A 57,671-nucleotide genomic window follows, 5' to 3' on the forward strand; every position below is an offset into this window, starting at 1 on the left:
AAAAGATTGCAACACACTTAGCAAGGTTAGAAAATGTGTGTTGCAATACTTAGGTTGACTTTGCACCCTGTTGATTGAATAAAAAATTGCCGAGAAAAATACCCTTTCTCGACATTCTGAAGAAAGCCCGAGGCTTTCTTTTTACTTGTCCATATGAAAGCTTTCAAACTGCATCTGCCAATTAATGCTCTTGTAAAAACGACTTTTTAGGCATGGCACTTAGAACTAAAATGACAATAATAGCACTTAATATGAAGCTTGGCAGCATAAATGTTCCATTATAAAGCAAAGAATATACGGTTACAGGCTGGCCTTTCGGCGCATATTCGCCAAAGAAGACAATCCCTGAAACAACATGGCAGACATAACGAAGCGCACTTCCAATGAAAGCACCTAGGAGTGAATAAACCATCCATTTGCTTTTTTCTCCTTTTACTAGTGCACGCTGAATTGGCCCAGCAAAAACACCTGCAAACCCGACTACGGTGAAGGCAATAAAATAATCAATAATACCTTGAATGATCGTATAAATTTGGGCAAACCCTAAAATAAATTGTAATAAACCTAACAAAAAACCACTCAACAGACCGCCTTTTATTCCCCAACGGTAAGCCATTATGAAAACAGGCACCATGGCAATCGATACAGACCCGCCCTGCGGCCAAATTTTCAACGACAAGAAATTGGCGGCTAAATCCAACAGATAAGCTAAGGCAGAAAAAACAGCTACCTCCGTGATAAAACGTGTATTGCTCCTGTTTTTGTTCATCATTTCTCCCCCTGATTTTAAAACTAAAAATAAAAAAAGCAATGCAGGACGTAGGAAGAGTCTGCATTGCTAATAAACATAAGCAAAAAGCCACATCCCTACGCTAGTGCTAACTAACAGGTTCAAAGGGTCAGAACAAAAGTTCACTCTCAGCCGCCAAAAGGCAGCCCCCCTTGTGGAAATATTCAATTCATTACTTATGACTATACCCCTAAAAAAAAGCTTTTACAAGAAAAAGTTTTTCCTTAATTCGTTCTTTTTGCTTCCTCCAAACCTATCCCTGCATATGATGTTAGAAAACTTACGGGAGTTTCGAGCATGTTTACATTAAAGGCCGATCATGAGATTGAACTGCAATTGTTTCAAAGCCATCATGCCCTGCAATTATTTAAGCTTGTGGAGGAAAATCGTAAACATTTACAGGAGTGGCTGCCCTGGGTAGGAAGCATGACAACGCCGGTCCAGTTTGAGGCCATTATTCCTATCTGGTTAAATCAATTTGCTGAAAACAGCGGCTGTAATCTTGGGATTCTCTATCGAGGGGAACTCGTGGGTTCAATTGGTCTGCAGCAAATTGATTGGTACAATAGGATGGCGAGCATCGGTTATTACCTCGCCAAAAGCGCAGAAGGACATGGGGTTATGACCAGATCTGTTATTGCGCTGCTCCAATATGCGTTTTTAGGTTTAGGATTAAATCGGATGGAAATTCGCTGCGGAATAAAAAATTACAAGAGCAGAGCCATTCCTGAACGATTAGGCTTTGTAAAAGAAGGCATTTTACGGGATGGCGAACTATTAAATGGTTATTTTCATGATATTATTATTTATAGTATGCTGGCACGTGAATGGAACAAATCTCCTGCAGTTTGACATTTATTTGCTGCAGGAGGTTTGTTTTTTTTAAGCATTTACTAAACAAAATAACAGTCACATACTAATTATTTGCCCGCCGAGTGGTTTTTTGAAATAATAAACATGTACATATTTCTGTAGAAATCCTTTTTAAAGGCAATAATGTAAGTATCATTAATTTTTAAGCGAGGTGGGATGCTTTACATTTTGTAAGGCGACCGATGATTTGGATCAACATATTTATTATCGCACTGCTAATAGCATTGACGGCATTCTTTGTTGCCTCTGAATTTGCTATTGTCCGGGTGCGGACAACAAGAATCGACCAGTTAGTTTCCGAGGGAAACAAGAAAGCGGAATCAGCTAAAAAAGTGATTTCCAATATCGATGGCTACCTATCAGCAACACAGATTGGAATAACAGTCACTTCGTTAATTTTGGGCTGGCGGGGTGAACCAACAATCCGTGCTATATTAGACCCCATCTTTGATATGATTCCATTGCCAGCATCCATTGAACACTTTATTTCATTTTTTCTAGCCTTTGCTATCATTACATTTTTTAATGTCGTGATTGGGGAATTAGCACCCAAAACCTTTGCGATTCAAAAGGCGGAGGAAATTATCCTATTAGTGGCAAATCCCCTTATTTGGTTTTATCGGATTCTATATCCATTTATTTGGATTTTAAACCACTCTTCACGGTTTATTACCGGTTTATTCGGCATTCAGCCCGCTTCTGAACAGGATATTGTCATGTCTGAAGAAGAATTGCGGATGATTCTTTCTCAAAGTTTTGAAAGTGGTGAGATTAATCAATCTGAATACAGCTACATGAATAATATTTTCGAATTTGACGACCGGATTGCAAAGGAGATTATGGTACCTCGGACAGAGGTAATCACTCTTTCAAAAGATGCTACATTAGATGAAATTATTGAAACAGTAAGAACGGAAAAGTATACAAGGTATCCTGTGATTGATAGAGACAAAGACAATATTTTGGGAATCGTTAATATAAAAGAAGTTTTAACAGATTGTATCGAGCAAAAATGCAGCGGGGATGAACCCCTTAAAGAATACATAAAACCAGTGATCCATGTGATCGAGACAATTCCCATACAGGAACTGCTGGTCAAATTGCAAAAAAGCCGTTCCCATTTGGCCATTCTTTCGGACGAGTATGGCGGCACTGCAGGAATTGTGACCGTTGAAGATATACTTGAAGAAATTGTTGGTGAGATACGGGATGAATTTGATGTGGATGAAATGCCCCTTATTCAGAAGATCGGCGATTCACAATATATATTAGACGGCAAGGTATTAATTAGCGAAGTGAATGACCTTTTAGGGACCAATTTAGAAGAAGATGATATCGATACAATAGGCGGATGGTTTTTGACCCAAAAGTTTGATGTTCAAAAAGGAGATACCATTGAAACGGATGGCTTTGAATTTCAGATAAAAGAAATTGAAGGCCATCATATCCTCTATATCGAAGTCAAAAAGGCCGAGGCCCTCGTATAACCTCTTACCATTGACTTCCGGATTATAAAAGAAGGGCACTAGCGTTGATCAGCAGCGCTGGTGCTTTTTATTTTTTCATTTTTTCATTCATATTACCTAATCCTCTCCATAAAATGTAGATAACAATGCCTATAAAAAGTAGAACGTTTGACTGTACGGTTTTACATGGGGTATAATTATTGGTAATTTAAATAAAATGAGGTGGTATGATGGGGCTGTCTATCGTATTGGGGAATTAGCTCAAAAAGCAAGGGTCTCTAAACGTACGATTGACTATTATACGTCTATAGGCCTGCTTGTCGCCGATCGTTCAAAATCCAATTATCGAATTTACTCTGATGAGTCATTAAATGATCTTAGATTTATAGAAGAATGTAAAAATTTGCACATACCGCTTGACGAGATTAGAAGAAAATTAGAAATGAGAAAATCTAGGAATCTACAAGCAACTGAGGTTGATAAGCATGTCAGTGCAGTCACTCAGCAAATGAAGCAGCTCGAAAATGATTTATTTGATCTCATCCCGTTTCTTGAAAAATTGGATGACCAGCAAAAAGAAAAATTGACAAGCAATTTAAGTTTATTGAGAACGGCTTTAGTGCAATCCCTTTTAAAAGTTTCAAGTTGATTGTAAAAACTAGGAGGTGACACCTTACTCGTCGTAAAAAACGGGATAAGGGAATTTATTTGGACATATTTAACTTGGTTTTAATAGCCATTTTAATTGCTTTAACGGCATTCTTTGTAACGTCTGAATTTGCCATTGTCAAGATTCGGAGTTCAAGAGTTGACCAGTTAATTGAGGAAGGAAATTCGAAGGCTGTCTCTGCAAAAAGAGTGATTTCAAATTTGGATGAATATTTATCTGCCTGCCAGTTAGGTATTACCGTAACGGCTCTTGGATTAGGCTGGATTGGGGAATCAACGATTGAACATTTGCTTGACCCGCTCTTTCATGCATTAAACATTCCCGATCATGCTACAAAAATATTATCCGTTTCATTGGCGTTTGTTATCATTACCTTTTTGCATGTCGTTGTTGGTGAGCTTGCACCAAAAACGTTGGCCATACAGAAGGCTGAATGGATTACGCTAACCGTGTCACGCCCGTTAATCCTTTTTTATAAGGTGATGTATCCTTTTATATGGGTACTCAATGGGTCCGCACGTATCGTTTCCAGTCTTTTTGGATTAAAGCCGGTTTCTGAGAATGAGCTTGCCCATACGGAAGAAGAACTGCGAATCATCCTATCCGAAAGCTATAAAAGTGGCGAAATTAACCAATCAGAGTTTAAGTATGTAAATAAAATTTTTGATTTTGATGACCGGATTGCTAAGGAAATAATGGTACCAAGAACGGAAATCATCTCTTTATCCAAGGATGATACATTAGAGTCCTTTCTTAAAATCATCCGTGAAGAAAAATTCACAAGATATCCAATTATCGATGGTGATAAGGATCATATTATTGGGCTTGTCAACATCAAGGAAATTATGACTGACCTTATCGGAAATGAAAAACTGTCTGGCCAAACCTTAGAAACTTATATACGGCCGATTATTAGAGTCATAGAAACCATCCCCATTCATGATTTGCTTGTAAAAATGCAAAAAGATCGGATGCATATGGCTGTATTAATGGATGAATATGGCGGCACATCGGGGATTGTGACGGTTGAGGATATTTTGGAAGAGATTGTCGGTGAAATTCGGGATGAATTTGATATGGATGAAATTCCTGAGATTCGCAGAATCAAAGAAAATCATTATATCATAGATTCCAAGGTATTAGTCACAGAAGTCAATGATTTATTGGGAATTGAAATAGACGAGGAAGACGTTGATACGATTGGCGGCTGGATCTTAACGGAGAATTATGAAGCCAAACAAGGTGACTTAATACTATATGATGGTTATGCCTTTAAAATTTCCGAGATGGATGAACATCATATTAAGTATATTGAAGTGACTAAAACAGCTGGAAATAATGAAACAACCGTCCAACAAATTCCTTTAGCCAAATCCGAAGCGTTATCATAATACCATAGTGAAACAGACCTCAATCAGGGGTCTGTTTTTTTGCCAAATAACTGGTGCAAATATCCAATCAAGCATGCATCCCGCCGCATACTGTGCATTAAGGAGGGATGAACATTGAGTAATCTATTTAACTACCAAGCACTTTTATATTTAGCTTGTATCCTGGCTGGTTTTGCTCTGATTGAAGTGGCAACTACAGTTGGATTTTTAGCTAGTTTGTCTACCATACTTGTTATCATTGGAGCAGTCGCAATCCTAATCTTTGTTGCAGCGCTGCTTTATTTGGGCTTCAGAGCCTTGCTTCAAAGATAAAATAAAATTTTCATCTATCTATTATTTCCGTAGAAGCTGCTCAGGTTAGGCATTTGCCCCTTCATGAGTCAGCTTTTTCTTACATAGATGCACTTTAAACTGTCCTTTAAATGTTTATTTAGTTTTTAAAATTAATATTTCTTCTTCTGTTTTGGCAATTTTCACAAGATGAGAATCGAGTCGCCGATGGATATGTTTGATTTCTGTTTTATAAGTTTCCTCAATCCTCTCCAAAACTTCCTTAATATCTGACAGATCAATTTGGTTAACAGCTACACGATGTTCAATACTATCAACCTTCTCTAATCTCGATAATCTATTTTCAATTTTTTCCAAAGTTTTATTAAAAGTGTCAATCAGCGTTTTAATATCAGCAGCATTAGTTAGATTTTCAAAGCTATGTTCCATTCGAATCCCTCTTTTCTTGTTTCTTCTATATTATCACCATTAACACCATATGGATGTTACAATAATCGAAACAAAATCATTATCCGCAAAATAGGCAGACATCCTTTTTATTTTCTTCTGCAGAAGCCTTTTTATGAATATGATCCTGGAGAAATTGTGCCAATTTTAATACAAATTAATGAACAATTTATAACATTGTTAAGCATTCCATGATCTATGTGTAAAAAATCACATGAAAAAAGTGAGAAATTTTATATTCTATTCCTGTAAGTTGTTGGGATAAGAAATATCTCTTCTCCCCCCTTTACGGTAACTACATCTATAAAAAGGTTGGTGCAAATATGTTAATTAGAATTGACGATAAAGCTGCTTCATGGTTTAAAGAGGAATTTCAAGATACAATGTTGTCCAACATCCGCATGTTTCCTCAATATGCCGGATTCGGTGAGAAGAATAAGGGCTTTACACTTGCTTTTTCAGCAGAGACACCAACAAATATTGGCTTTACGGAGGAAATTAACGGGATCACATTTTTTGTAGATGGAAATGATGTATGGTTCTTCGAGGAAACAGAAACGTTCATGACAGTAGATGAACATTTAAATGAACTGCAAATTACTTACAAAACAATTCACTAAAAAATACCTTTTTAGATTAAGCAAACAAGCCAGATTCATAATCTGGCTTGTTTTTATTATTAATTTACTTGTTTGTCCAAGCTTGGTGCGAATAATTTTTCACTTTGATAAACTTTTCCGAGCTTCTCCTCACCTTTTGCAAAGGTTTCAGCTCCGGCATCCAAGTTAGGAGCATCTTTCTTTAATTCTTCAGCCTTTTCGTTATAGGATGCTGCAAAATCTTTTACAGCTGCCTCAAGATCGGCTTTATGATCTTTTAAACTTTCCGGAATGGCAACATTGGAAAGATCAGCGGAAACAGCTGCAGCTGCTTCGCTTGCTGCCGCCTTTTCCTCTGGCGTTGGCAGTTCCTCAGGTGCAGCGTCTTCCTTGGTCGCCTTAGCTACATAAGTATTTAAGTCAGCATCTTTGGCATTAATTTTTTCGCCTAGCTCATTATAAAATTTTACTAGTTCTTTTTGGATATCAGCTTTTGAATCCTCTGTTGCTTTAGCTGCATCCTTCTTATCCGTATCACTGCTGCTAGAACAGGCAGCAAGACCAAAAGCCATTGTTGCAGATGCTGCTAGTAATAATAATTTTTTCATATTTTTCCCCCTACTCTCTCTTTTGAGCCTTGTATATTTTACAACAATAAATAAGACGTGAAAAGTAAAAAAAGGTTACAAAATAGATTTTTTTCTGTATATTCCCCATAATAAAACTATTATTCATAAAAAAATGATTAATATTCATTTAATCATTTAAAATATTATTAATTTGTCAACTAATTTTATTCAGAAAATTAGCAATAAATTGTGAACTATATTACAATCTTGGGTGATTTTATATATAATTTAAACGTAAGGTATCATACTTTTTTCCTAGTTCCTTTTAATTGAAGTTCATACCTTTATAAGAAAGGGGGTGGACATCATAGAACACACTAGACCACAGGTTGTCTGGCTTGGCCTCACCTTTGACCTTTCCATCATTTTAACAAGCACGGCGGCGGCTGCTATTGTTTTCCTCATTGCGTACTTGACTACTAGAAACCCTTCAGTACATGTTCCAAAAAAAGCGCAGAATTTTATGGAATGGATCATTGAATTTGTAAAAGACATCATGAACAGCTCCATGGGTGCATCAAACAATTTATTTGTTTTATCAACTGGCGTTACCCTAATGATGTATTTATTCATTGCTAATTTTATGGGTATACCATTTTCCATTGTTACAGTTGAGGAGCAACCTGTTACATGGTGGAAGTCACCTACTGCCGATGCGCATGTCACTATGACACTGGCAATCATGATTATCATTTATACTCATTTTATTGATATACGCACAAATGGATTAAAACATTATTTACTTAGCTTTTTTAAACCATTTGCAGCACTGTTTCCGATTAATTTGATTGAACAATTTTCTACTACTCTTACATTAGGTTTGCGTCTGTTCGGAAATATTTATGCCGGTGAAGTCATGCTGGCATTATTGGCGAGCGCTGTAACGCACGGAATTGTAAACGCTTTCTTAGCTGCGGTTCCGATGCTAATTTGGCAGGCATTTTGCCTCTTCATCGGCGCGATTCAAGCATATATATTTGTAACACTTACGATGGTTTATATTTCACATCGTTTAATATGAATATAGAAAGGAGTTGAACCAACATGGGGGATATTACGTTATTGGGCCTGCCCATTTCTCTAGGAACCATGATTTATCAAGCATGTCTATTCACCATCCTTACCTTTGCTTTAAAAAAATTCGTTTTCAAGAAAATGGTTGGAATTCTTGACATGCGTAAGCAAAATATAGAAAATCAATTGAAGCTTACTGAACAAAATAATCTAGTTGCCGAGCAAAACCTTCTGGCCAGTGAAACCATTTTAAAACAGGCCAGAATGGATGCAAGAGAAATGAGAAAATACAGTGAAAATGAAGCTAAGCTAATCATTCAATCAGCTAAAGAGGAAGCAAAACATTTAGCAAGAGAATCTGCTGAGAGAGCTTACCCATCACAAAACCTCTCCTTCCCGCAAACAGAGAAATATAAGGGGGCGTAAATGGTATGAAGTACAAGTTTACAAAGTACTTGGGCAGAGTGACGGAAGATCTCGAATTAGGCTTTGAGGAAAAATGGATTTATGTTCATTACACAAAAGGATCAAAAGAAAAAACTGCCTGCCTTTTAAAAAATGAAGACAAATCTGAAATGGAATATCTAGAAGATTTTTTTGTAGAGAACCAAGTTTCGGAAGAAATGAAAACAGATGTGAGAAAATGCTTTGAAAAAGGGCGAGACAAGGAAAATTCCCAATGGAATGAATTTACGAACTTCCTTATGAAAACCCTTTCATTGAATATGGTTTTCGGCATTACCATAGCAATATGTGTATTTGGAGGTTATAAACTTGGAAAATGGATTGACACACAATATAACTTTCATTCATTATTTACGGGAGTCGGTACTTTATTAGGGATAGGAGTTGGAGCAATTACGATTTATTCTATGATACAAAAATACTTTAAGCCGCCTGGTGCGAAAGTTATCCATTCTAAGCAGACAGCTGCGGCTCAGAACACTGACGAGCACTATCCGATTATTGATGCAACCATTGATGATGTCCGAATGGCAGTCAGAGAATTTTCCGATCACCTGCCCAAAGGCGTTTATCGAACCATCTTGGTTCAGGATGATAACAGCATTGATTTTAAACAGCTTGCCCCTATACTGAAAGGCATTCCATCAAAAAAATTCTACATGTCCAAAGAAACCTATGATTTATTTGAAGAGGAAGAAAAACAGATCGCTGTCGAGATGGACCTTGTTCAAAAGGCAGTTGATCAATATGTAAAAGACCATCGAGAGTATCCAATGCTAGGATATGACCCACAACACCGCGTCAATTATTTTCTGCTGCTTCAAGAAAAATATCTTAGATCAGAACCGCAAACACAATTTTATATTACCGATTTAGATGGTTTAATCACTCATATAAAACCTACACGCAAAAAAACCTCGTATTGAATGATAGCTGTACAATACTTTGAAATCAAAATGCTTTTTTTTAAAGTTCACCAGACTTTAAAAAGAAGTTTTTTTTTGCTTTTTCTTTCAAAATTGAGATAATAGCAATATCATGATTTAATTTAAAAATGAGAGGTACAGAAAATGGCAAATCGGAAAAGCAATTCACAGCATTTGGCGACTATTTCTCTTATGATAATGGCAGCCGGATTCCTGTTAACTCTTCCACTACAACCTTCTATCTGGAAGATGATTCTCCAAGGAGGATTTGAGGCAGGTTTAGTTGGAGGGCTTGCGGATTGGTTTGCAGTTACTGCTTTATTTCGGCATCCAATGGGGCTGCCGATTCCACATACAGCATTGCTGCCCAAAAACCGCAGTAAAATTATTGATAAAATCATTTCCATGCTTGAAAACGACTGGCTCACCATGGCCAGCATTCGTGGGAAAATCAATACATTTCAGTTTTCAGAAAAGCTTTTTTCTCTCATTGACAGGGAAATACATTCACCAGCTGTAAAAACCAATACGGTCTCTGTTATCCAACATTTAATTGCCAAATTCGACGTTACAAAATGGGCACCTGTTCTTGAAAAAGAGCTAAAATCACAGCTCAAGCATCTGGAATTAAAGTCCCTTCTGCCCATGTTAATTGACCAAATTAAGGCGAGGAATTATGATGAAAAGTCACTCGACTTTGTTCTTAATGAAGTAGATGAATGGGCAAAAAAAGATAGTACAAAATACCGGCTTGGCGGGATGGCTGTATCAATGATTGAAAATATAAAAGCAGATGGAATTATGCAATTTGCTTTAAGATCGTTTAGTAATCTGATAAACGAAGAAAAATTGGGAAATATTATTCAAACTTTAATTTTAAAGGGAATCGACAGCTTTCGTGACCCTTATAATCCAAATAGGCAAAACCTCCTTCACCATATTCATCAAAAATTGGAAAGCCTAAAAGCCGACGGGAAAATTTATGATGAATTAGAACAGCTTAAAACTCACATCATAGACAATTGGGAAGCAGAGGCTAGAATCGTCGACTTTCTTTCCCAAACTCAAGAGAAAATTATAGCCTTTGTGGATAAACCCAATTTTTATGATGACTTTGTTCTTCCCACCATTCAGGATAGTTTAAATGAATTGAAAAGGGATAAGGAAAAGATGGAGCAGCTCGAAGGCTGGATGAAAGAACATATTTCCAGCTTTGTTGAGAACAATCATTCCAGAATCGGCCAGCTTGTTCGGGAAAACCTAGATAAACTGGAAACAAAAACGTTGATCCATATGATCGAAACGAATGTTGGCAAAGACTTGCAATGGATACGTGTGAATGGAGCAGTGTGCGGATTTTTAATTGGCCTTGCATTAGCAGGCATTAAAATATTTTTTTAAAAGGAAATGGCCCTCGTATGGGCCATTTTTTTTGATTCTCTTTTCTCTTTAACTTTTTTATTTTGTAGAAAAACAAGAAATTCCTTTGATAATTTTGTAAAATTAAACAAAAGGCTTTTTAAATAATAAAATTTATCAAAAGTATTCCATAAATGGAGGTCAATCGTTTTGGACAATCGACTTCATGATCCCTTTAGGTCCACATTTGAAAGCCTGGATGAATTTGCAGACTTAATAAGCCAAGTTCTTAAATGCCCCATTACAATTGAGGATGCTAATCATCGGCTGTTAGCATACAGCACTCATGATGAACGAACTGACCAAGCCAGAATTGCAACGATAATCGGTCGGAGAGTACCCGAAAAAGTCATTAACCAACTATGGAAAGAAGGTACCATTCCTGCTCTTCTTAAGACAAAAGAACCGATTCGAGTCCAAAGTATGAACGAAATCGGCCTTGGAAACAGAATAGCTATTTCCATTTGGAAAAATAAAGAGGTTATTGGATTTATTTGGGCCTTAGAAATTGAAAAAGCACTATCAGATAAAGAAATGAGTTTACTAAAAAAAGCAGCTGATGCTGTGAAAAATAAGCTTCTTCAGCTGCAAACAAGAAAAAACAAAAAAGAAGAACATTCACAAGAGTTTTTTTGGAAGCTGTTAACTGGACATTTGACGGCCCAAGATGAAATCCTGGATCAGTTTCAGCTGCTAAACATCACCCCGCCCTCATCATTTGTCATTCTTGTGTTTCAATTTCAAGAAACTATTAACAGTAAGGCCGAACAATATATTTCGTATCTTTTAAAAACCAATCAGCGTATAAAAATCATTCTCTACACGATTGACTTTGACCAGCTTATTTTATTAATATCTGCTGATCAGATTCAAAACCTTACACAGGAACTAGAACATTTCTCACAGCTTTTTGTTGGAAAAATGAACGAACGATATAGCATTGCTGGAATCACGCCAGTCTATAGTGGCATGTGCCAGGATTATCAAAAAATCGGCAAAGCCTACCATGAAACTTTGACGGTCTTATCGATTAAGAATAAATTTCCTGATGAAACAAATCATATATACAATTATCAGAAGTTAGGGATTTACCAGTTTTTCGATCTGCTCCTAAAAAGCAGGGAGAATACTGATTATGTGAATGACTCCTTAAAAAAACTTCATGATTATGACGCTCAACATAATAGCAGCTTAGTCAAAACATTAGAGGTCTATTTAGATCATGACAGTAATTTAAATGATACCGCCAAACAGTTAAATGTTCATGCGAATACATTAAACTATCGTTTAAAACGAATTTCCGAAATTGGCCAGGTGGACCTGAAAGATCCCAATCAAAAAATGATGCTTTATATTGATTTAAAACTGGAAAAGTATCAATAATACTGATTATTTGTGAAAATCACCAAAAAGATGGATGATCTTTCTGTAATCCTAACGAAGAAATTCCTTAGCAAACATTTTATACTATATTCATAGTCTATTGCTTTTATGATGCTAAGGGGGAATTGGGATGTTTATTGGTGTTCCTAAAGAGATTAAAAACAACGAGAATCGGGTTGCCCTAACTCCAGCAGGTGTATCAGCACTTGTAAACGCTGGCCACACAGTGTTAATAGAAAAAGGTGCCGGTTTTGGCAGCGGCTTTGCTAACGAAGATTACCTGAAAGCTGGTGCTGAAATTCTTGATAGTGCAGAGCAGGTATGGAAAAAGGCAGAAATGATTATGAAGGTGAAGGAGCCTCTTTCTAGTGAGTATCAATATTTCCGCCCTGGGTTACTATTATTCACCTATCTGCATCTTGCTGCTGAGCCAGCCCTCGCTAAAGCACTAAAAGACAGCGGAGTCATTGCAATTGCTTATGAAACCGTTACTGTCAATAAGACTCTGCCGCTTTTGACACCGATGAGTGAGGTGGCAGGACGCATGGCACCTCAAATCGGCGCCCAATTTTTACAAAAAAATAATGGCGGCCAAGGAATTCTTTTAGCTGGTGTTCCTGGAGTTAACAGAGGAAAAGTTACCATCATCGGCGGCGGCATTGTTGGTACAAACGCTGCAAAAGTCGCCATTGGCCTAGGAGCAGATGTAACCATAATTGATCTGAGTGCGGACCGTCTTCGTTATCTTGACGATATTTTTGGAAATCAAATTAAAACACTGATGTCAAATCCTTACAACATTGCCGAGGCAGTTAAAGAAGCCGATTTATTAATTGGCGCTGTTCTGATTCCAGGCGCAAAGGCACCTAAATTGGTGACAGAAGATATGGTAAAAACAATGAAGCCAGGTTCTGTCATTGTGGATGTTGCCATTGACCAAGGCGGTATTGTTGAAACAGACGACCATGTTACCACCCATGATCATCCAACATTCGAAAAACACGGAGTCATCCACTATTCTGTAGCGAATATGCCAGGTGCGGTGCCTAGGACATCCACCATTGCTTTAACAAATGTAACCGTCCCATATGCCCTGCAAATCGCCAATAAAGGGATTTGCCAAGCGATTGCTGAGAATCCCGCTTTAAAACTTGGTGTCAATGTGGCCAACGGGGAAATTACCTTCGAGGCTGTAGCCAAGGATCTTGGTTATCCTTATGTGGCTGTGGAAGATGCACTCCAAAAAAAAACTAGCTAATCATAAATAGCGTGCAAAGAGGCAGCAAAATTGCTGCCTCTTTTGATTAGCAGGTATTGAAAGGATCCAGCCTCTGTGTCCTTCCACTTTCTAATTATAAGTATTTTCGATGTATCCCTTTCCCATCATAAGTAAATAACATCGGCCTATCCTCAATGGCCGTTTCCATATGGACTGTCCTGCCCCAGAGCTGGTGGACATAAGGCAATACCTTTTCCAAGTATTTTACATCCAGTTCCACCCCCTCATACCAGTGTTTTAAATATAACTCTCCATTTTTCAAGTAATCTCCATCATTAACTGTGATATAAGGGAAGCCCCCATTCACTCGCATGTTCACTAATTGGTCACGAATATGTTCCCACTCTTTATCAACGACTTTGTAATCGCGGCCTTGTTTTTGGAAAAGATACATATCCTCCCGCATTACTAAATCCTTTGTTAAATAATTTCTTAAAAAAGAAATATCGGATTCAATTTCCCTGACCTCAAAGATCTTTTCCCGGCCAGAGTTTGGCTTTACCCCTCTTTGTTTCATCTCCTCATTAGGGTTATTATATCGTTCCTCTATATCTTCAAAGATTTTCAGCCCTAAATAGTAAGGGTTAATTCCTGTCCTTGAAGGCTGGACCACTCCAGCGTTTAATTTGGCAAATTCAATTGCTTCTCCGCTTGTTAAATTCATTTCCCTTAAAATCCTTTGATGCCAATAAGAAGCCCAGCCTTCATTCATGATTTTCGTTTCCCGCTGCGGCCAGAAATAAAGCATCTCCTCCCGCATCATCGTCAAAATATCGCGCTGCCATTCTTCCAGTTCTCTGCTATACATTTCTATAAATAATAGCAGGTCCTTTTCAGGTCTTGGCGGAAATTTCTTTTTACGCGGCAGTTTTCTTTCTGGCTTCTCCTTTTGATCTAAATTCCAAAGATCATCATAAGGTGTTACAACATGCGGATTCTCCTCCTCTTCCTCTTCATCTTCCATGGACCAGGCTAATTTGGGTCTCATTAGTGATGGGTCGATATGCTCGTCGATTGACAAAACCGCATCAAGGAAGCGCTCCACTTCTTTTTTGCCGTACTGGATTTCGTATTGGTGGATACGCTCTGCTGTAGCCGCCATGCTTTCTACCATATCACGCTTTGTATTTTGGAATCTGACATTGTTTTTAAAGAAATCACAATGGGCCAATACGTGAGCGACAATCAGTTTGTTTTGAATTAACGAGTTGGAGTCAAGCAAAAAGGCATAGCATGGATTGGAATTGATCACAAGCTCATATATTTTACTTAATCCTAAATCATAATGCAGCTTCATCTTATAAAATTGCTTACCGAAACTCCAGTGTGAAAACCGTGTCGGCATCCCATATGCTCCAAAGGTATAAATAATTTCTGCCGGACAAATTTCATAGCGCATCGGATAATAATCCAGCCCAAAGCCGCTGGCAATTTCCGTAATTTCACTAATGGCATATTCCAGCGCCTTCCGTTCTTCCTCATTCATCAGCCATTCCCCCTTTTCCTCTTACCACAATGTATGAAGCTAATTCGAGAATGATGAAAAAATTAAGAAAAGCGCTAAGGCGCTGGAGCTGGACAATTCTCAAAGTTTAAAACCTTTATACTTATCATTAAGAAAACTCGCCGTTTGGCGAGCCTTTAGATGGACTTTCTTTCCTATTATCTTTTTTGTGTTTCCACTGTTAAGTTGATAAGCTTTTGATTGGTGAGGTCATGTCTTACTTTTACAATCACATAGAATTTTTGATTCTTATCTTGAACCTGAAACCGGAACGAATCCACCACATTCGTACCACCCAGTTTTTTCCTTCCTAAATATTCATAATCCTGGACCTGGCTCGCAGGATAATCTGCTTTAACGACTGCGATCGACATTCTTCCATACTTTTCATAATCCACCTGTTGGGCAAATGCCTGATTAGAAAATAAAGCCAACAGACTGTACAGCAAAATAGAAGCCAAGACTTTTTTCAACTGCTTCCCTCCTAAATTTGTTATTGCCATTAGCTTTTCCCCTTTTTAATGTGAATATGAAATAGCCAGTCGATTTTTAAAACAACCTCCAAAATCCATTCCTTTTCTTTATATACAGGTAAAACTTGATAACGCTGGCCTGTTAAGACGACCAACATTTTCTGAGTTTGTTCTTAATAAAATGTCATACAATAAGTACAACTCCTTATAAGGAGGGGAACTAAGTGAATAAAGTGGATTACGACCGGGCGTTATACTACACGCACCGATCAGAGTGGGATAATTTATTAATACTAATGGTGCGGACAACAGACCATTTTTTATCAAAAAAAATTGAGCATTTCCTGCATGCTTATAATTTTGAACGAGATTACTCCGTTATTGAGAAAAAACTTTATAGCCTGCTGCGCTACATTGACCATGCCAATGAAACCCTGGAGAATGACCCGAATGAGATTCCGATGTATAGTCTTTCCTGATTAAGCAAGTGAATACCAGCAATAACATGGGACTTTACAACATCTGATCCAAAGAATTCCACCAATAAAAAAGGCTGTCCATTGAGAGGTCCGACTCCACTCAAAATTATTGCGGAGTGGTATCGGGCCTCTTTGCTTTTTGGACAGCCTCTTTTTTCTTTGCCGTTTATTGCACTTGTTTAATTTTTTGATCGACTAAATCCATAAAATCTTTTTCAATAGCACTTAGCTTAGTTTTGCTTTCTTCAAGAGTTGTGCTGTTGACACCAAAGTAGAACTTTACCTTTGGTTCGGTGCCCGATGGACGCAGGCATACCCATGAGCCATCCTTGAAAATATATTTTAGCACGTTGGACTTCGGAAGATTAATTTTTTCCTGCCCTGAACTTGAAGTTTTGATGCCGGTTAAATAATCCTCAGAACTATCCGTTTCCAATGCACCAAGTCTTTCAAGCGGCTCGCTGCGGAATGAGGCTAAAATTTTCTGAATCATTTCTGCCCCTTCCTTGCCCTTTAGTGTCAACGAACGAAGCCCTTCAAGGTAGAAACCGTATTTTTCAAATACTTGCATTAAACCTTCATAAAGGGACATCCCCTGTTTTTTATAATAGGCGCATACCTCAGTTGCTAACAAAGCAGCCTGTACAGCATCTTTATCACGGGCAAAATCACCGATTAAATATCCATAAGACTCCTCATACCCAAAAAGATAGGTATGTTCGCCGCTCGCTTGATATTCGTTAATCTTTTCTGCGATAAATTTAAAGCCGGTTAACACATCGACCGTTTCTAACTGATAGGCTGAAGCAATTTTTCTGCCGATTTCTGATGTTACGATTGTCTTTAACACCACACCATTTTGAGGAAGCGTGCCCTTTGCTTTCTTTTGAGTGATCAAATAGTCTAACAGTAATGCACCGGTTTGATTACCTGTCAGCACTACGTATTCTCCTTCAGGATTAAGGACCGCAATACCAAGACGGTCTGAATCAGGGTCTGTTCCAATTAAAATGTCAGCGCCAATCTTTTTCCCATCACGGATTGCTAATTCAAACGCAGCATGTTCTTCCGGATTTGGGCTCTTGACGGTAGAAAAGTTTGGATCAGGGAGTTCCTGTTCCTTTACTACCGTGACATTTTTATAACCCAAGGCATCCAAGGCAGCCCGAACAAGTTTATTGGCTGTTCCATGCAATGGAGTAAAGACAATCTTTATATCTGTTTCATGGGCAAGTTCAGGATTCTCCGAAATCGTCAGTAACTTTTCAATATAGACTTGGTCGATTTCAGAGCCAATCATTTTAATCAGGTTTGCCTTTTTTAATTTTTCTTCACTATCCACTTCAATTAATAATTCACTGCCAATATTGTTTACCTTTTCTATAACCCGATCAGCATCACCAGGTGTCAACTGTCCCCCATCCGGTCCGTATACTTTGTATCCGTTATATTCAGGTGGGTTATGGCTGGCAGTTATGACAATTCCGGAAAATGCATGTAAATGCCTTAAGGCAAATGAAAGCTCCGGTGTTGGTCGTAATTCATCAAATACATACGTTTGGATGCCTCTGGTTGCTAATGTTTTTGCCGCCTCCATGGCAAACTCCGGGGATTTATGGCGTGAATCATAGGCAATGACGACCCCCCGCTGTTTTGCCTCTTCCCCATGCTCTTCTATGTATGCCGCCAATCCGGCAGAAGCCTTGCGAATGGTGTAAAGGTTCATTCGATTGGTTCCTGCGCCAATTTCACCGCGCATGCCGCCTGTACCAAATTCCAAGTTTTTATAGAATGCTTCTTCCAGTTGTTTTTCATCTTTTGCGATTTGTTCCAATTCATTTTTTAATTCAGGATTTAATCCTTCAAACTCAATCCAGCGCTGTGCTGTAGACTTCCAATCCATTTGTTTCCCTCCGGTTATTATCTAAGTTTATTTTTAAACAAAATAAAAACTGACAGCTAAACTGCTAAAAGTTTTACCAGAGCCGCTCCTCTTCTATAATACCTCAAAATCATTGAAATTAAGAACAAAAAAAAGAAAAAGCCGGAAAAATGGCCTTTTCTTACCTATACCAACAATTCATTATCCGCTTTTGTATAAATGCTTAAAACAGGGCTTTTCATATTCTTTGCTTGGACAAACTGCTCCAGTTCAAATGGAAAGAACAGCCCGAATTCGTGAAGATTGGCTGCATTTCTATTAAATAAATCCTCATAATGGCTGTCTAGAACGGGTGACTCCAGTATGGATATGAGCGTCTGTATGCTCGTCATGACTTGAAAGGCATCCTTTAAGGTACTGAAGCCCTCAAAATGCTTGTCAGTTGTTTGGAGAACCTTTATCCGTTCAAAATAATCAATTTCATCATCAGTAAAATAGCATGGAAAAATATTGGAATAAATATACCTCACAAGCCCGCTTATTTCTTTCTCTTGACTTGGTGTAGAGGCAAATACAATTTTCACTTATACCTCACCCTTTGCCTTTGCTTCAATCTGTCGTTATTATATATATAAAGAATAACATAACTAAGCAATTTGTTACGGTGGTAATTAGTGGATAAGGAGAACATTATGCTCAAAACAGCAAGGCTTGGTGATTGGTTCCAAATCATCATTCCGGAAAAATGGGAAGGCAGGACCATTGATGACATCTTCCGCCTAGAGTGGGCTGCGCCCAAGAAATTAATTCATTCCTTTCGTATGGAGAAGAAAGTTCGGTTAGATGGAGCAGCTGCTAATTGGCAAACACCATTACCTAGTGGTGCCAAACTGCAAGTGCTGCTTTTCGAACCAGAAGAAATCTTGATAGAGCCCGCCTATCATGAAATTGGCGTCCTTTACGAGGATGACCATCTCATTGTATTTAACAAACCACCTTTTATGAACACTCATCCTAATGATCCAGAAAAAGATACCGGAACCTTGTTAAATGCCGGGACTTTTTATTTACTGACAAATGGAGAGCTGCGCAATATTCGGCAAATTCATCGTTTAGATCGGGATACCAGCGGCGCCATCCTGTTTGCTAAGCATCATCTTGCAGGGGCCATTTTAGATCAAATGCTGGCAAGACGGGAAATTAAAAGGACTTATCTTGCGGCCGTTCATGGTTTATTCCATCAGAAAAAAGGAGTAATCAACCTTCCTATTGGACGTGACCGCCACCATGGATCCAGAAGAGTTGTTTCGTCTTCTGGCCAGAACGCCATTACCCATTATCAGGTTATCAAAACAGCCGTCAACAGCCGGATATCAATTGTGAAATGCTGGCTTGAAACGGGGAGAACCCATCAAATTCGCGTACATTTAAGCCATCTTGGCCATCCCTTAGTCGGAGATCTTTTATATGGAGGAGAGGCAGCCTTGAACAGACAAGCCCTCCATGCAGGAAAGCTTCAGCTTCGGCACCCATTTACCCATGAACCGATTACCTGTTATGCTCCTGTCCCTGACCAGCTTGAAACCTTTGAACATATCGATATCTATTCCCTTTAATTAGCAAAACAAGCCTCCAAATTAGGAGGCTTGCCATTTCTGTAATTGGTTTTAACTGGCTTTTCTAAAGGCTCTCATAATAAAGCTTAACAATAGTACCAAAACAGCAGAACCAATGATGGCAGGTATAATGGCAAAATCAGCAACCTGTGGTCCCCAATTTCCTAAAACAGCGGTTCCAAGCCATGCACCAACAAAACCAGCTATGATATTTCCAATAATGCCTCCTGGCACATCTCTTCCCACAATAAGGCCAGCTAACCAGCCAATGATTCCACCAACAATTAATGCCCAAATAAAGCTCACTATAGAACACTCCTTTTCAGTATTCATTTTCACTTATTCTAAGCGCTCGAGCTTGCTTCTGGAGGCAGTTTGTTTTTTACCGCCTTTCCTATACCATTCCCTAAATAGTTATTTATAAACATAAAAATTTTAAGATTCCTCTCCACTCAATAAAAAATGACAAGGAATACATGTTTTACATAAATGAACATAGCATTGGAAATAATATTCATTAATTGACCATCTTTTGTTCTGAAAATTCTAATGTTAAGTTTTTGTAAATTTTATTAAGAATCTTTCATTTTTCGACAAATATCAGCTAAAATGATTGGGTTGAAATGTATTTTTTCAGGAGGTATACACCATAATGGCATTCAAAAAAAATGATAAGTTTTCGGTGTTATTAAACAATATTTCTGCAAATTTGAAAGAAAGTTCTAATTTCTTTGCCGACTACAAGCTAAAGAATATTAGTGATTTAAAAATTTTCTCAGAAAAGATGAAGGAATTTGAATCAAAAGGCGATTCCTATGTCCATGAAATCATTAAAGAATTAAATGATGCGTTCATCACCCCTATCGAACGTGAAGATATTCTTCATTTAGCCATGAGTATGGATGATGTGCTGGATGGACTTGAAGCAACGGCTGCATTGTTTGAAATGTACTCCATCACACAAGCAGATGATTTTATGCTGCAGTTTGTTAATTCCATTAAAGAAAGCGTTGTTGAAATTGATGCCGCAATAGCCCTATTGTCTAATAAAAAGCTGCCGCAGATAAGAGAGCACGCAATCAAGATTAAGGATTATGAATCAAAGTGCGATAATGTGCTCCGTTCATCGATTAAAAATCTTTTTAATGTAGAGAAAGATCCAATCCGAATTATTCAATATAAAGAAATTTATGAAAATCTAGAGGATATTGCCGACTTTTGCCAAACAGTTGCCAACACTCTAGAAACCATTATTATGAAAAATGCTTAAGGAGCAATAATATGAGTCTTCTTCTTATTTTAACAATCCTTATTGTGATTGGCGCTCTTGCATTTGACTTTATTAATGGTTTCCATGATACCGCAAATGCGATCGCCACTTCCGTTTCAACAAAAGCTTTAAAGCCACGGCAAGCAATTATGTTAGCAGCTGTCATGAATTTTATCGGTGCGTTAACCTTTACAGGCGTTGCCAAAACCGTTACCAAAGATATAGTGGACCCTTTCGCATTAGGCAATGGATCCGTTGTGATACTGGCTGCATTAATATCCGCTATCATATGGAACTTGCTGACATGGTATTTTGGAATTCCGAGCAGTTCCTCCCACGCCATTATTGGATCTGTAGCAGGCGCTGCGATTGCGGCAGAAGGGTTTGCCGTACTCAATTATGCCGGTTTTCTGAAAATACTTGAAGGTCTGATTCTTTCTCCCATTTTGGCATTTGTTGTAGGTTATATTATATACAGTATATTTAAAGTGGCTTTTAAAAATCTAAATCTTGCCAAGACTAATCGAAGATTCCGGTATATCCAAGTAGCAACTGCTGCGATTCAATCCTATTCGCACGGAACAAACGATGCACAAAAGTCAATGGGAATCATTACACTCGCTCTTATATCCAGTTCCTATCTGCCGGCTAATGCAGATATCCCTTTCTGGGTGCAGCTCTCCTGTGCCGCTGCTATGGGCTTAGGTACCTCCATTGGCGGATGGAAAATTATTAAAACCGTCGGCGGCAAAATCATGAAAATCCGCCCAATTAACGGGGTTGCCGCTGACTTAACTGGTGCAGCTGTTATTTTCGGTGCTACTCTTATCCACCTGCCTGTAAGTACCACACATGTTATTTCTTCAGGCATACTAGGTGTAGGATCCTCACACCGAATTAAAGGGGTTAAATGGGATACCGCGCAGCGAATGGTCATTACATGGGTCATCACATTGCCCATTACCGCCCTTATTGCAGCTATCGTTTTTTTCATATTAAATCTTGTCTTTTAAACGACATAGTAAAAAACCAGGGAAGCTTCCCTGGTTTTTATTTACTATAAAAAGCTATCTGTTATAAGCCGCCATATACTTTATTAATATTGGCTGTTTGAAATTTCACCTTTGCTAATGGCAATTCCGGAGCTCGCTCCAATTCTTGTCGCCCCAGCCTCAACCATTGCCAAGGCATCTTCCCGGCTTCGAACGCCACCAGAGGCTTTTACTCCAATATCTGGGCCGACTGTTTTTCGCATTAGCCGGATATCTTCAACTGTTGCTCCGCCTGTGGAAAAACCAGTTGAAGTTTTGACAAAATCAGCTCCTGCTTTTACAGACAGCTCACAAGCTTTTACTTTTTCCTCATCCGTTAATAGGCATGTTTCAATGATCACCTTGACAAGAGCTTTTCCTTTGGCAGCTTCTACAACCGCTTTAATATCCTCTTCCACTAATGAATACTGCTTCCCTTTTAGAGCTCCTATATTAATCACCATATCAATTTCATCAGCGCCATTTTCAATGGCATTTTTAGTTTCAAAAGCTTTGGTTTCTGTTGTGGACGCTCCAAGAGGGAATCCAATCACCGTACATACCTTTACATCTGGTGCATCCTGTAACATTTCAGCAGCCGTTTTCACCCATACCGGGTTTACACAAACCGACGCAAAGGAGTACTCCTTTGCTTCATTAGCTAACTGTTCGATTTGAGATTCAGTTGCATCCGCTTTTAACAATGTATGATCAATCATTCTCGCAATATTTTGAGTCATGTAAAACCCTCCAAGTTTGTAAAAATTAATTGCAGCATATAGATCGTTGTCCAAGGTACACTATAACAAAATCAAAGAACAATTGTAAATGAAAAATCAAGCAGGGAGTATTTGATATAAACTAGTTTTCTTCAATATATCCTAAAAAATTACAACAACTTTCAAATCCTAATTCAATACAATTAGAACCACAAAGTAAACTAACATAATAATCAGCCCTACTGGCACTCCAAAGCGGGCCCACTCTTTACTGGTAATGTTTAATTTCCCTGCGGAAATGATATTGGGGATATTTCCGGGAATCAGCATTCCGCCGCTAATAATTAAACCCAGCAGGACAGCTTGAATGGTTTGGGCATTCATGGCTGGACTGACCTCTGCCGCAGCCAATGTGGCGTTGTCTAAAATAGCTGAAATCATATTAATCCAGTATAATAAATTGGGATGAAGGCCTATCACATACTCATTAATTAATGGCTCAAACCCATGTCCCAGAAATGTTAATCCCATGACAAACAAATAGATTTTTAGTGATCTAATCAGAATCTCCCCATAGGTCTCTGCATTTTGTTCCGACTTTAAGCCTTCCGCACTATCATGGGGCTTAACCAAGAACATGGTTAACACGCCAAGAACGAGAATGGCAGGGATGACTTCAGGTCCAATTAACTTCAGCAGATAGAAAAAATCCTCATTTAATTTACTGATGGTAATCGTGGACAATGGCTCGCCAATCGGTGTTAATACCGCCCCCAGCCCAATCGAGAAACAGGCTAAAACCGTTAACCGTATTTCCGATTTACGGTCAAGCGGCAAGATATTCACGATGATGACCAGCACAATAGCCGCAATAATGGCGGTAATAATGCTAGAAGCTAATCCGAGTATGATAACTGTTAAAGCAAAGAAAACCCTGGGTGACAGCAGTTTATTTAGAGCAAGTACACCTTTTTCCAGAGGTCCCTGCAGCCATTTGCACACCAGACCAGCAATCAGCACGGCAAGGGTTATATTGATTGGGTCTAATAAGGCTTTTTTTATGAGATGCCCATCCATCATGCCACTGATAGCGGCCGCGGCAATTCCCATGATAAACAGAAAAATTTCTAAATTATGCTCCACTTTTTTTACAGAAAACGGCAGGAACAAGACCAAAATCAAAATTATTACTAGTCCAATCATTTTCCCAGATCCTTTTCTATTTTATATGTATTTTAATCACTCTCTATTATAAGTTATTTTATAACCTTATACAGGAAAAATTTTTTATATAGAAACGAAAAAACCAGCGGATCCGCTGGTTTTTCATGCTTCTATTTTCCGATAAACATTTGTGACCAATTTTTGCCCGCTTCTTCAAACCCAACGCCAATATGGGTATAATTTGCGCTAAGAATGTTTTTGCGGTGCCCTTCACTATTCATCCAAGCGTTTACGACCTCTTGAGGTGTCTTCTGTCCTTGGGCGATATTTTCTCCAGCTGATTTGTATGTCACACCAAAGTCCCTCATCATGTCAAAAGGAGACCCATAAGTTGGGCTCGTATGTGAAAAATAATGATTTTGCTGCATATCTTCTGCTTTCTTTTGGGCAACACTGCTCAACTGAGTATCTTCCTTTAAAGCAGGAAGCCCATTTTTACTTCTTTGCTGATTTGTTAAGTCTATCACTTGTTTTACATATTGACTAACAGTTCCAGAAGTGGCTGTATTCGTTTGTTTCTGCTGTGGTGCTGGCTGTGCCTGTTGTGGCGTTTGCTGCGTCTGCTGTGGTGCAGCCGGCTGTCCCTGTTGTGTTTGCTGTGGCGCTGGCTGTGCCTGCTGAGACGCGTTAAACTGTCTCGGATCCAATCGGATAAACTGATACTTGGCGTCTCTAATTAACACTGCTTTGGTATGAGGGTATTGGCTGCTATTCAGATTTGTTTGATAGGCAGACAGTAAATCGTCATTGTCCCTCTTGTTTTTTTGATGATTGTTATCATCAAACAAGTTAGTATCAAGATCCGGATCATTGTTATCATCATTGTTGTAATCCTCAGTCAGCGGACCATTGTGGTCAATGCCGTCATCCCTGCCGTTACGGACATCCATCACATTATTGTCTCTGGTGTTTATACGCGCTTGGTTATCGGCTGCATCATCGGCATCATTGTTATTGCATGCTGCAAGCCCTAAGGACAGAATAGCTGTTAACACGAAGCTTATCGGTTTTTTTATCATTTTAAAGACCCCCTTTTATTAAAATTTTCTTGCGTTTTTATTTTTGATTTTTTTCAAAAAAGTATTTATGGAAATTACAGACTAAAAGTAAGCGAAAAATAAAAAAAACCGCTTTTTTTGCGGTTTCCAATATTTCACCTATTCATATCAATCATAAATTTATAACGACATCCTTTCATGTAGTGCTTTATTTTACCTTCCAAAAGATACGGTTGTCTATACCAATTAATACTAGAAAAGCGGCAGGGTCCCCTGCCGCTTCCATTATGCATATACTTCCGAGTCTTCTTTTTGGAAAAAGGTTGTCATCGCATGAAACACATCTGCCTTTTGTTTGAGGATAAAATAACGGAACCGCTCATCTTTAATGTTTTTGTAGGCAGACATTAACGTAGAATGGCGGTTATACTGGTTCACTTCCCCATAGCCAAACATGTTGGACACCTTCATTAATTCCTCCACCAGTTTTACGCAGCGGGCATTATCCGATGTGAGGTTATCACCATCCGAAAAATGGAATGGATAAATATTATATTTGCGGGGGCTATACTTATCATTGATAATTTCCATTGCTTTTCGGTAAGCGGAAGAACAAATGGTTCCGCCGCTTTCTCCTTTAGAGAAGAAATCTTCCTCAGAAACAATTTTTGCTTCAGTGTGATGGGCAATAAATTCAATGTCAACTGTCTCATATTTTGTTCTTAAAAACCGCGTCATCCAGAAAAAGAAACTCCGGGCCATGTATTTTTCCCATATTCCCATACTGCCGCTGGTATCCATCATCGCAATGACCACCGCTTTGGAATCCGGCTTCACTACTTCATTCCATGTCTTGAATTTTAAGTCCTCTTTGTAGATTGGATGAAAAGCAGGTTTTCCATTCATCGCATTTCGTTTAAAAGCAGCCATCATCGTCCGCTTTTTATCGATATTCCCCATGAGGCCAGTTTTTCGGATATCATTAAATTCAATGTTCTCGACTAAATGTTCCTGCTCTTCTTTTCGCTTTAAATTCGGCAGTTCTAACTGCTTAAACAAAGCTTCTTCGAGCTCCATTAATGATACTTCCGCTTCGAAATAGTCTTCTCCCGCCTGATCGCCGGCTCCCTGCCCTTTACCGGGACCTTTTTGTCCACTGGAACCGTCACGTGCCACAACATCACCGATTTGACTGTCTCCATCACCTTGGCCCACGTGTTTGTTTTTGTCATAATTATAACGAATTTTATATTCGTCCAATGAACGTATTGGAATTTTTACCACATCTCGACCGTTTGACATGATGATGCTTTCTTCTGTAATTAGATCAGGTAAATTATTGCGAATGGCCTCTTGGACTTTCTCCTGATGCCGCTGCTGGTCATCGTGGCCTTTCCGGTGGAGGGACCAATCTTCTTGTGAAATGACAAATTGATGGTTATTGACAGACATGTAAACCCCTCCTTAAAAATTTTTAATCCATGCACACATTTGGTTTCAAATCATACAATAACGCGAATGGAAATACGACAGATAATGATGGATTACTTTATCCTATGCAAGAAACAGGAATAATTTACAAATTATTTTGACAATTAGTCAATTGCCTATAAAGAGGGACGAGCCGTTTAAGAGAAATAAACACCTTGTAACGCATTTATGGAGACAAAAAAGACTGGCAGATTTCCTGCCAATCTTTACATTTTAACGATTTAACAAACTGCCGACATATCTCAGTAATTCATTAGCAGAGGTCGAATTATAGCCATGCTCATCAACTAACCGGGCTACCACTTCATTAATTTTCTTTAACTGCTGTTCATCCGGAGTTTTAGTGGAAGTGGTGATTTTGACTACATCCTTTAAGTCTGCAAACAATTTCTTCTGAATGGCTTCCCTCAAGCGGTCGTGGGAGTTATAATCAAACCGCTTTCCTTTTCTGGCAAAGGCAGAAATTCGGATCAGGATTTCTTCTCTAAATGCCTTTTTGGCGTTTTCTGAAATGCCAATTTGCTCTTCAATGGAACGCATCAGTTTTTCATCTGGATTGATTTCTTCACCTGTCAGCGGGTCACGAAGCTTTGCCTTATTACAGTAAGCTTCTACGTTATCCAGATAATTGTTCATTAATGTTTTCGCAGATTCTTCATATGAGTACACAAAGGCTTTTTGAACTTCATTCTTGGCAATCGTATCATATTCTTTTCGTGCCAGAGCGATATAATTCATATATCTTTCACGAAGTTCCGCTGTAATGGATGGATGCTGATTAAGGCCATCCATCAACGATCTTAATACATCCAGCGCATTAATAGACGGGACTTCCTTTCGAATAATGGTTGACGAGATACGGTTAATCACATACCGTGGATCAATCCCGCTCATTCCCTCATCCGTGTACTCTTTCTTTAACTCCTCCACATCAGCAGAATTAAACCCATCGACACTCTCTCCGTCATAAAGGCGCATTTTCTTTACAAGGTCGATGTCACCCTTTTTGGGTTCCTTTAACCGTGTAAGTATCGTAAACATGGCTGCTACTCTTAGTGTATGCGGAGCAATATGGACGTCTGAAACATCGCTTTCCTGAATCATTTTTTTATAAATTCTCTCTTCCTCTGATACTTTTAAATTATAAGGGATAGGCATGACAATAATCCTTGAATGGAGAGCTTCATTTTTCTTATTGGAAATAAAGGAGCGATATTCTGTTTCGTTTGTATGGGCCACAATTAATTCGTCAGCGGATATTAATGCGAACCGCCCTGCCTTAAAGTTCCCTTCCTGCGTTAATGAGAGCAAGTGCCAAAGGAACTTCTCATCACATTTCAACATTTCCTGGAATTCCATCATGCCTCGGTTCGCTTTATTCAGCTCACCATCAAAGCGATACGCCCTCGGATCTGATTCTGAGCCAAATTCTGCAATCGTTGAAAAATCAATGCTGCCAGTTAAATCGGCAATATCCTGAGACTTTGGATCGGATGGGCTGAATGTTCCAATTCCTGTTCGTTTATCCTCTGAGAAAAAGATTCTTTCAACCAGAACGTCCTCAATTCTGCCGCCGTAATCCTGTTCCAGCCGCATCATATTGAGCGGTGAAAGATTTCCTTCAATTCGGATGCCATACTCGTCATAGAAGTCCTGGCGTAAATGATGGGGAATGAGATGAAGTGGATCTTCATGCATTGGACAGCCTTTTATCGCAAAAACAGATCCCCTGTCTGTAAGCGAATATTTTTCTAAACCTCGTTTGAGCATGGTTACAAGGGTTGATTTCCCCCCGCTGACTGGCCCCATTAACAGCAATATACGTTTTCTTACATCAAGCCGTTTGGCTGCAGGATGAAAATATTCCTCTACCAGCCGTTCCAACGCTTCCTCTAAACCAAATAATTCATTACTAAAGAATTTGTACTTTCTGCTTCCATTGACTTCCTCAATTCCGGCATCCTTGATCATATTATAAACTCGAGAATGTGCAGATTGAGCTACCCATGGCTTTTCCTTCAGCAATTCTAAAAAATCGGCAAATGTCCCTTCCCAACGCAGTTTTTCCTCTTCTTCACGAAATTTCTCGATTTTTTTTAAAATATCCATTAGTACCCTCCCCCTGTAATTCATCAGAGACGATTAATATACTCTATGCACTTGTTCAATTGAACATGCGTAGACAAGCCTGTTTTTCTTTTTTTATTGTGCCAGCCAATCTAACACTTTTCATTTTCTTGCATTAGGCTATAATATGATGTATATGAATGAAAATTAAAACATGAACAAAAAGGGGGCAATACATACTTATGTCACTATTCCTAATTCTATTGGTCATGGTTTCTTTCCTGGCGGCAATCTTTACTTCAGGCTACAACGACAAACCAGGGGTCAAATAATGTTTAAATAGCAAATGAAAAGGGCTGCTTTCTTTAAGCAGCCCTTTTATCTTAAATCCAGTTTATTGTTTTGGATAAATTCCTTCATGTACATTCTATTTTTTCGCTCCAGCATTTTTGCCATTTGCTCCGTCCAGCGGTCCTTCCTTTTTCCGCTTGTTCTATGCTCATAATAGCTGGAAATCAATTCATCGTATTCTTTTAGCTGCGACAAATAAATTTCGGAATCCTGCTGGTATTCATCTTCATGATAAATATGCTGAAACGGAAGTCTAGGCTTTTGCTCGGTTATCTTGGCCGGCCAGCCGACAGCCAGACCAAACAATGGAATAACCCGTTCTGGCGTTTTTAACAGCGTCTTTACCTCTTCGAGATGATTTCGGATTCCACCTATGTAACAAATCCCCAAGCCCATTGATTCTGCAGCCATCGCAGCGTTTTGCGCGGCAAGCGCTGCATCAATAAGGCTCACCATGAATTTTTCCGTACTCTCTAAGGAAGGAAGCACGTCTTTTTGTTCTTGTTCACCAATTAAACTGTGGCGGTAAAGATCAGCACAGAAAACAAAAAAATGGCCGTTCTTTTCGACGTATTCTTGATTTCCCGCAAGCTCAGCCAGTTTTTTCTTTTTCTCCTTATCCTTGATGCCAATAATCGAGTAGGCTTGAATAAAACTAGAAGTTGAAGCACTTTGAGCTGATTGGACAATGGACTTAATTTGTTCATCTGTTAGGGGCTTGTCCTCAAACTGTCGGATGGAACGGTGATTCAATATCGTTTTGATTGTTTCGTTCATGATCCTATACCTCCTAAATTTATAAAAAAAGGCCTATTATCATTCAGGCCCTTTTTCAAGTAAGTTTGGATAATTTTGCTGGCGCAGCACTTCATATATCAAAATGGCTGCAGTATTAGATAAGTTTAATGACTGAACATTTTCATTCATCGGAATCCTCATTGCACGGTCCCTATTTTTTTCAATCAATTCTTTTGGAAGACCTGTTGTTTCCCTTCCAAAAATAAAAAAGTAATCCTTATTTAAGTCGCTATAATCGAATGAGCTGTGCGGAATATCGCCATATTTCGTTAAATAATAAAACTCTCCATTTGGATACTTTTCAAAAAATTCTTCTAGCGATTCATGGTAAATAATGTTAACAAACTCCCAATAATCCAAACCTGCACGCTTTAACATCTTATCGTCAGTTGAAAAGCCTAAAGGGCGAATTAAATGAAGAGTGGTATTGGCTGCTGCACACGAGCGGGCAATATTTCCTGTATTGGATGGGATTTCAGGCTGGTATAATACTACATGGTTGGACATCCGTTTCACCTCAAATGAAAAAACTCTACATGCAATTATACCACTCTCATTATTCCCTTCAAGGATGAAACCTCATCCATCGATGATAGTGAAGAACTTATATTTAATATTAGGAGTATAAGCAGAGGAATCCTCGTAAGCCCAGTACCTCATCCGGCTATTGTAGGTATTCGCATTCACAAGAGGCATCCCGTAAGCGTCCTTGCCTGTAACAATCGTATTATGATTAAATCTTCCATCTCCCTCAAAATCATAACAAATCACATCACCCAGCAATAATTGGTCAGGGCTGCTGACTTCCTTCGCCCTTAGCCCCGCTTGGGAATGATTCAAATACAATCGCAGCGAGTGGGCGACCGCCCAGCTATAACTCCAATGGGTATGGTTATACCACCAGCCGCTGCCTCGGTTCGGCTGTCCCCTCATAGGTGCGCCGCCTGCACTAAGACATTGGGAGATATAGTTCGTGCAGTTATTTTCAAACTTTTTATAGGCTGGATTCGGCGAGTTCCACCACCGTTCAGCGTATTGTACCGCTTTTAATCGATTATATTCAAAACTAAGCCGCTCATCCCCATCTTCATTTTCCCGTATGGTTATTTCCACTGGAAGATCTTGATGGACTGTCTGAACGATTTCCTCATCACTGATAAGGGAGCCTTTAAATAGTTTTGCAGCCCTTTCTTCTGTTTCTTCCTCCAAATAAAGACTTCCTTTTTGTTTTATGAGATATTGATAGTGGGCCAAATATTTCACTCTTTGAAACTCTTCCTCATTCACCGACTCCATAATATTTCCGGTTGCTTTAATTTTTACTATTTCAGCCGATCGTTTATGAAGTGACTCCAACTTCTTTTCCGCTTTCATAAAAGCCTCATCGGTATTCTTATGTTTTGCCACAAATTGTTCCATTCTAGTTTCAAATAGCCTTTGCAGTGCTTCGATCATCGCTTTCATCTCCCTTCATTTCATGCATATGAAGAAAGATAGAAAAAAAGAGCGAAACTTAATTCGCTCTTTTACGTTCAATTTTTTTTAAGGCTTTCGCAATTTCAGTTTGGATTTCCGAGTCTTTTTCCCTGTCTTTTATTTTTATGAGCGCAGTATATGCCGCTTCATTGCCAATTTTACTAAGGGCCCATACCGCTGTTCCCTTCAAAACTGGATTCGTTTCATTCTCTATAACCTGAATTAATTCTGGGACGGAGGTTTCATCCTTAAAATGTGCCAACGCAATAATCGCATTGCGTTGAATCGGTCTTTTCCCGCGCCATGAGCCGGCTGCCGTTCCGAATTTTTTCTTAAACTCCCGGTTGCTTAAGGAAAGAATCGGTTTCAAAAGTGGTTTAGCAGTCTCTGGGTCTGGTTCCATTTCTACATGAAAATGAAAATCCTTCCCCTTATTATGAGGGCAGGCGGTCTGGCAGGAATCACATCCATAGATTCGATTGCCAATTTTGTCTCTAAACTCCTCTGGTATCATATCCTTTGTCTGAGTTAAGAACGAGATGCATCGTTTGGCATTAATCTGCCCGCCTTGGACAAGAGCGCCTGTTGGGCAGGCATCTAAACATTTGGTGCAGGATCCGCACTGGTCCTCGATTGGGTCATCAGGTTCAAATGGCAGATTTGTAATCATTTCTCCAAGATATACGTATGAACCATATTCCGGCGTTATAACCGCACAGTTTTTCCCGCTCCAGCCAATCCCGGCGCGCTCCGCAACAGCCCTGTCGGACAGCTCACCCGTATCCACCATCGCTTTTACCTTCGCTTCTTGGACCTTCGATAAGATAAAAGCTTCCAGCTTCTCAAGCCTGTCTTTTAGGATTAAATGGTAATCCAATCCCCAGGAGGCCCGGCAAAATATTCCCCGCCGCTCTCCTTTTTTGCTTTCCACCCGTGTTTTCATTTTGGATGGATAAGCTAATGCAATCGAAATAATGGAATTGGCCCCTTCCATTAAAACAGCCGGATTGGCCCGCTTTTCAATATCAGGTTCTTCAAAACCCGATTGATAACCTAATTCCTGTTGTCTTATTAACCGATTCTTTAACTCCAAAAAAGGGTCCGCACTGGCAAAGCCAATTTTATCGATACCGATTTCTTTGCTGTAAGCAATAATCTCGGCCTTCAATTGTTGATAATCCACTTTCATTACCTCCTTTCTGTCAAAGACGTCATCTATTGAAAGGTAAAGTTGTTACATTATTAACTGACATTTATTTATGATAAACTATTTTCAAGAAATTTTGGAGGTGGAATCGTTGGAAATTAAGGTTTCAACAGAATTAACTAACCTTATTCCTGAGTTTAAAGCAGGAATCATCGAATATAAAAATATAACAGTTTCTGAATCTCCGCAAATGCTAAAAGGAAGACTTCAGCTTTTCCAAGAGTCCATTTACTTTGACTTCGATCATAAAACAGTAACTGACTTTCCAGGCATTCAAGAATGGCGGGCGGTGTTTAAACAAACAGGCAAGGACCCGAACCGGTATCGCCATTCGGCTGAGGCCCTTTACCGAAGGATTCAAAAGCAAAATTACTTGCCATCCGTGCAAAGCGCTATTGATTTAAATAATTTTTTCTCTTTGCAATACCAAGTCCCGATCGGAATCTATGATGCAGATTTCATTAAAGGCGATGTTGAAATTCGAATTGGACATGCTGGGGAGGAATACAAAGGGCTAAATGGGAGAATGAATTCGCTGGAACACCTGATTGCAGCAGCCGACCAAAATGGGCCGTTTGGAAGCCCGTTTGTAGATTCGGAACGGACCCCCGTGACTTTCAAGACAAAGAACGCTTTGCAGATTATTTTTTTGCGGCCTTCCGCCAACATCGAAAACGCTGAAAGGCTGACTGAATCATTAATGAATATGTTTATCCAAATTCATGGAGGAGATGCTTCCTATCATATAGCTGGTCACCGGCCATAAAAAATCCTTAGAAACATAAATAACGCAATGCATCGTTCTTATATGAAATCGACACATTGCGTTCATCACTATGTATGGAGCGGGTGATGGGAATCGAACCCACAACAACAGCTTGGAAGGCTGTGGTTTTACCACTAAACTACACCCGCATTAATAAATCTATTAATAAAATCGACTGTTCCAGTTTACCTGTATACAATTAAGGAGTCAAGTGATTTCTGCGAATTTTGTCGGAAAATATTTTGAATGAGAAAAAGGCATTTGACCTTCGTTCTAATGCCTTTTCCTCATCAGCGGCCAATGAAATGCATGTCATACGGAAACTACCTGCTATTTTTGTTATAACCATCCCTGGCTCTGTATTGCTGCGGGGCGCGCGTCGGATATCGCAGCGGGAAACTGAACATATGGACAAGGGATGTAAATGGAATCATCGCAAATAGGATAAATGAAACAATCACATGAATCTTAAATATTAATGGCACCCCTATCATTAAATCAGCAAGTGGCTGCAGCGTGAAGAGACTCCTAAACCATGGGCCGATTGCTAACCGATATTCATAGGCTCCAACTGTTGTATTGTAGATTAGTGTCATAAATGTCCCTAATCCAGCCACCAGCAGCAGCCAGACCATCGTAAAATAGCCTCCTGCTGTTGTATGGGTACGGACTCTTGGATAAGCAATTTTTCTAAGTAACATAACAAGCAAACCGATTACTACCATTAGTCCAGCTATCCCTCCGCCTGCAATGGCAAAGAAATGATACGTTTCATCGTTAACACCAAGGGCTTTATAAACGTCTAACGGAATTAAAACGCCCATGACGTGGCCAATAAAGGCAAAAATGATCCCATAATGAAACAGCATGGACCCTATCCGCAGCCATTTCTTTTCAAATATTTCGGTTGAGGGAGCCGTCCAGCTTTTTCCCCGATAAACAAACCGATAAAAAGTGGCAACAACTAGGATGGTGCCGCACAAATAGGGAAATACAGTCCACCAAAACAAGACTTCCACAATAATCCCTCCTGTTTACCCATACATTAATGGGTATGGAAGCTCATTTAAATCGGCTTCCTCCCTTAAATGATCTAACATAGATATTTCTTCAGGCTTTAGTTCTTCAAAGGCAAACATCTGCAATAATAGTGCTGCTTGTCTATATGGATTACTTTCTTCAAGGTGATCGATCACACGGCTAAGCGCATACGATACCCGCTTTGATAATTTTTTGAATTTCTCATTTTCAGGGCAGACAGTTAATAGTTCCAAGAGCATGGGAATATAATCAGCCAATTCGTTCTCCTGGAAGTTGAAGCCTGCGTCCATGATTAGCTTTTGCAGCTGGATTAAGGCCGCGCCGCGTTTTTTGCTGTCACCTAATTCATGAGCGGTTAAATAAAGATTGGTCTTGTCCCGATAATCAAAGGTATCCACATACAATTCTTGAAGTTCCTCCATTTTCAATTCAAAAAGCGGCAGGATTCTCTGGAAAACTTCTTTACGAGTAGTCTCTTCATGAAAACTTTGGTTAATCCATTCTTCCACCTCTGATTGGCATTGAAAAAAAGCCTCGTCAGGATAGTCCAAAATTCTGGACATCAATAGCAGAATGGCTTTCTTTTCCATCATAATCCCTCACTTCTTTCAAAAGGATAAGTCACCATTCCTTCTGGAGGTGCCAGTTCTTCAATGCTGCATGCCCCACGTTTATAATCCAAATCTGCATTCATTTCCCGTCGGCCGGTAGGAATAACAAACCGTTCATTATACTTGGCAACTGCAAGCAGCCGGGCCATCTCTTCCAGCTCCTCTGGGTTTGTATCAGCTTCTTTTAATAATTTATTCGCACTTAAGGAATCAATCCCACCGACAGTTTTAGCCCGCATATGGACACGCATCGCTGCCATTTTCAATAAGACCCTTCGAATAACAGCGGTATCATCAGCGGTTAACAAGGAGGCCAAGTACTCCATTGGAATCCTCATCTGGTCAACAGCCGGTATATAACCCTCCGCACTAAGCTCTTGTTCATTGGTAATGTGGTTCATAATTGGACTTAGCGGTGGAACATACCATACCATTGGCAATGTTCGATATTCTGGATGAAGCGGCAATGCTATTTTCCACTTCATGGCCAGTTTATAAACGGGCGATTCTTGAGCACCTTGAATCCAGCTATGGTTAATACCTTGTTTTTCTGCTTCTTTAATGACTTCTGGATCGAATGGGTCTAAAAATACAGAAAGCTGTGACTCATACAGTCTCTTTGGATCCTCCACCGAGGCCGCAGCTTTTACCTTATCTGCATCGTATAAAACAACCCCTATATAACGAATCCGTCCAACACATGTTTCTGAACAAATCGTTGGCAGGCCTGCTTCCGTACGAGGGTAACAGAAATTGCACTTTTCTGCTTTATGAGTGTTCCAGTTGTAATACACCTTATGATAAGGACAGCCATTCATACAAAATCTCCATCCCCTGCAAGCATCCTGATCCACTAGCACAATACCATCTTCATCCCGCTTATACAGAGCACCTGATGGACACGAAGCCACACAGGATGGATTCAGGCAATGCTCGCAAATCCTCGGCAAATACATCATAAAGGTTTTTTCGTATTCCATCGCAATATGTTCTTGCAGCTTCTGAACGTTTGGGTCAAGCGGGACGGTTTCACTCCCTCCAGCTAAGTCGTCATCCCAGTTCGGTCCCCATTCAGGTTTATCGATATAGTTTCCTGTTATAGTCGAGCGGGGGCGTGCAACCGGAATACTGTCGCCTTTTTTTCTTTTATGAAGGTGTTGAAAATCATATGTCCACGGCTCATAAAAGTCATTCATATCCGCCATGTTCGGATTATAAAAAATACTTGCCAGCTTCGTTACAGGTCCTCCTGCACGCAGGTGAAGCTTCCCGTTTCTCAGCACCCAGCCGCCTTTAAAGCGTTCGGTACTTTCCCATTGTTTCGGGTACCCTGTTCCTGGGCGGGTTTCAACATTATTAAACCAGACATATTCCATACCTGGACGGTTCGTCCAAACATTTTTGCAAGTAACCGAACAAGTATGGCAGCCAATGCATTTATCCAAATGCATGACCATAGCAACCTGCGCTTTAATCCTCACGCCAATCGACCTCCTTCACCCGGCGGATAATCGCCATTGTGTCGCGCTGGCTGCCCGTCGGACCATAATAGTTAAATCCATAGCTTAGCTGTGAATAGCCGCCAACCATATGGGTCGATTTCGGAACAATCCTCGTGACGCTGTTATGTGTTCCGCCACGGACCTTATTAATCGTATTAGCCGGAACACCCATCGTGCGGTCCTGAGCATGATACATGTAAATCGCTCCGCGGGGCATCCGATAAGTGAGAACAGCCCTTGCCACAACAGCCCCATTCCGGTTATAGACCTCGATCCAATCATTATCCTTAATCCCCGCTTCCGCCGCATCCTGCTCATTCATCCAGACCACCTGCCAGCCCCGGAACAATTGCACCATATTTGTGGAATCCGTAAACATGGTGTGGATTCCCCATTTTTGGTGCGGTGTCATATAGCGAAGACTGATTGATTTTTCGCTATTCTCAACTTCCTTTTCGCCTTTCAAAAATGAGCCTTTTGTAATCGGAGGGATGTACAATGGAAGGCCTTCTCCGTAATCAAGGATCACCTCGTGGTCGAGATAAAAACTTTGCCTTCCGGTAAGCGTGCGCCATGGAATATGATATTCCTTATTGACCGTGAACGGCGAATAGCGGCGGTTGTCCTTCTCCATTCCGCTCCAGACTGGGGATGAGATGGCCTGCCGCGGCTGAATGGTTAAGGCGTCTAGTGTATAATCCTCCTCTTCACGATTAGCTGCAATGTCTGAAAGTTTCTTGCCGGTAATGCCCTCAAGCGACTTCCAGCCCTCTACAGCCCTTTTGCCATTGCTCGCACCAGACATAAGCAGGATTGCATTAATTGCTTTTTTATCGGAATAAAGATCCGGAAATCCTTTCCCAATCCCTTCATGCTTAGACTTGCCGAGCCTGTCCATCAGCTCTTGATAGACATTTCCTGAATATTGAACTGCCTTTGTTCCATAGCCATTTTTAATATTTGGCCCGACGGTAATCCACATATCAAACACGTGCGGGTAATCCCGTTTGACGATATTGAAGTTTGGCATGGTTTTGCCTGGAATCCCTTCTATTTCTCCTTTTCTCCAGTCCTTAACCTTTCCCATCGGCTGGGCAATCTGATTAATGGTGTCATGGGCCAATGGCGACATAACCAGATCCTCTTGTGCAGGCAGATGCTCTTTGGCCAGTTCCGAAAAGACGCGGGCAATTTCCCTAAATGCATCCCAGTCACTTCTTGTGTCCCAAGGCGGGCTAATGGCTGCATTGAAGGGATGAATAAATGGATGTAAATCGGTACTGCTGATATCGTGCTTTTCATACCAGGTGGCTGCAGGCAGAATAATATCGGAAAACAAGCCGGAACTCGTCATACGGAAATCCATGCTGACAAACAGGTCCGTTTTTCCTTCAGGCGGAGTTTCCGCAAGCTTTATGGTTTCTGGCTGCCAGGAGCTTTCTGTTTCTGCCAATAAAGAATCAGAAGAGCCAATTAAATGCTTAACAAAATATTCATGTCCCTTTCCACTGTCCCCCAATAAATTCGAGCGCCAATTAAAAAAGACGCGCGGGAAATTGCGGGGGTCATTCGGGTTCTCAATGGCAAATTCGAGCTTTCCTTCTGTCAGTTGCTTGGCAATATCCTGCACAAGTGCCTGATCATCCGCATTTCTCGCTCTAGCTTCCCTCATAACATCCAGGGAATTCTGGGTAAGCTGCGGAAAACTTGGCAGCCATCCTAAACGGGCAGACATGGCATTAAAATCCGCCGGATGGATGGAGGAGTACTTACTGCCCCACTCTGTTTTATCCTCTTGTTTTTCGTACTCATACCGAAACTGCTCCGTAGCAAAATAAAAGAAGGATGTCCCATTCATGAATCGTGGTGATTTGACCCAGTCATTGGCGAAAGCAATTTGCGAGAATCCTTCCAATGGACGGACCTTTTCCTGGCCGACATAATGAGCCCATCCACCGCCATTGACGCCTTGAGACCCTGTCAACAAGACGAGATTTAGGATGGAACGATATATTTGATCACTATGGTACCAATGGTTGGTACCGCCGCCCATGGCAATCATTGACTTCCCTTTTGTCAATGCCGCGTTCTCGGCAAACTCTCTAGCGACTTGAATGACATGTGCCTTGTTTACCCCGGTAATGCTTTCCTGCCAAGCAGGAGTATAGGGTCTGGTTTCATCATTGTAATCAGCTGGGTAATCTCCCGGCAGTCCCCTGTTCACACCGGTATGAGCGAGGATGAGGTCAAAAACAGTAGTAACAATCATCTCGTTTCCTGACTTATCCTTCACTTTTTTAATTGGAACGGCCCGTTTGACAATGCCGCCATCTTTTTCACCAAAATAAGGAAATTCAACTAACGCTGATTCATCTGAATCATGGATAAAGGTCATCCTTGGATTGATATTTTCTAGATCAAGATTCCACTTTTGGCTCTTATCCCATCGAAATCCTTCGCTTCCATTCGGGATGGCAAAGTCATTTGAGGTATCGTCCCAGACGACCGTTTTCCATTCCCCAAGTTCATGATTGCCAGACAGATCAGACGCCCGCATAAAGCGATCTGAACGATAGCCGCCATTCTGCTGCTTTTGTAAAAGAATCAGGAACGGCAGATCTGTATATTGTTTCGCATATTCTTGAAAATATGGAGTCTCTTTATCTACATAAAATTCTTTTAAGATCACATGGGTCATAGCCATCGCAAGGGCGCCGTCGGTTCCCGCTTTAGCTGGCAGCCAGACATCGGCAAATTTTTCGTATTCTGCATAATCAGGACTGACCCCTACCACCTTCGTTCCGTTATACCTGGCCTCTACCATAAAATGGGCATCCGGTGTACGGGTTTGAGGAATATTGGTCCCCCAGATAATAAAATACTTGGAGTTATACCAATCCCCGCTTTCCGGAACATCGGTTTGATCGCCCCAAACCTGCGGAGAAGCTGGAGGAAGGTCGGCGTACCAATCGTAAAAGCTTAAAATAGTGCCCCCAATTAAAGATAAAAATCTTGCCCCTCCCGAATAGCTGACCATTGACATCGCTGGTATTGGACTAAACCCTACAATACGATCGGGTCCAAATTTCTTTATTGTAAAAATAGAAGCAGCAGCAATCATTTGGCAAACATCATTCCAGGTACCGCGCACAAATCCACCTTTGCCTCGTGCCTTTACATATTGCTCCCGTTTTTCTGGGTTTGTCACGATATTCTCCCAGGCCTGAACAGGATTTTGACCTTTGGCCAGTTCTTCCTTCCAGAGACCATAAAGATCCCCCCGGACGTATGGATATTTTACACGAGTGGGACTGTACGTGTACCAGGAAAAACTTGCTCCTCTTGGACAGCCACGCGGTTCATATTCAGGAAAATCATCCCCTGTGGACGGATAATCAGTCTCCTGTGTTTCCCACGTAATAATCCCGTCTTTTACATGAATCTTCCAGCTGCATGAACCTGTACAATTAACACCATGTGTGGAACGGACCACTTTATCAAATCCCCAGCGATTGCGGTAAGCGGACTCCCAATCACGCGGGCGGAGGTTTTCTTCCGTCCAGCCGTCATTGATTCGTACTCCTCGGGATAAATGCTTAAGGGAATGCAGCAAGTTATTTTTTCTTTTCTCCATCGGTAAGCTCCCATCCTTTCACTTGATCTTTTAATGGATTAAAATCTTCCCCTATTAAACGAAACGAATGGTTACCAGCTTGAAGTTCTTCCAGGAACACTTCCCAATTAGCTGCATTGGCTGCCGCCAATATTAACCTTTGAAGAGTGTGGAATTCACTTATTTCATAAATTCGCTCGATTATATCTGCTGTTATACAGCCAAACCTCATTTGCAGCACCGCTATTAAATCTTCACGGTCATCCACTAACATCGCATCCGATTCAAAAGAAAACAAACCATACACCCCCCTTTTTAGAGTTTGATCATTTTATAATAGTCAGCAATTAATTGGGTTTTACACTGTTCTGCCGTTTTTTTAAAAAAGCTGATCACCTGTTCGTCCGGGGTTTCCGCCTGCTTAAACGTGATATGTATTTTAGCCGATTGTGAAAAATTTGCAGAAAACCTGATTGTCACTTCATACCCATCTTCCTCTTCTATTAACGATCCATGTACATCAAAAGGATGGATATGATAGGATGAGAAAATTTCCGACATTTTTTCATGAAGAACTGGAGCAGTAAAACGCATCAACCTCACATTTCCCATTTTTACCTTTCCTTCCCATTAATTACTAAAAATTAGGATGCTTCATGACCAAGAAGATTATTCATTTCATCATCATTATGAATAGAATCGATAATCAAAAGGGAATCCATGTAGGATAGCATCCTCTCGTCGATTTCCCCTTTGGCTAATAATCCCTTCAATTGGTTAACCATTCTCCGCATTAGATCATGGTCACGGGTCAGCTGGGTCACCACATTTAGCAGTTCAGGACTTTCCTCAGCCATTTCCCTATATAAGCCTTCTTCTTCTGCATCAGCATGCTTAAGTGTTCGTGATTCCCAGTGCTCAATGGTGATCTCCGCTACATGCAATGCTTTTTCTTTTTCTCCATCCAGTAAACATTTTTGAAAAACACTCCTTAAATCCCTAGCCTCATTCAAGGCCGCTTCGTGGATGGAGGAGTGGGCATCTTGTCTTCTTAAGCTTGGACCTGACATTTAAAAAACACATCCTTTTTCGTTATTACGGCATTTGTCGATTAATGCCGCACTTATAATAGAAAGTTTTTCCAATTAATCCTGTCCTAAACTCTCAAAATGAAAAAGGAGCTGAGGCAATCCCTCAACTCCTTTTTTCTGTTATGTCACTGAATAATCCCAGGTAATATTTGACCTCACCTGCATCATTTCTGACCTCGCTGATGGTGAGCCACTCTAAGTATGTCTCGCCATTTTTGCGTTTATTCCATATCTCACCCTGCCAATATCCTTCTTTTTGAATCGATGCCCACATTTTTTCGTAAAATTTCTGATCATGCTTTCCAGATTGCAGGATATTCGGATTTTTTCCTTCTACCTCATCTGGCTCATAACCTGTAACCTTGGTAAAAGCACGGTTTACTTTTTCGATGACCCCCTTCGGATTGGTCACCATCATACTTTGACCCACATTTTCCATGATTTTTGTTTCTAAACTCAATCTTTCTAAGTAATACATCCATACAACTATCACAAAGCTTGCCAAAGCAAACATGGCCAATGACATGAAACCAATCGCATAATGGCCGGTCATATTAAAAACGGCAGACAGAACGAGGGGTGGAAAGAAGCCGCCAAGCCCTCCCATTGCCGATACAATCCCATTCACAATACCCGCTTGATTCGTGAAATAATAAGGCACCAGTTTAAAGATCGTTCCATTCCCTATTCCTGCACAAAAGGCAACGGTTAAGCAGCCAATGGAGTATAATGTAATGTTTGGTGAAAAGGACAGCAGCACACCTGATAAGGTCAGTCCCCCAAATACAAAGAACAAAATTAGAAACGGATTAAATTTATCGCCAAGCCATCCCCCAACCGGGCGCAGCAGGGTGGCCAATGTGATAAAACCAGCTGTTCTGAGTCCGGCATCTACTGAAGTCAATTTAAAATTGGACACTAAAAAGTTCGGCAAATAGACCGTAAAAGCCACAAAAGAACCAAAGGTAATAAAATAAAACAAGCTTAAAAACCATAATTTTTCATTCTTATAGACACCCTTAATTTGCTCGGTCAGAGGATTGCGCACTCTTGGTTCTTTACGGTCACCAAGCAAAAAATTTAGTAACGCAAATAGTATGACAGGAATCAAAAATAATCGTACGGCAGTCTGCCATCCAAAAGTGTTTGCTAGTATCGGGGCGGAAAATGACGTTATGGCGGTCCCGATATTCCCCGCACCATATATCCCATTCACGAATCCATGCCGTTCCTTTGGATAGTATTTTGGCAATGAAGTGACACCGATGGAAAATACCGCTCCCCCCATACCAAGAACTAATCCGCCAATAATTAGATCCATCATGGAGTCTGCTGTACTAATATAGAAGACGGGAAAAATGATGATAAGAAAACTGATAAAAAAGATCGTTCTTGCCCCAAATTTGTTCGTCCAGTAGCCCAAAAGAATCCTCATCAGCGATCCAAGTATGACAGGGACAGCTGTAACTAAAGCGATTTGATTAGCAGATAACTGAATGTCTTTCTTGATAAATGGCATTAAGGATGAAATGATGACCCAAACCATGAACCCAACCACTAGACTTAAGGTTTGCAGCGGCAATTGAAGACGTTGAGCGCGCATGCTGTTATTCTCCTTTCAATTGTTCTAGAAGCAATAACCTTATTTCTCTAATTTGGCACCCATAGTGTTGAATTATTCTAAAAAAAGTTGTGTTTATGCAATCCATGACTACTATTTCTAGGAGGAGAGAACACGAAAAACCATTTGGTCTGAACCGTTCCCAATGTATTAGGGAAGTGCATTCAAATCCTCTTAAGCTGTATTTTCCATTTTTGCAAGTACTCATCTGCTTTCACACACACATAATCAATATAGAAAGTCATCATGCTATAAAGGTTGTTCATATCTCCAGCCGCATTCACCCTCAACGGTTCAATCTCTTGTTTCAACTTCACAATATCACGGATCACCGTCTGAACATCATCAAAATTCTCCACTTTCTCCAGATCAATCAACCGGCTCGGAAACAATGGCACATTCCATTTTGAAACCCCGGATAGCAAAACTTCCATCTTCTTTAGAGCTCCGATTACTTCAGGCTGATGCTCACCGAACGCAGAATAAAAGTCTTTTTCAATTTCGTCAAAAGCATCTCCCCAAGTCAATCTAGCAAAATAATAGCTATTCAGCAGCTGAATCGCTTCCCATGGGTATTGGTGGTCCATTTTAAACGGGTTGTCCTTAGGAATATACGGAACAATGAGATTAACAATTTGTTTAATTCCCATCCCTGAATACATTTCGATATCCTCATGAATTCGCTGAAATAGGGGCGGAAACAGATCCCCTAACATAAAATGATCACTATAGTATTCAAAAACCGTTACCTGCTTTTGATTCACCTTTGCTGCCTGACACCATTTTTGGAGTGCTGCAAAGGCCCTTTTTTCCTCTGTAAAAGCCTGGTGATAATTTCTGCCCCAGTACGCAAATAACGTATCCACTGTTTTCGAACTTTCAAAGTCAGCCGGGTGCTCTAGCATCTCCCACGACAATCCCGCATTATAGGCAATGTGTTCGACGGCAATATCTGGCAGTTCCTTTTGTATCTGTTCAGCAAATTCGATATAATGGGCTAAAAAGTGCTGATCATTCTGAATTCCAATATCCGCCGGCCATAATGATACCCTTGTAATAGAAGCTGATTCCTTACAGGTTTCCTTGATCCGAGTGATGATGGAAGTCCTCCAGCTTTTATCTGAAAAATCGATCTGGTTTTTCGCAAATGAGGCCGCTCCCTCAACCAAATAATGCATACTATGGCCGCCAATCGTGATCGACAGCCCGCGCTTCTCAATTTCAATTGCCAGGGAATGCTTGACCTTGTCCCAAAGCATGAACGTAAAAAATAATTCATTGATATAATGCTTTGCTGCCCAGTCGATAAGCTGGAAAAGGAATGTGATATCATCATAATTTTCAACCACTAGGCCTCTTCGTTTCATTTTCCCGCGATGTATGGCAGCTTCTTCGTACCGATATTCCTTGTACTCTATTTCTTCAATAGATAAAAAATTGACCCACCTATAGCCAAACAGCTTTTTACAGGCATGATAAACGCCAAAAAGAACAGATCTTGAGTTCGATCCAATGATATAAATCTTGTCTTCTTTTACTAGCAGCTGGAAAGCATCGATTGGCTCCTCGCCCTGAAGGATCGATTCTTCCAGTAACCCTCCTTCAACAAAATCCCTGCCTGTACCTAAAACAAACGAAAAAGGGACAGCTTGTTTAGCGTATTTTTCCAGCTCTTTCTTCGCAAACTGTATAGGCGGTTCCTCACTTAAAATCGTACATCGTATATCCGACATTTTGCCACCTTCTCACTGCACTTTGCTTTCAATATCCAGTAATGATTGATTCAGTTCCTTCAATAGGAAACCTGTCAAGATATTTGCATTCGTCCAGCCGCTTTCGATTACATAGGCTCCCCAGCCTGTATCTCCATTATTGCCGAAGTACTCGCCGCTATCTAAATGGAAGGAACGCATCCAACCGCCATCAAATTCCTTTTTAGAAGAGCCAATTTGGACCTTAGTGATAAACCTCGCAAGCTTGTCATAAAACTCTATCATCTTGGGATCACCTGTCGCCTTCCAGGCCTCCCACGCATTCATTAATAAGAAATTATTCGTATAAAGCAGGTCGGCAATTCCTTCATGATTCTTTCGAAAAACCCCCGTATCCTCGGTTCCATATCGCTCTGGATCTGGATTATCACTTTCTTCAATTGCCCCGAGCTCATGCTGATGAATCGATAAATACTCAAATACCTCATGTAAGCCTCTACAAATCCTTTCATCTTTGGTTACAGCATACACTTGTGCCAGCGATAAAAGGAATCGGCTGTATCCAGCTGTTTTGCTATACATGAACTTTAGGTTTTCCAAATTATCTAGCAGCGTTAACGTCCCTTGATAGGCCGTCTGCAAAAATGCTTCATCCTTTGAAACGTAATAGGCTTGGATAAAGGCAGCATGGACAATCGATTCAAAATGGGGATTCATGCTAGCTTCAGTTGAGCTTTGGAAGAATTCAATTCCTTTCTCTAATAATTCATTTTCCCGAATACATGCCGGCCTGAGCCCCTTCTTATTTTGAGTGTCTAATAGAGCTTTCGCTGTCAGTAATCCTCTTCTCTTGTATTCTTCATTTCCTGTCTTCCTGTATAAAAACAAGAGAACAAGCGCTGCCCAGCTATTATCATCGGAAAAGATTTGATCTGGCTTGGCCCGCGGACTCTGGAACCATTTCCAAAACCCATATGTAACAGAAGCAGGATCTGTATCCTGATAGCCTGATGCAAACAAATAGCTTAGTAGGTTTTCAGATACCGCTTTCCATTTTGACTCCTTTGTGTATTCCCCATATAAATAAAAGAAGAGTGCTGTTTGAGCATGACAATCCGGACGATAATCTTTACTAATATCACTTCTTATCGAATGGACATTTTCATACACGCCAAGCCGGCCATCAACCTGCGGGAAAATACCCGATTGTAAAAACCAATGCACACCCTTTTTAAGCATATTTTCAATATTCTTGTCCTTTGATACTTGAATAATCGGCTCAATGCTTCGAATCGGCAATCCATACTCTACTTGCAGCCATGTGATTACATCATTCCATGCCCAATTAGGACGCAGAGCCCAGCTTTGTTCATTCCCTAAAAAAGAAAAGGCAGAAAAGACGGCTTGCCCTTTCCCATGTTTTTTCACAACGATTCCAGGATAGCTCCCTTCCCCTTCGGTTTCATGCGTTTCCTTAAAATGACCGATATCAAGCAGTCCTTCCGTATCAAAAGTAAAGCCTGTTAAATATGGACCCTGCCATTCGAGGAGCTGCCCCTTTTTACAATAGCTGTTAGCACTTGCGATGACTACTTTCTCAAGACGCCGATTGGTTACAGCAAAATCCTGCTTGAATCCAAAAAGCCGGGACGTCGGGAAATCCTCACAATTGACCAGTTCCCCGTATAAAGTGCCCCCCTGCTCCACAAAGGCATATAGCTTCTCAAGCAATGCATACGATAGCTTTAATGGCACTCCATCCTTATTCCCATTAATAAAAATGGCTTTATACTCTAATAGATTTTCTTCTAACAGCTGTTCAACTGTTGAATAAGCCTTCGTAAATCCTACAAGCCGATTCATTACTTTACTGCTGTCAACTAGAGCGATCATTACTTTCACTCCAATCATACTTTATGAATTTTCGGCCACTCAAGCTCTATTCCTGCTTTTACTAAGCGCGCCTGAAAATCATTTAATAGTTGTTGGTTATTTCTTACTTCATGTGGGACAAGGTGATTTTCTATACAATACGCTGCTAGATGTCCTGCCGATTCTCCGATATTCCATTCGACCGGATGAAGACGGTAACAGCCATTCGTCAAATGCGTCGTTCCGATATTTTTGCCGGCAGGCAGCAGGTTTTGAACACGAATCGGGATGAGGCTGCCAAGGGGAATTTGAAATGGATAGGCTGAAATGTCAATATAAGTATTTCCGCCTGTACTTGGATGAAGATCCAGACGATAGCAGCCGATTCCAACACTATCCTTAAAATAGGCCGCACTTTGCTTCCCTTCCAATTCCCCGCTGATATGCTGTTCCTTCACAGTAAATTCTGCTTTGATCCTTCTTGACTCACGGATATATGGGTACATGGCGAGCCCATCTTCAGTACCTAACACATCCTTCCGTAACCGAATCCCAGGGTAACCATATCCTCCATCTGGACGAGGAGCTTCTGTTTGCAGCCAATAAAGCAGCGATAAACTTAACTGCTTTGCACTTTCTAAATGCTTTGCCTTCATTTCCTCACTCACATCAATAATAGGGCCTAACCAGTAATCATTTTGCGGCCAATTGACAATGGTCATATCACTTTGAAAGGTTCCAGGTTCAAAATTGGATTTGTCTAGTATTCTACGATAATTCCATAGAGAAAAACGATTGGGCTCATAGAAAAAAGAGTACTCAATTGGCTCCAATGTATGAGGCACTAGTCCCCGCCAGCTTAATTGTTTAGCTGGCCAAAACGCTGCCTGATAATTTTTCCAAAATTCATATTGAGCAGGCTTTTCAATCGTATGGTCCTCTCCTTCGATATAATCAATTGCAAAGCAATAAGTAAACGCCTGCATATTGAACGGCTCTGCATTCCCAAGGATCGCATGGGCTTCTCCTGTTTCAGCTTGTGATTCCGCTCCAATCACATATTCTACATTTGCCAGCGGCAATACATCTCCCATTTCCGTAGCATCCAAGAAATACTTTCCTTTTAAAAGATAGAAGCGATTTCCTATCGAATTCTCAACGGTCACAGTTCGCACCTGATCTCCTTCAGTTGTTACCTCCGTACTCTTATACTCCGTAAGCAAGGTAAGCTTCCCACTCGTCAGGTAAGGTGCCAGCATATCATACAGCACACGCAATGCTACTCTTGGTTCATGACTAATTGAACTTACCAATGCATTTCCTGGGTTAAAATGATCATTGCGCCGCTGGCTATTCTTTACAGGGAAGTGGCGAAAATAGTATTCTCTTATCTGTTTGCGGAAGGTCCGATAATTTCTCGTAGCACCGAATCTTTCAATCCACGGATGCTCATCTGGCGGCACACCTTGGCTCGTAATTTGGCCGCCAATCCATTTTGTCTCCTCAGTTAAAATAACCGTCCTACCAGATTGCAGTGCAGAAAGTGCTCCTGCAACTCCCCCGAGTCCACCGCCAATAATGACTAGATCAGCATGTAATTCTTCAGAGACTGACACTTTTTTCACCCTTTCCTTCTGTCCGCGATACTAACATACTTACGAGCCATCAGCCCCGCCCCAATCATTCCAGCATCATTCTCAAGCCTTGCCTTTCGTACTAATAATGGCTGGTCCGTAATCGCCTGCAATTTGCGGATAAAAAAATCCCACCAATAATGACTCGATTGTATAACCCCGCCGCCCATTACAAAGCATTCCACATCAAGTATGCTTTGCAGCGAAACCATTCCGTTGGCAAGATTCGCAAGAAAACGATCGACAATTTGAATCGCAGCCGGATGCCCCTCATTTGCAAGCCTAAAAAGTTCCTTTGGGCGGAGGTTTTCTGCAAAACTGCCACCGTACTCCTTTATATCCATTTCTAAAGCAGTACCTGACACATATTGCTCCCAACAGCCCTTTTTCCCACAATTGCATGGTCTTCCGTTTGGCATATATATCATATGGCCAATTTCTCCAGCCCCGCCGATCTCTCCGCGATGCAATTGACCATTTAGTATGATTCCTGCCCCAACACCTGTCCCTAATGTAATACAAATCAAATTCTTCACCTTTTTTGCAGCGCCTACCTCCATTTCTGCGAAAGCGGCACAATTTGCATCATTATCTACAATGGCAGGCAATTGGAATCGTTCTTCGATTTGCTCCTTCACCCTTGTTCCCGCCCAGCCAGGTAAGTTAGAGGTCGCATAATGGATAGTCCCCTTTCCTACATTCACCCTGCCAGCTGTGGCGATACCAATCCCAGCTATCTTCAAATTGCCATTTAGAAGCTGCCCAATCAAATCGAATACTTGATTCATGAGATTCAGCTTATTCGTTTGTTCCTCTAAATGAGTGGTGATTGTTCCACCGTGATTTACGATGCCGGCTTTCACCTTTGTTCCACCAATATCCACACCAATTGTATGCATCGCCTGCACATCCTTTAACTGCCATTCTTCTTACAGTTTTACAGGTGTTCTCTTCTCAAAAGATTGATAAGCTGCAAGAGCCACTTCGACTGCCTTCATGCCTGAATGTCCTGATGCTGACGGGGCCCTTCCTTCTTTTATGCCCGTGACAAAATCCTCTATTAATCCGGCATCCATATCGTCCCCCCAGCCAATCCATTTGACGCCATCATGATTGGAATAGAGATCAAGCTTTTGTGAAAAGGCATCAACTTTTAATGTTCCATTTGATCCAATGATGTCCAGTGTTACATCACCCCAGGTCGGATAGTTTTGATTCCTTGACCAGCTGCAATCGAGCGTAGCAAACATCCCATTTGTAAATTCCATCGTAACAATCCCGCAATCATCAATTGGGTGGTCCGTATAGACATTGCCCATTTCCGCATACACTTCCTTTACTTCTGCACCAGTGAACCATCTCATAAGATCGACCACATGAACAGTGTGGTCCAGAACCGCTCCACCGCCTGACTTTTCTTTTTCAATAAACCAGCCGCCAGGATTGGTTCCCCTGTTCGTGCCTTTGATTGCCAAAATGTCACCCAGCACCCCCTGTTCAATCAGCTTTTTTGCTTGTTGAACGGGTGTATTAAATCTGACTGGAAAGGCGGTTCCCAGTAATACCTGATTTTGCTCACAAATGCGAATCATTTCTTCCATATCTTTCATATTGGCTGCCAATGGCTTTTCACAGAGTACATGTTTCCCAGCCTTTGCAGCGGCAAGGACATGCTCATGATGAAGATAATTCTCAGATGTTACAATCACTGCGTGAATATCTGTTTCAAGCAAAGCATGATAATCTTTATAATAGTCAGCCTCAAAAGCCTCTGAATACTTTTTGCCCCGTTCCTCATTATCATCAGCGATTCCAGCTAATATGACACCCTCCATCCCCTTTAGGGCAGAGGCATAGCTAACGGCATGCATATGGGCAAAGGAGATAATCCCGATCTTCATACTGGCTCTCCCCCTTCCCCATTTAGGACTACAGGCACACCTGTTTGTAACGATTGAAGCGCAGCGGCTGATATTTCCATCGCTTTATAGGCATCCTCTGCGGTAACAAGAGGCGTTTCATTTGTTTTCAGACAGTGTAAGAAATGTTCCAGCTCGGAATAATAAGGCGACTTTTTCAGAGGACTTTGAGGTACGGCCACTCCGTCTTTCCTTTCATTCGATTGCCTGACTGAGAGTAAGACTGGCTCTTCTTTTAAGCTATCGTATTCAATAATCCCGCTTTTGCCGGCAAATTCAAATTGGGAAGAAAAGGTTTGATGGGCCCACGTGCCTTCCACATGAGCAATCACGCCTGATTTGAAAGTGACTGTTACTAATGCATAATCAAGATGCTCAAGCTTCCGTTCAGCTAGCCCCTTCGCATACACTCTTTCGACATCTCCAAAGATCCAACGCAGAAAGTCAAAATCATGGATGATTAAATCAAGAATAACCCCGCCACTTTTCGACTGGTCTGCGTACCAATCGCTCCAGCCTGCCGGGAAATTTCCTCCACGTTTCGTACGGACAATGCCTATATCCCCAATTGTTCCATTTATAACTAGCTCGCGTGCCTGGGCATATTGCGGAAAGAACCGCACCACATGGCCGACGAATAGTCTCACTTGCTTCTCCTTGCAGAAATCAATCATTTCTCTTGCATCCTGAAGCGTATATGCCAGCGGCTTTTCGCAGATTATATCAATCCCGTTATCGGCAGCCTTCAAGACGTACTCTTTGTGCAAAAAGGTGGGCACACAAATATCCACCACATCTATTTTCTCAAGCTGTTCAACCGCTTCCTCTACTGATGAAAAAATCTTCGTATCATGCTGGCCAATGATTTTTTGGGCTTGCTCTGTTCTTACATCGACAATCCCAACAACATGAACATCCTCCATCGAATAATAGTGGGCGGCATGCTCCATCCCCATTGTCCCTGCACCAATCAATAAAATCCTTCGCATCGTTTCAAACCCTCTTTCAAAAAATTCCCGATAGACTTTCAATTTCCATCCAGCTAAACTCATGTAAACCATATAGGTGTGTCCATATAGCGGAAAAAGATCCGGGGCTGCCCAAAATGTAAAGAGGTCAGGCACCACACTGCAATATATAGAGGTATTTTGAAAAAAATCGTTCTATGTATTGGTTTAAAGCGTGGAGTCATACCTCTTAATGGACAGCCCCATATACTTATTTATAATGGATTAATTTTGTTAGGGTCGTAGATTGCTTATTCAATAATTTTTCAAATTCCTGCGGGGCAGCGTCAAATTCTACTACTTCTGATATAAATGGTTGAACATTTATCCGCTTTTCGTAGATTAATCGAATATATTCCGCCACATTCCGGCCTTCTGTCCAACGAACATATTCATATGGATAATCAATCGCTGCTTTTTCATAGACGGCATCATACCTGCCTGGACCGCCCGCTCTAGAAATAAGCAGCTGGGCTTCTTTCCCAAACATCAAATCTCTCGGAAAGTCTGGTTCAAGATCACCGACAATGACTGCTTTTCCTTTATTGCGAATCCATTTCAAGCATTCACGCGTCAATGGTGACCGGCTGCCTCCAGCGCATAAAAGAACCGCATCGGCACCATGAGAATTTGTTTCAATCTGAATCGCCGCTTCCATTTCTTCTACTGCCGTAAAGGCTTTGATGTTTTCTTCTTTCATCATTTCCACTCGGTTCTCGCTTAGGTCAAGGGCAATGACATTGTAGGCAGCAGCATTAGCGATCTTCGCAATCAATTGTCCTAATACCCCTAATCCGACAATGACAATGGTTTCGCCAAATTGAAGGTTCGCAATGCGAAGAGCATGAATCGCAATGGCGCCTAGTCCGCCTAATGCCGCTTCTTTTGGATCAACCGCTTCCGGAACTTTTGCAAACAGTGTTTTCGGAACGAGTAAGTATTCATCATGATGGACATATGGGGCACCATAGCATGCAACCAAATCGCCTTTTTTTACATCCGTGATTTCACCACCGCATTGGATCACCTCACCCATTGCACTATAACCAATATGTGATTGCTTATTTTCACTATTTGCTAGAATGGTAAGCTCAGTTCCTGGTGAAATAACGGAATACATCGTCTTAACTAAAATATAGGATGGCTTACCTGCCAAGCTCGGAACGTCATCCTCAATGATTTCAATTCTCTTGTTGTGTGCGACAATCCTTTTCATTTGAAATCCTTCTTCCGTCGATTATTTAGCAAACCACTTCGATAGATTTGCTTTTACAAATTCATCATCATGCAGATGTGGATAGCTAGCATACACTCGGTCTAACTCCTCCGCCTGTCCTGGACTCAACACTTCATGATCAATAAGACACCAATTTCCTTTTAACAAGCCCTGTCTTGTTAATACTTCGTTAATCCCTGCAATACTTCCTTTAAATCCATTTCGTGAATCGAAAATTGCCGCATTTGCATCTGTTATTTGTTGGCCAAGCGTTAGCAGCCCCTTTGGAGTCGCTGCACCATTTTGCGCCTTCTTGATTTCTTCAAAAGTCTCAACCACCCGTTTTGTCCAGACCGACCAATGTCCAAGCAGGCCTCCGACGATTTTCTTTTCTGCCTTTTTCCCTTCGATTTCGAATTCGAAAGTTGTGAGCAAATCATTGACGATATTATCATCGTTCCCAGTATATAGGGCAATTTCCTCATTGCGTGGAGAATGGCAAACTGCACGGACCACATCGATGGTGCAATAGCGGTCAAATGGTGCAATTTTTATTGCATGCACATTTGGAATCGAAGCAAATCGCTCCCAAAATTCATATGAGAAAATTCTTCCGCCCACTGCTGGCTGTAAATAGAATCCGAATAGCGGAATGATTTCGGCTACCTTTTCAGCACGCTCAAGTAATTCTTCCTCAGACAGAGATTTTAGCCCCCCCATACTTAACAGCCCTAAATCAAAGCCAATTCCCTTACTAAATGATGCTTCCTTGACCGCCTGTTCAGTCGGTCCGCATATCCCTGCTACCTTAATAAAATCCTCAGCGGCATTGGCACGGATTGTTTCTTCAATGGCAAGGGATAATACTTTTTCATAAAGATTAAATTCAGGCTGGCGAATTTCAAACTGCGTCGTATGAACCCCAACCGCAATTCCCCCAACACCTGCATCAATATAGTAACGAGTTAATGCTCTCTGCCCTGCTTCATCCAGCTTGCGGTCTCGTGACAATGCAAGTGGATGAGCTGGAATCACTGCGCCTTCATGAAGCTTTCTTTTAACCGCCTCCTTCAGCATTAAAAAGCACCTTCTCTTTCTTGGAAATGTGTTGGTTTGTTAATGGTGTGTCCATCACTGATCACCCAATCAGCAATCAAATCGAGCATTTGTTGAATCGATACCCTTGGATAGCCAAATAATTTGTGGGCATGGGAGGCATTGTTTAGTAAGGCAGTTGGACTCTCTGTATTCATAAATAAAGGTTCCTTACCCATTCGTTTGCCGAATTCCTTGGCCAGCCATCTAACGGATAGTGTTTCTGGACCTGTTACATTCACGATTTGCGGCGGATAATTGGTATGCAATAACGAGCGGACTGCGTACTCATTCGCATCACCCTGCCAGATCACATTGACATTTCCCATCGTTAAATCGATTGGTTTCCCTTGATGGACTTGTTTCGCAATTTCAAGCAGAACGCCATATCGCAGATCAATCGCATAATTCAATCTAAAAAAAACCATTGGCGTTTGATGCTTTTTGGAGAAATAAGTTAGGACCCGTTCCCTACCCAAGCAGGATTGTGCGTATTCTCCAACCGGATTCGGAACAGTATCCTCTGTACAATCGTTACTTAAAACATTTGTTAATGGATACACATTTCCTGTTGAAAAGGCAACAATTCGTGAGTCTTTAAACTTCCCTGCGATGCGGCCTGGAAGATACGCATTCATCGTCCATGTATAATGCTCATTGCCAACTGTTCCAAATTTCGTTCCGGCCATATAGATGATGTTCTTTACAAAAGGAAGATTTTGAAGATCCTCTTCCTCCAGAAGATCCGCTTGGATCGTCTCAATTCCATAACTCTCTAATTCTTCTTTTAACCTTGCATCCGTGAATCGAGCGACACCGATGACCTTTTTCGGGAGACCCGCCTGATCAACAGCCCGCTTGGTCATTTTTGCTAAGGTCGGACCCATTTTCCCACTAACACCAAGTATCATAATGTCACCATCGAGCTTTTGAATATCTTGAATCAATTCCTTGCTCGGGACTGTCATAAAATCCTCTAATTCCGCAATCGTTTTCATGAAAGAATCCTCCTGGTATCTTTTTTTTGGATTATTAAAGGTAAAAAGTTCTATTTTTTCAAATTACTAGTTAAGTTTATTTTATAGATGGGTTTATTAAAAGACAAGTCACTTAAAGGTCTTTTAATAACAGCCGATTTTTCAACTAAAAATATTGTTTGACAATTACAAAAATTACTCTTACTCTAGTAATAAGATTATATAAAGACATTTCTTTAAATTGTCTTTTAATGGAGATGACATGATGAAAACAAACCAATTATCAGACTATGGCACTGAAATCATTATTGGCATTGTTGGTCCGCAAGCACTTGAGAAGGAAATCATGAAAGCGCTCGAAGCCTTTCCAAATTTTCGTCCCATATTTCTTCAGACAACACCATCAACGATTGATCACGAAGACATTTCTGCCTTGATTGTAAAAGTCGAGGTTCTGTTGTTTTTGGAGTTCCCTACCTATTTTAAAGCGAAACAGCTAGTGAATATCTCAATCCCCGCACAATATGTACCTTTAATGGGAACTGGCCTTTATCGCTCCCTATTCCTGATTAAAACCCAATATGAGTTTACCCATTTCTCTATCGATACGGTCGAAGAGAGATACATACAACGGATTCTTTATGAACTAGGTGAAACCAAGTATGCTTGGAAATCATTTTTCCCAGATTATGAGCAGGCCGATTTTATCGAATCCATTGTTACCTTCCACCAGAACAACCATCAAACCAATGGCTCTATCGCGATTACTGGCATTCAGGAGGTCTCATTAAAGCTTTCAGAATTGGCCATTCCAAATGAATGGGTAACTCCCACCTATCAGGACTTAATCGTTTCCCTCGAACGTGCTCTGCTTGCAACCGAAGCCCGCAAAAACAAAGAATCGCAAATCGTATTTGGGATTATTGATATCGATAAATTCGACAAGGCCACTGAAAAATATACAACAGAGCATGAAGTCCAATTGTTTAAGCTTAAATTCCAGCAAATGATGTTGAATTATACAAAGCTATTAGATGGCCACTTAATCAATTCCGGAGGCGAGGAATTTTCATTCATCACAACTCGCGGCATTTTTGAAAGAGAAACTCGCGGTTATAAATATATCCCCATCCTAAATTCGGCAAAAAGTGAGCTTGGGGTAACGATCAGCATTGGTGTTGGCTTCGGACGCTCCGCAGCTGAAGCCGGCAGCCATGCAAGACTTGCGCTCCGTCAATCAAAGGAATTAGGCGGAAATGTCTGTTACATCGTCCGTGAGGACCAAAGTGTGATCGGGCCTGTTGACATTATCACCGATACCCAATATGAAAAATATGACCTGGCGATCACAGATGCTGAACTACTCGAAAAAGCAGAAAAAGCAGGAATGTCTGCTGCTTATATGACGAAGTTAATGGCACGTGTGGCTCGTCATAAAAAATATGATTATACCGCCCAAGAGCTTGCCACTACATTGAATATCACAACAAGAAGCGCACATCGTATTCTATTGAAATGGATGGACGCAAATTTGGTGGATATTGTGGGGGAAGAAAAAATCACCTTTAAAGGAAGGCCAAGACGAATTTACTCGCTTAGCTTCATCATGGATGACCAAAAGTAACCAAATAAGGATGTAACGGCGGGATCATTGATATCCCGCTGTTTCCTATATGTCTCCTGCCCCATATATCACTCAAAGATACACCCTGCTTCCAGTCTCCCTGCTTTCATTTGCTGCTTCAATAAAACGAATGATTTCCAGCGTTTCCCCTATTGGCACAATCGGTTTGCCATTTCGCAAAAACCGCAAAATCTCTTCAAGCAAGCTGGCATAAAAGGGCTTTGCGGAGGAATGAATGGACACATACTCATTTCCTTTTTCAAAATGGATAACCGCACCGAAATGATCATTTCCGCTTCTATTCCCTCTTGCCGTACCGATTCTGCCGTCTCCCCATTTGGAAACAATCAAATCCGAATCCTGGTGAAAGATTGCCATTACATCCAGTGCCCCCCTTCCTAAGATCGTATAGAGCATTTCAATCGTATGTATTCCGTACCAAAAATATCCTGTTTCGACATCAACCATTTCCATTGGCCCAAAACAATCTGCACCAATCATCCTGCCTTTATCCTTTATGGCAAGAGCTCTTTGTAGGCTTTCTGCAAAGCGTAAAGCAGAGCAGCTCATAATTGGCGTCTGAAATCGTTCTGATAGTGCTGCTATCTGGGCCGCATCCACTGAACATAAACATAATGGTTTATCAATGAAGATTGGTTTCTTAAAAGAAATCAGTCTGCTCACCTGTTCCAAATGATCCCTGCCATCGACAGACTCTAGTAATATGGCATCACATCGTTCTGCCACCTCTTCCAACGTATCTGCTATTTGTACGTCATATTGCTCCACTTCCTTGGTAATTCCCTCAATCCGGGAGCGGCTTAACGCAAAATCAGCTGATCCGGCTGGACAGGCCATCACAACCCTTCCCCCTTTCACACGAAAGGGGTTAGCCGGATCATTCAGTAATTTTGTAAAAGCAGCCGCGTGTGAGGTATCGAGCCCAATCATCCCAATATTTATCGTCTCCATATCTTCTCTCCTCTAGAAATCAAAAACTTATTTTAAACCTGACAGCTGAATGCCTTCGGTAAAATACTTCTGGAAGAACAAAAAGATTAAAAAGGTTGGGATAAAGGAAATAGTAGCCCCTGCCATTTCAATACCAAAATTTCCTTCCTTGTTCAGTGTTGATGCTAATCCGACTGTGATCGGGAACATTTTTTCATTTGTCATATAAATTAAAGGCTGAAATAAGTCATTCCAGTTACTTACGAAAGCGAAGGTTCCTACCGTTGCAACGGATGGGAATGCTAATGGCATATAAATTCTGCGGAAAACCTGAAAATCATTGGCTCCATCCATTCGGGCTGCTTCCTCTAATTCCATTGGAATCCCCTGCATAAATTGGCGAACTAAGAAAACGCCCATAATCGCCCATAGCTCCGGAACAATTAATGATTGGTATTCATTGATCCATTGAAATTTGGAGAACATAATAAATTTTGGAATGATCAGCAATTGGGATGGAATCATGATAACTGCCATGAATGTCCAAAAAATAATTTCCCTGCCGACAAATTGCTTTCTAGCAAATATATAACCCAATATTGCAGCAAAGAACATTTGTGAGAACACAGGGATAACCGTTACAACGATGGAGTTAAAGATCCAGCGCAGGAAATTGTCATTTCTAAATAGATAGGCAAAGTTACTCCATGACGGATCCGTAGGAAGCCAAAATAAAGGATCCAATGCTGCATACGTCGTTACTTTAAACGAGCTTAACACCATGATTAAAAATGGAAGGAGAAAGCAAAATCCGAGGAAGAACGTTACAAGATACTTTAGTATTTTTTTTAACAAGAAGTTCATCTCCCTTACTATCACGCTCATCTCTTAATAAATACTTTGATCATTTCCAAAATATTTCCTCTGAATAAGCGACACGATTAAGATAATCACGAATAATACGTATGATAATACCGCTGCATAGCTGAAATTCAGGTTAGTGAAGCCAATTGTATACAGATAATACACAATAGTACTTGTCGAGAAGTTAGGTCCGCCATTTGTTAAAAGAAACGCAGAGTCAAAGATTTGGAAGGAACCAATTGTCGTAATGATTAACACATAGAAATGAATGGGTTTTAGCAATGGGAACGTGATCATCCAAAACTGTTTAAATGCTGAGGCCCCATC

The 57,671-nt window shown here is 40.6% G+C and carries 55 protein-coding genes, 1 tRNA gene and 1 riboswitch (1 of these 57 running past the window's edge); of the genes, 18 read left to right on the forward strand and 38 right to left on the reverse strand.

All coding sequences use genetic code 11. The features are described from left to right. Positions 1 to 181 precede the first annotated feature (181 nt). Positions 182 to 769 carry an energy-coupled thiamine transporter ThiT gene (gene thiT / locus NFS43_RS13330; RefSeq protein ID WP_251552167.1) on the reverse strand — a complete coding sequence of 196 codons (588 nt, stop codon included), beginning with the start codon at positions 767 to 769 and terminating at the stop codon, positions 182 to 184. Positions 770 to 847: 78 nt separating this feature from the next. Next, positions 848 to 953: riboswitch (TPP riboswitch) on the reverse strand. Positions 954 to 1,087: 134 nt separating this feature from the next. On the opposite strand from thiT, the gene NFS43_RS13335 reads away from it, so the two are divergent. The 5 genes from NFS43_RS13335 (at position 1,088) to NFS43_RS13355 (ending at position 5,502) form a co-directional block, all read left to right on the forward strand. Continuing rightward, positions 1,088 to 1,642 (forward strand): GNAT family N-acetyltransferase, encoded by a 555-nt coding sequence (locus NFS43_RS13335; protein ID WP_251552168.1) that lies wholly within the window; start codon positions 1,088 to 1,090, stop codon positions 1,640 to 1,642. Between the two features lie 203 nt (positions 1,643 to 1,845). Continuing rightward, a complete protein-coding gene (locus NFS43_RS13340) occupies positions 1,846 to 3,150 on the forward strand; it encodes a hemolysin family protein (RefSeq protein WP_251552169.1) in 1,305 nt (434 codons plus the stop codon). 196 nt (positions 3,151 to 3,346) lie between these two features. Further along, a complete protein-coding gene (locus NFS43_RS13345) occupies positions 3,347 to 3,778 on the forward strand; it encodes a MerR family transcriptional regulator (RefSeq protein WP_251552170.1) in 432 nt (143 codons plus the stop codon). Positions 3,779 to 3,837: 59 nt separating this feature from the next. Further along, complete coding sequence (locus NFS43_RS13350) at positions 3,838 to 5,190, forward strand: hemolysin family protein (RefSeq protein WP_251552171.1); 1,353 nt, start codon at positions 3,838 to 3,840, stop codon at positions 5,188 to 5,190. Positions 5,191 to 5,304: 114 nt separating this feature from the next. Next, complete coding sequence (locus tag NFS43_RS13355) at positions 5,305 to 5,502, forward strand: hypothetical protein (protein WP_251552172.1); 198 nt, start codon at positions 5,305 to 5,307, stop codon at positions 5,500 to 5,502. Positions 5,503 to 5,616: 114 nt separating this feature from the next. On the opposite strand, the gene NFS43_RS13360 is transcribed toward NFS43_RS13355, so the two are convergent. Further along, positions 5,617 to 5,910: a hypothetical protein gene (locus tag NFS43_RS13360; protein WP_251552173.1), complete on the reverse strand. Its 294-nt coding sequence runs from the start codon at positions 5,908 to 5,910 to the stop codon at positions 5,617 to 5,619. A 341-nt stretch (positions 5,911 to 6,251) separates the two neighbouring features. On the opposite strand from NFS43_RS13360, the gene NFS43_RS13365 reads away from it, so the two are divergent. After that, the gene (locus tag NFS43_RS13365; protein WP_251552174.1) at positions 6,252 to 6,548 is read left to right on the forward strand and encodes a HesB/YadR/YfhF family protein; all 297 of its coding nucleotides are present in this window, start codon (positions 6,252 to 6,254) and stop codon (positions 6,546 to 6,548) included. Between the two features lie 59 nt (positions 6,549 to 6,607). On the opposite strand, the gene NFS43_RS13370 is transcribed toward NFS43_RS13365, so the two are convergent. Beyond that, the gene (locus NFS43_RS13370) at positions 6,608 to 7,135 is read right to left on the reverse strand and encodes a YgdI/YgdR family lipoprotein (RefSeq protein ID WP_251552175.1); all 528 of its coding nucleotides are present in this window, start codon (positions 7,133 to 7,135) and stop codon (positions 6,608 to 6,610) included. A 328-nt stretch (positions 7,136 to 7,463) separates the two neighbouring features. Here NFS43_RS13370 and atpB point away from each other — a divergent pair, with 328 nt between their 5' ends. The 6 genes from atpB (at position 7,464) to ald (ending at position 13,621) form a co-directional block, all read left to right on the forward strand. Further along, positions 7,464 to 8,177, forward strand: coding sequence for a F0F1 ATP synthase subunit A (gene atpB / locus NFS43_RS13375; RefSeq protein ID WP_251552224.1), 714 nt, complete (start codon positions 7,464 to 7,466; stop codon positions 8,175 to 8,177). 23 nt (positions 8,178 to 8,200) lie between these two features. After that, on the forward strand, positions 8,201 to 8,596 hold the full coding sequence (locus NFS43_RS13380) for an ATP synthase F0 subunit B (protein ID WP_251552176.1): 396 nt from the start codon (positions 8,201 to 8,203) through the stop codon (positions 8,594 to 8,596). A gap of 5 nt (positions 8,597 to 8,601) precedes the next feature. Further along, positions 8,602 to 9,561, forward strand: a complete 960-nt coding sequence (locus tag NFS43_RS13385; protein ID WP_251552177.1) for an AtpZ/AtpI family protein — start codon at positions 8,602 to 8,604, stop codon at positions 9,559 to 9,561. Between the two features lie 144 nt (positions 9,562 to 9,705). After that, positions 9,706 to 10,962, forward strand: coding sequence for a DUF445 domain-containing protein (locus tag NFS43_RS13390; protein WP_251552178.1), 1,257 nt, complete (start codon positions 9,706 to 9,708; stop codon positions 10,960 to 10,962). Between the two features lie 168 nt (positions 10,963 to 11,130). Further along, positions 11,131 to 12,363 carry a helix-turn-helix domain-containing protein gene (locus tag NFS43_RS13395; RefSeq protein ID WP_251552179.1) on the forward strand — a complete coding sequence of 411 codons (1,233 nt, stop codon included), beginning with the start codon at positions 11,131 to 11,133 and terminating at the stop codon, positions 12,361 to 12,363. A gap of 130 nt (positions 12,364 to 12,493) precedes the next feature. After that, positions 12,494 to 13,621 carry an alanine dehydrogenase gene (gene ald / locus NFS43_RS13400; protein ID WP_251552180.1) on the forward strand — a complete coding sequence of 376 codons (1,128 nt, stop codon included), beginning with the start codon at positions 12,494 to 12,496 and terminating at the stop codon, positions 13,619 to 13,621. A gap of 94 nt (positions 13,622 to 13,715) precedes the next feature. Here the strand turns inward: ald and NFS43_RS13405 are convergent, their stop codons facing one another. Both NFS43_RS13405 and NFS43_RS13410 read right to left on the reverse strand, forming a co-directional pair. Beyond that, positions 13,716 to 15,128, reverse strand: coding sequence for a SpoVR family protein (locus NFS43_RS13405; RefSeq protein WP_251552181.1), 1,413 nt, complete (start codon positions 15,126 to 15,128; stop codon positions 13,716 to 13,718). A 176-nt stretch (positions 15,129 to 15,304) separates the two neighbouring features. Continuing rightward, a complete protein-coding gene (locus NFS43_RS13410; protein ID WP_251552182.1) occupies positions 15,305 to 15,619 on the reverse strand; it encodes a DUF3889 domain-containing protein in 315 nt (104 codons plus the stop codon). A gap of 224 nt (positions 15,620 to 15,843) precedes the next feature. On the opposite strand from NFS43_RS13410, the gene NFS43_RS13415 reads away from it, so the two are divergent. Beyond that, a complete protein-coding gene (locus NFS43_RS13415; RefSeq protein ID WP_251552183.1) occupies positions 15,844 to 16,098 on the forward strand; it encodes a YhdB family protein in 255 nt (84 codons plus the stop codon). A 166-nt stretch (positions 16,099 to 16,264) separates the two neighbouring features. On the opposite strand, the gene NFS43_RS13420 is transcribed toward NFS43_RS13415, so the two are convergent. Then, positions 16,265 to 18,001 carry a phospho-sugar mutase gene (locus NFS43_RS13420; protein ID WP_251552184.1) on the reverse strand — a complete coding sequence of 579 codons (1,737 nt, stop codon included), beginning with the start codon at positions 17,999 to 18,001 and terminating at the stop codon, positions 16,265 to 16,267. Between the two features lie 164 nt (positions 18,002 to 18,165). Next, a complete protein-coding gene (locus tag NFS43_RS13425) occupies positions 18,166 to 18,564 on the reverse strand; it encodes a YhcU family protein (protein ID WP_251552185.1) in 399 nt (132 codons plus the stop codon). A 108-nt stretch (positions 18,565 to 18,672) separates the two neighbouring features. On the opposite strand from NFS43_RS13425, the gene NFS43_RS13430 reads away from it, so the two are divergent. Further along, positions 18,673 to 19,596: an RluA family pseudouridine synthase gene (locus tag NFS43_RS13430; RefSeq protein WP_251552186.1), complete on the forward strand. Its 924-nt coding sequence runs from the start codon at positions 18,673 to 18,675 to the stop codon at positions 19,594 to 19,596. 51 nt (positions 19,597 to 19,647) lie between these two features. Here the strand turns inward: NFS43_RS13430 and NFS43_RS13435 are convergent, their stop codons facing one another. Further along, a complete protein-coding gene (locus NFS43_RS13435) occupies positions 19,648 to 19,902 on the reverse strand; it encodes a GlsB/YeaQ/YmgE family stress response membrane protein (RefSeq protein ID WP_251552187.1) in 255 nt (84 codons plus the stop codon). A gap of 346 nt (positions 19,903 to 20,248) precedes the next feature. On the opposite strand from NFS43_RS13435, the gene NFS43_RS13440 reads away from it, so the two are divergent. Next, positions 20,249 to 20,866 carry a DUF47 domain-containing protein gene (locus NFS43_RS13440; RefSeq protein WP_251552188.1) on the forward strand — a complete coding sequence of 206 codons (618 nt, stop codon included), beginning with the start codon at positions 20,249 to 20,251 and terminating at the stop codon, positions 20,864 to 20,866. A gap of 11 nt (positions 20,867 to 20,877) precedes the next feature. Beyond that, on the forward strand, positions 20,878 to 21,879 hold the full coding sequence (locus NFS43_RS13445) for an inorganic phosphate transporter (protein ID WP_251552189.1): 1,002 nt from the start codon (positions 20,878 to 20,880) through the stop codon (positions 21,877 to 21,879). A gap of 83 nt (positions 21,880 to 21,962) precedes the next feature. Here the strand turns inward: NFS43_RS13445 and deoC are convergent, their stop codons facing one another. From deoC to queG, 9 genes are all read right to left on the reverse strand, one after another. Next, positions 21,963 to 22,637, reverse strand: coding sequence for a deoxyribose-phosphate aldolase (gene deoC, locus NFS43_RS13450; protein ID WP_251552190.1), 675 nt, complete (start codon positions 22,635 to 22,637; stop codon positions 21,963 to 21,965). Between the two features lie 168 nt (positions 22,638 to 22,805). Then, complete coding sequence (locus NFS43_RS13455) at positions 22,806 to 23,819, reverse strand: DUF1646 family protein (RefSeq protein ID WP_251552191.1); 1,014 nt, start codon at positions 23,817 to 23,819, stop codon at positions 22,806 to 22,808. Positions 23,820 to 23,950: 131 nt separating this feature from the next. Then, complete coding sequence (locus tag NFS43_RS13460; protein WP_251552192.1) at positions 23,951 to 24,859, reverse strand: CAP domain-containing protein; 909 nt, start codon at positions 24,857 to 24,859, stop codon at positions 23,951 to 23,953. Between the two features lie 264 nt (positions 24,860 to 25,123). After that, entirely contained in the window at positions 25,124 to 26,290 is a 1,167-nt protein-coding gene (gene yhbH / locus NFS43_RS13465; RefSeq protein ID WP_251552193.1) for a sporulation protein YhbH, read from the reverse strand. A gap of 252 nt (positions 26,291 to 26,542) precedes the next feature. Then, positions 26,543 to 28,438: a PrkA family serine protein kinase gene (locus NFS43_RS13470; protein ID WP_251552194.1), complete on the reverse strand. Its 1,896-nt coding sequence runs from the start codon at positions 28,436 to 28,438 to the stop codon at positions 26,543 to 26,545. Positions 28,439 to 28,774: 336 nt separating this feature from the next. Continuing rightward, complete coding sequence (nfsA, locus tag NFS43_RS13475; RefSeq protein WP_251552195.1) at positions 28,775 to 29,524, reverse strand: oxygen-insensitive NADPH nitroreductase; 750 nt, start codon at positions 29,522 to 29,524, stop codon at positions 28,775 to 28,777. A 39-nt stretch (positions 29,525 to 29,563) separates the two neighbouring features. Further along, positions 29,564 to 30,052 (reverse strand): tRNA (uridine(34)/cytosine(34)/5-carboxymethylaminomethyluridine(34)-2'-O)-methyltransferase TrmL, encoded by a 489-nt coding sequence (trmL, locus tag NFS43_RS13480; protein ID WP_251552196.1) that lies wholly within the window; start codon positions 30,050 to 30,052, stop codon positions 29,564 to 29,566. 72 nt (positions 30,053 to 30,124) lie between these two features. Continuing rightward, the gene (locus tag NFS43_RS13485; protein WP_251552197.1) at positions 30,125 to 31,000 is read right to left on the reverse strand and encodes an amidase domain-containing protein; all 876 of its coding nucleotides are present in this window, start codon (positions 30,998 to 31,000) and stop codon (positions 30,125 to 30,127) included. 58 nt (positions 31,001 to 31,058) lie between these two features. Next, entirely contained in the window at positions 31,059 to 32,204 is a 1,146-nt protein-coding gene (gene queG / locus NFS43_RS13490; RefSeq protein ID WP_251552198.1) for a tRNA epoxyqueuosine(34) reductase QueG, read from the reverse strand. Between the two features lie 115 nt (positions 32,205 to 32,319). On the opposite strand from queG, the gene NFS43_RS13495 reads away from it, so the two are divergent. Then, complete coding sequence (locus NFS43_RS13495; RefSeq protein ID WP_251552199.1) at positions 32,320 to 32,994, forward strand: B3/B4 domain-containing protein; 675 nt, start codon at positions 32,320 to 32,322, stop codon at positions 32,992 to 32,994. A 75-nt stretch (positions 32,995 to 33,069) separates the two neighbouring features. Here the strand turns inward: NFS43_RS13495 and NFS43_RS13500 are convergent. The 18 genes from NFS43_RS13500 to NFS43_RS13585 form a co-directional block, all read right to left on the reverse strand. After that, a tRNA-Gly gene (locus NFS43_RS13500) sits at positions 33,070 to 33,143 on the reverse strand. 174 nt (positions 33,144 to 33,317) lie between these two features. Continuing rightward, positions 33,318 to 34,013, reverse strand: a complete 696-nt coding sequence (gene narI / locus NFS43_RS13505; protein WP_251552200.1) for a respiratory nitrate reductase subunit gamma — start codon at positions 34,011 to 34,013, stop codon at positions 33,318 to 33,320. A 15-nt stretch (positions 34,014 to 34,028) separates the two neighbouring features. Continuing rightward, a complete protein-coding gene (gene narJ, locus NFS43_RS13510) occupies positions 34,029 to 34,625 on the reverse strand; it encodes a nitrate reductase molybdenum cofactor assembly chaperone (RefSeq protein WP_251552201.1) in 597 nt (198 codons plus the stop codon). Then, positions 34,625 to 36,127, reverse strand: coding sequence for a nitrate reductase subunit beta (gene narH, locus NFS43_RS13515; RefSeq protein WP_251552202.1), 1,503 nt, complete (start codon positions 36,125 to 36,127; stop codon positions 34,625 to 34,627). The genes narJ and narH overlap by 1 nt, the downstream gene beginning before the upstream one ends. Next, positions 36,117 to 39,782: a nitrate reductase subunit alpha gene (locus tag NFS43_RS13520; RefSeq protein ID WP_251552203.1), complete on the reverse strand. Its 3,666-nt coding sequence runs from the start codon at positions 39,780 to 39,782 to the stop codon at positions 36,117 to 36,119. Before NFS43_RS13520 ends, narH begins: the two co-directional genes overlap by 11 nt. Continuing rightward, positions 39,763 to 40,059, reverse strand: a complete 297-nt coding sequence (locus tag NFS43_RS13525) for a hypothetical protein (RefSeq protein WP_251552204.1) — start codon at positions 40,057 to 40,059, stop codon at positions 39,763 to 39,765. Before NFS43_RS13525 ends, NFS43_RS13520 begins: the two co-directional genes overlap by 20 nt. 17 nt (positions 40,060 to 40,076) lie before the next feature. Continuing rightward, entirely contained in the window at positions 40,077 to 40,355 is a 279-nt protein-coding gene (locus tag NFS43_RS13530; protein WP_251552205.1) for a hypothetical protein, read from the reverse strand. Positions 40,356 to 40,405: 50 nt separating this feature from the next. After that, entirely contained in the window at positions 40,406 to 40,831 is a 426-nt protein-coding gene (locus NFS43_RS13535; protein WP_251552206.1) for a hemerythrin domain-containing protein, read from the reverse strand. Between the two features lie 124 nt (positions 40,832 to 40,955). Then, positions 40,956 to 42,455 (reverse strand): nitrate/nitrite transporter, encoded by a 1,500-nt coding sequence (locus tag NFS43_RS13540; RefSeq protein WP_251552207.1) that lies wholly within the window; start codon positions 42,453 to 42,455, stop codon positions 40,956 to 40,958. Between the two features lie 182 nt (positions 42,456 to 42,637). Next, positions 42,638 to 44,206 carry a DUF4838 domain-containing protein gene (locus NFS43_RS13545; RefSeq protein WP_251552208.1) on the reverse strand — a complete coding sequence of 523 codons (1,569 nt, stop codon included), beginning with the start codon at positions 44,204 to 44,206 and terminating at the stop codon, positions 42,638 to 42,640. 12 nt (positions 44,207 to 44,218) lie between these two features. After that, positions 44,219 to 46,087, reverse strand: a complete 1,869-nt coding sequence (locus tag NFS43_RS13550) for a hypothetical protein (RefSeq protein ID WP_251552209.1) — start codon at positions 46,085 to 46,087, stop codon at positions 44,219 to 44,221. A 5-nt stretch (positions 46,088 to 46,092) separates the two neighbouring features. Beyond that, positions 46,093 to 47,673: an FAD-dependent oxidoreductase gene (locus NFS43_RS13555; protein ID WP_251552225.1), complete on the reverse strand. Its 1,581-nt coding sequence runs from the start codon at positions 47,671 to 47,673 to the stop codon at positions 46,093 to 46,095. A 5-nt stretch (positions 47,674 to 47,678) separates the two neighbouring features. Further along, on the reverse strand, positions 47,679 to 48,590 hold the full coding sequence (locus NFS43_RS13560) for an ROK family protein (protein ID WP_251552210.1): 912 nt from the start codon (positions 48,588 to 48,590) through the stop codon (positions 47,679 to 47,681). A 30-nt stretch (positions 48,591 to 48,620) separates the two neighbouring features. Beyond that, a complete protein-coding gene (locus NFS43_RS13565) occupies positions 48,621 to 49,592 on the reverse strand; it encodes a Gfo/Idh/MocA family protein (protein WP_251552211.1) in 972 nt (323 codons plus the stop codon). Further along, on the reverse strand, positions 49,589 to 50,599 hold the full coding sequence (locus NFS43_RS13570) for a Gfo/Idh/MocA family protein (RefSeq protein ID WP_251552231.1): 1,011 nt from the start codon (positions 50,597 to 50,599) through the stop codon (positions 49,589 to 49,591). The genes NFS43_RS13565 and NFS43_RS13570 overlap by 4 nt, the downstream gene beginning before the upstream one ends. A gap of 229 nt (positions 50,600 to 50,828) precedes the next feature. Further along, positions 50,829 to 51,833, reverse strand: a complete 1,005-nt coding sequence (locus NFS43_RS13575) for a zinc-dependent alcohol dehydrogenase (protein WP_251552212.1) — start codon at positions 51,831 to 51,833, stop codon at positions 50,829 to 50,831. Positions 51,834 to 51,854: 21 nt separating this feature from the next. After that, positions 51,855 to 52,910, reverse strand: coding sequence for a dihydrodipicolinate synthase family protein (locus NFS43_RS13580; RefSeq protein ID WP_251552213.1), 1,056 nt, complete (start codon positions 52,908 to 52,910; stop codon positions 51,855 to 51,857). Beyond that, positions 52,910 to 53,926 (reverse strand): NAD-dependent epimerase/dehydratase family protein, encoded by a 1,017-nt coding sequence (locus tag NFS43_RS13585; protein WP_251552214.1) that lies wholly within the window; start codon positions 53,924 to 53,926, stop codon positions 52,910 to 52,912. The genes NFS43_RS13580 and NFS43_RS13585 overlap by 1 nt, the downstream gene beginning before the upstream one ends. Positions 53,927 to 54,170: 244 nt before the next feature. On the opposite strand from NFS43_RS13585, the gene NFS43_RS13590 reads away from it, so the two are divergent. After that, the gene (locus NFS43_RS13590) at positions 54,171 to 55,529 is read left to right on the forward strand and encodes a nucleotidyl cyclase domain-containing protein (RefSeq protein WP_251552215.1); all 1,359 of its coding nucleotides are present in this window, start codon (positions 54,171 to 54,173) and stop codon (positions 55,527 to 55,529) included. 72 nt (positions 55,530 to 55,601) lie between these two features. Here the strand turns inward: NFS43_RS13590 and NFS43_RS13595 are convergent, their stop codons facing one another. The 3 genes in view from NFS43_RS13595 to NFS43_RS13605 are tightly spaced (at most 27 nt apart) and all read right to left on the reverse strand, a layout consistent with a single transcriptional unit that may run on beyond the window. Continuing rightward, the gene (locus NFS43_RS13595) at positions 55,602 to 56,501 is read right to left on the reverse strand and encodes a Gfo/Idh/MocA family protein (protein WP_251552216.1); all 900 of its coding nucleotides are present in this window, start codon (positions 56,499 to 56,501) and stop codon (positions 55,602 to 55,604) included. A 27-nt stretch (positions 56,502 to 56,528) separates the two neighbouring features. Beyond that, complete coding sequence (locus tag NFS43_RS13600) at positions 56,529 to 57,344, reverse strand: carbohydrate ABC transporter permease (RefSeq protein WP_251552233.1); 816 nt, start codon at positions 57,342 to 57,344, stop codon at positions 56,529 to 56,531. A 24-nt stretch (positions 57,345 to 57,368) separates the two neighbouring features. Then, positions 57,369 to 57,671 carry the 3' end of a carbohydrate ABC transporter permease gene (locus NFS43_RS13605; RefSeq protein ID WP_420910332.1) on the reverse strand. The gene runs 654 nt beyond the window's last position, so only the last 303 of its 957 coding nucleotides appear in the window; its start codon lies beyond the right edge, outside the window; the stop codon is at positions 57,369 to 57,371.

The organism is Neobacillus muris (genome assembly GCF_943193175.1).
GTDB classification, from domain to species: Bacteria; Bacillota; Bacilli; order Bacillales; family Cytobacillaceae; genus Neobacillus; species Neobacillus muris.

Excerpts from the sequence above, each read along its gene's own strand:
- thiT (WP_251552167.1), bottom strand. The coding sequence starts at position 769 with ATGAACAAAAACAGGAGCAATACACGTTTTATCACGGAGGTAGCTGTT.
- NFS43_RS13335 (WP_251552168.1), top strand. The coding sequence starts at position 1,088 with ATGTTTACATTAAAGGCCGATCATGAGATTGAACTGCAATTGTTTCAA.
- NFS43_RS13340 (WP_251552169.1), top strand. The coding sequence starts at position 1,846 with ATGATTTGGATCAACATATTTATTATCGCACTGCTAATAGCATTGACG.
- NFS43_RS13345 (WP_251552170.1), top strand. The coding sequence starts at position 3,347 with ATGAGGTGGTATGATGGGGCTGTCTATCGTATTGGGGAATTAGCTCAA.
- NFS43_RS13360 (WP_251552173.1), bottom strand. The coding sequence starts at position 5,910 with ATGGAACATAGCTTTGAAAATCTAACTAATGCTGCTGATATTAAAACG.
- NFS43_RS13365 (WP_251552174.1), top strand. The coding sequence starts at position 6,252 with ATGTTAATTAGAATTGACGATAAAGCTGCTTCATGGTTTAAAGAGGAA.
- NFS43_RS13370 (WP_251552175.1), bottom strand. The coding sequence starts at position 7,135 with ATGAAAAAATTATTATTACTAGCAGCATCTGCAACAATGGCTTTTGGT.
- NFS43_RS13380 (WP_251552176.1), top strand. The coding sequence starts at position 8,201 with ATGGGGGATATTACGTTATTGGGCCTGCCCATTTCTCTAGGAACCATG.
- NFS43_RS13385 (WP_251552177.1), top strand. The coding sequence starts at position 8,602 with ATGAAGTACAAGTTTACAAAGTACTTGGGCAGAGTGACGGAAGATCTC.
- NFS43_RS13390 (WP_251552178.1), top strand. The coding sequence starts at position 9,706 with ATGGCAAATCGGAAAAGCAATTCACAGCATTTGGCGACTATTTCTCTT.
- ald (WP_251552180.1), top strand. The coding sequence starts at position 12,494 with ATGTTTATTGGTGTTCCTAAAGAGATTAAAAACAACGAGAATCGGGTT.
- NFS43_RS13405 (WP_251552181.1), bottom strand. The coding sequence starts at position 15,128 with ATGAATGAGGAAGAACGGAAGGCGCTGGAATATGCCATTAGTGAAATT.
- NFS43_RS13420 (WP_251552184.1), bottom strand. The coding sequence starts at position 18,001 with ATGGATTGGAAGTCTACAGCACAGCGCTGGATTGAGTTTGAAGGATTA.
- NFS43_RS13430 (WP_251552186.1), top strand. The coding sequence starts at position 18,673 with ATGCTCAAAACAGCAAGGCTTGGTGATTGGTTCCAAATCATCATTCCG.
- NFS43_RS13440 (WP_251552188.1), top strand. The coding sequence starts at position 20,249 with ATGGCATTCAAAAAAAATGATAAGTTTTCGGTGTTATTAAACAATATT.
- NFS43_RS13445 (WP_251552189.1), top strand. The coding sequence starts at position 20,878 with ATGAGTCTTCTTCTTATTTTAACAATCCTTATTGTGATTGGCGCTCTT.
- deoC (WP_251552190.1), bottom strand. The coding sequence starts at position 22,637 with ATGACTCAAAATATTGCGAGAATGATTGATCATACATTGTTAAAAGCG.
- NFS43_RS13455 (WP_251552191.1), bottom strand. The coding sequence starts at position 23,819 with ATGATTGGACTAGTAATAATTTTGATTTTGGTCTTGTTCCTGCCGTTT.
- NFS43_RS13460 (WP_251552192.1), bottom strand. The coding sequence starts at position 24,859 with ATGATAAAAAAACCGATAAGCTTCGTGTTAACAGCTATTCTGTCCTTA.
- yhbH (WP_251552193.1), bottom strand. The coding sequence starts at position 26,290 with ATGTCTGTCAATAACCATCAATTTGTCATTTCACAAGAAGATTGGTCC.
- NFS43_RS13470 (WP_251552194.1), bottom strand. The coding sequence starts at position 28,438 with ATGGATATTTTAAAAAAAATCGAGAAATTTCGTGAAGAAGAGGAAAAA.
- nfsA (WP_251552195.1), bottom strand. The coding sequence starts at position 29,524 with ATGAACGAAACAATCAAAACGATATTGAATCACCGTTCCATCCGACAG.
- trmL (WP_251552196.1), bottom strand. The coding sequence starts at position 30,052 with ATGTCCAACCATGTAGTATTATACCAGCCTGAAATCCCATCCAATACA.
- NFS43_RS13485 (WP_251552197.1), bottom strand. The coding sequence starts at position 31,000 with ATGATCGAAGCACTGCAAAGGCTATTTGAAACTAGAATGGAACAATTT.
- narJ (WP_251552201.1), bottom strand. The coding sequence starts at position 34,625 with ATGGAAAAGAAAGCCATTCTGCTATTGATGTCCAGAATTTTGGACTAT.
- NFS43_RS13520 (WP_251552203.1), bottom strand. The coding sequence starts at position 39,782 with ATGGAGAAAAGAAAAAATAACTTGCTGCATTCCCTTAAGCATTTATCC.
- NFS43_RS13530 (WP_251552205.1), bottom strand. The coding sequence starts at position 40,355 with ATGCGTTTTACTGCTCCAGTTCTTCATGAAAAAATGTCGGAAATTTTC.
- NFS43_RS13535 (WP_251552206.1), bottom strand. The coding sequence starts at position 40,831 with ATGTCAGGTCCAAGCTTAAGAAGACAAGATGCCCACTCCTCCATCCAC.
- NFS43_RS13540 (WP_251552207.1), bottom strand. The coding sequence starts at position 42,455 with ATGCGCGCTCAACGTCTTCAATTGCCGCTGCAAACCTTAAGTCTAGTG.
- NFS43_RS13545 (WP_251552208.1), bottom strand. The coding sequence starts at position 44,206 with ATGTCGGATATACGATGTACGATTTTAAGTGAGGAACCGCCTATACAG.
- NFS43_RS13560 (WP_251552210.1), bottom strand. The coding sequence starts at position 48,590 with ATGCATACAATTGGTGTGGATATTGGTGGAACAAAGGTGAAAGCCGGC.
- NFS43_RS13565 (WP_251552211.1), bottom strand. The coding sequence starts at position 49,592 with ATGAAGATCGGGATTATCTCCTTTGCCCATATGCATGCCGTTAGCTAT.
- NFS43_RS13570 (WP_251552231.1), bottom strand. The coding sequence starts at position 50,599 with ATGCGAAGGATTTTATTGATTGGTGCAGGGACAATGGGGATGGAGCAT.
- NFS43_RS13575 (WP_251552212.1), bottom strand. The coding sequence starts at position 51,833 with ATGAAAAGGATTGTCGCACACAACAAGAGAATTGAAATCATTGAGGAT.
- NFS43_RS13580 (WP_251552213.1), bottom strand. The coding sequence starts at position 52,910 with ATGCTGAAGGAGGCGGTTAAAAGAAAGCTTCATGAAGGCGCAGTGATT.
- NFS43_RS13585 (WP_251552214.1), bottom strand. The coding sequence starts at position 53,926 with ATGAAAACGATTGCGGAATTAGAGGATTTTATGACAGTCCCGAGCAAG.
- NFS43_RS13590 (WP_251552215.1), top strand. The coding sequence starts at position 54,171 with ATGAAAACAAACCAATTATCAGACTATGGCACTGAAATCATTATTGGC.
- NFS43_RS13595 (WP_251552216.1), bottom strand. The coding sequence starts at position 56,501 with ATGGAGACGATAAATATTGGGATGATTGGGCTCGATACCTCACACGCG.
- NFS43_RS13600 (WP_251552233.1), bottom strand. The coding sequence starts at position 57,344 with ATGAACTTCTTGTTAAAAAAAATACTAAAGTATCTTGTAACGTTCTTC.